This is a genomic window from Pleurocapsa sp. PCC 7319 (assembly GCF_000332195.1).
Lineage (GTDB): Bacteria > Cyanobacteriota > Cyanobacteriia > Cyanobacteriales > Xenococcaceae > Waterburya.
The window spans coordinates 3,162,694-3,220,364 of the sequence record NZ_KB235922.1 but is presented as its reverse complement, the minus strand read 5'-3'; the positions used below and the strand labels follow the sequence as shown (position 1 = coordinate 3,220,364).

46 protein-coding genes, 1 tRNA gene and 4 pseudogenes (1 of these 51 running past the window's edge) are annotated in these 57,671 nt (G+C 38.8%); 26 read left to right on the top strand and 25 right to left on the bottom strand.

Annotated elements, in window-relative coordinates; translation table 11 throughout:
- From PLEUR7319_RS0118555 to moaB, 4 genes are all read right to left on the bottom strand, one after another.
- On the bottom strand, positions 1–437 hold the start of the coding sequence (locus tag PLEUR7319_RS0118555; protein WP_202804250.1) for an alpha/beta fold hydrolase. The gene continues 505 nt to the left of window position 1, outside the view; the window shows 437 of its 942 coding nt (coding positions 1–437); the start codon lies at positions 435–437; the stop codon falls past the left edge of the window.
- Positions 438–501: 64 nt separating this feature from the next.
- The gene (locus PLEUR7319_RS38330) at positions 502–984 is read right to left on the bottom strand and encodes a GNAT family N-acetyltransferase (protein ID WP_019506726.1); all 483 of its coding nucleotides are present in this window, start codon (positions 982–984) and stop codon (positions 502–504) included.
- Between the two features lie 66 nt (positions 985–1,050).
- A complete protein-coding gene (locus tag PLEUR7319_RS0118545) occupies positions 1,051–1,941 on the bottom strand; it encodes a helix-turn-helix domain-containing protein (RefSeq protein WP_019506725.1) in 891 nt (296 codons plus the stop codon).
- A 14-nt stretch (positions 1,942–1,955) separates the two neighbouring features.
- Entirely contained in the window at positions 1,956–2,474 is a 519-nt protein-coding gene (gene moaB / locus PLEUR7319_RS0118540) for a molybdenum cofactor biosynthesis protein B (RefSeq protein ID WP_019506724.1), read from the bottom strand.
- A gap of 194 nt (positions 2,475–2,668) precedes the next feature.
- On the opposite strand from moaB, the gene PLEUR7319_RS0118535 reads away from it, so the two are divergent.
- Complete coding sequence (locus PLEUR7319_RS0118535) at positions 2,669–3,724, top strand: macro domain-containing protein (protein ID WP_019506723.1); 1,056 nt, start codon at positions 2,669–2,671, stop codon at positions 3,722–3,724.
- 155 nt (positions 3,725–3,879) lie between these two features.
- On the top strand, positions 3,880–5,079 hold the full coding sequence (locus PLEUR7319_RS0118530; RefSeq protein WP_019506722.1) for a bifunctional nuclease domain-containing protein: 1,200 nt from the start codon (positions 3,880–3,882) through the stop codon (positions 5,077–5,079).
- 81 nt (positions 5,080–5,160) lie between these two features.
- Here the strand turns inward: PLEUR7319_RS0118530 and PLEUR7319_RS0118525 are convergent, their stop codons facing one another.
- The gene (locus tag PLEUR7319_RS0118525) at positions 5,161–5,781 is read right to left on the bottom strand and encodes a DUF4440 domain-containing protein (RefSeq protein ID WP_019506721.1); all 621 of its coding nucleotides are present in this window, start codon (positions 5,779–5,781) and stop codon (positions 5,161–5,163) included.
- Between the two features lie 135 nt (positions 5,782–5,916).
- Entirely contained in the window at positions 5,917–7,815 is a 1,899-nt protein-coding gene (gene thrS / locus PLEUR7319_RS0118520) for a threonine--tRNA ligase (protein ID WP_019506720.1), read from the bottom strand.
- 336 nt (positions 7,816–8,151) lie between these two features.
- Between thrS and PLEUR7319_RS0118515 the strand changes: the two genes are divergently transcribed.
- Together PLEUR7319_RS0118515 and PLEUR7319_RS35930 are read left to right on the top strand one after the other, a co-directional pair.
- Positions 8,152–9,543, top strand: coding sequence for an IS4 family transposase (locus tag PLEUR7319_RS0118515; protein ID WP_019503390.1), 1,392 nt, complete (start codon positions 8,152–8,154; stop codon positions 9,541–9,543).
- A gap of 102 nt (positions 9,544–9,645) precedes the next feature.
- Positions 9,646–9,927: a hypothetical protein gene (locus tag PLEUR7319_RS35930; protein ID WP_019503389.1), complete on the top strand. Its 282-nt coding sequence runs from the start codon at positions 9,646–9,648 to the stop codon at positions 9,925–9,927.
- Here PLEUR7319_RS35930 and PLEUR7319_RS43585 read toward each other — a convergent pair.
- Both PLEUR7319_RS43585 and PLEUR7319_RS0118500 read right to left on the bottom strand, forming a co-directional pair.
- Positions 9,899–10,796: pseudogene (locus PLEUR7319_RS43585) on the bottom strand (IS630 family transposase). The gene PLEUR7319_RS35930 and the pseudogene PLEUR7319_RS43585 overlap by 29 nt on opposite strands.
- Before the next feature lie 285 nt (positions 10,797–11,081).
- Positions 11,082–11,360: pseudogene (locus PLEUR7319_RS0118500) on the bottom strand (helix-turn-helix domain-containing protein); the annotation flags it as partial.
- Positions 11,361–11,481: 121 nt separating this feature from the next.
- Here PLEUR7319_RS0118500 and PLEUR7319_RS0118495 point away from each other — a divergent pair.
- Positions 11,482–12,564, top strand: a complete 1,083-nt coding sequence (locus PLEUR7319_RS0118495) for an MBL fold metallo-hydrolase (protein WP_019506718.1) — start codon at positions 11,482–11,484, stop codon at positions 12,562–12,564.
- Between the two features lie 261 nt (positions 12,565–12,825).
- On the opposite strand, the gene PLEUR7319_RS0118490 is transcribed toward PLEUR7319_RS0118495, so the two are convergent.
- The gene (locus tag PLEUR7319_RS0118490; protein WP_019506717.1) at positions 12,826–13,215 is read right to left on the bottom strand and encodes a hypothetical protein; all 390 of its coding nucleotides are present in this window, start codon (positions 13,213–13,215) and stop codon (positions 12,826–12,828) included.
- 256 nt (positions 13,216–13,471) lie between these two features.
- On the opposite strand from PLEUR7319_RS0118490, the pseudogene PLEUR7319_RS42770 reads away from it, so the two are divergent.
- Both PLEUR7319_RS42770 and PLEUR7319_RS43580 read left to right on the top strand, forming a co-directional pair.
- A pseudogene (locus PLEUR7319_RS42770) lies at positions 13,472–14,740 on the top strand (sigma-70 family RNA polymerase sigma factor); the annotation flags it as partial.
- 60 nt (positions 14,741–14,800) lie between these two features.
- The gene (locus PLEUR7319_RS43580; RefSeq protein WP_202804300.1) at positions 14,801–15,037 is read left to right on the top strand and encodes a ClpX C4-type zinc finger protein; all 237 of its coding nucleotides are present in this window, start codon (positions 14,801–14,803) and stop codon (positions 15,035–15,037) included.
- Between the two features lie 75 nt (positions 15,038–15,112).
- On the opposite strand, the gene PLEUR7319_RS43575 is transcribed toward PLEUR7319_RS43580, so the two are convergent.
- Both PLEUR7319_RS43575 and PLEUR7319_RS0118480 read right to left on the bottom strand, forming a co-directional pair.
- Positions 15,113–15,220 (bottom strand): GTP-binding protein, encoded by a 108-nt coding sequence (locus PLEUR7319_RS43575; protein ID WP_083892578.1) that lies wholly within the window; start codon positions 15,218–15,220, stop codon positions 15,113–15,115.
- A 2-nt stretch (positions 15,221–15,222) separates the two neighbouring features.
- Positions 15,223–15,558: pseudogene (locus tag PLEUR7319_RS0118480) on the bottom strand (GTP-binding protein); the annotation flags it as partial.
- A 155-nt stretch (positions 15,559–15,713) separates the two neighbouring features.
- Here PLEUR7319_RS0118480 and PLEUR7319_RS0118475 point away from each other — a divergent pair.
- From PLEUR7319_RS0118475 to PLEUR7319_RS0118465, 3 genes are all read left to right on the top strand, one after another.
- On the top strand, positions 15,714–16,685 hold the full coding sequence (locus tag PLEUR7319_RS0118475; RefSeq protein ID WP_019506714.1) for a GTP-binding protein: 972 nt from the start codon (positions 15,714–15,716) through the stop codon (positions 16,683–16,685).
- 19 nt (positions 16,686–16,704) lie between these two features.
- The gene (gene folE / locus PLEUR7319_RS0118470; protein WP_019506713.1) at positions 16,705–17,406 is read left to right on the top strand and encodes a GTP cyclohydrolase I FolE; all 702 of its coding nucleotides are present in this window, start codon (positions 16,705–16,707) and stop codon (positions 17,404–17,406) included.
- 168 nt (positions 17,407–17,574) lie between these two features.
- Positions 17,575–17,901 (top strand): hypothetical protein, encoded by a 327-nt coding sequence (locus tag PLEUR7319_RS0118465; RefSeq protein WP_019506712.1) that lies wholly within the window; start codon positions 17,575–17,577, stop codon positions 17,899–17,901.
- Positions 17,902–17,915: 14 nt separating this feature from the next.
- On the opposite strand, the gene PLEUR7319_RS40790 is transcribed toward PLEUR7319_RS0118465, so the two are convergent.
- A complete protein-coding gene (locus tag PLEUR7319_RS40790; RefSeq protein ID WP_144054336.1) occupies positions 17,916–18,143 on the bottom strand; it encodes a hypothetical protein in 228 nt (75 codons plus the stop codon).
- Positions 18,144–18,390: 247 nt separating this feature from the next.
- Positions 18,391–18,978: a DUF6262 family protein gene (locus PLEUR7319_RS0118460; RefSeq protein ID WP_019506711.1), complete on the bottom strand. Its 588-nt coding sequence runs from the start codon at positions 18,976–18,978 to the stop codon at positions 18,391–18,393.
- Between the two features lie 322 nt (positions 18,979–19,300).
- On the opposite strand from PLEUR7319_RS0118460, the gene PLEUR7319_RS0118455 reads away from it, so the two are divergent.
- Positions 19,301–27,616 carry a type I polyketide synthase gene (locus PLEUR7319_RS0118455; protein ID WP_019506710.1) on the top strand — a complete coding sequence of 2,772 codons (8,316 nt, stop codon included), beginning with the start codon at positions 19,301–19,303 and terminating at the stop codon, positions 27,614–27,616.
- 1 nt (position 27,617) lies between these two features.
- Here PLEUR7319_RS0118455 and PLEUR7319_RS35915 read toward each other — a convergent pair whose 3' ends face one another.
- The 3 genes from PLEUR7319_RS35915 to xth form a co-directional block, all read right to left on the bottom strand.
- Entirely contained in the window at positions 27,618–28,307 is a 690-nt protein-coding gene (locus PLEUR7319_RS35915) for a WecB/TagA/CpsF family glycosyltransferase (RefSeq protein WP_158441853.1), read from the bottom strand.
- A gap of 237 nt (positions 28,308–28,544) precedes the next feature.
- Positions 28,545–29,630, bottom strand: coding sequence for a glycosyltransferase (locus tag PLEUR7319_RS0118445; RefSeq protein ID WP_202804249.1), 1,086 nt, complete (start codon positions 29,628–29,630; stop codon positions 28,545–28,547).
- Positions 29,631–29,948: 318 nt separating this feature from the next.
- Positions 29,949–30,731 carry an exodeoxyribonuclease III gene (xth, locus tag PLEUR7319_RS0118440; protein ID WP_026102627.1) on the bottom strand — a complete coding sequence of 261 codons (783 nt, stop codon included), beginning with the start codon at positions 30,729–30,731 and terminating at the stop codon, positions 29,949–29,951.
- A gap of 41 nt (positions 30,732–30,772) precedes the next feature.
- Here xth and PLEUR7319_RS0118435 point away from each other — a divergent pair, with 41 nt between their 5' ends.
- Positions 30,773–31,201, top strand: a complete 429-nt coding sequence (locus tag PLEUR7319_RS0118435) for a gamma-glutamylcyclotransferase (protein ID WP_019506706.1) — start codon at positions 30,773–30,775, stop codon at positions 31,199–31,201.
- 13 nt (positions 31,202–31,214) lie between these two features.
- Here PLEUR7319_RS0118435 and PLEUR7319_RS0118430 read toward each other — a convergent pair whose 3' ends face one another.
- Positions 31,215–31,970, bottom strand: coding sequence for an ABC transporter ATP-binding protein (locus PLEUR7319_RS0118430; protein ID WP_019506705.1), 756 nt, complete (start codon positions 31,968–31,970; stop codon positions 31,215–31,217).
- A 286-nt stretch (positions 31,971–32,256) separates the two neighbouring features.
- A complete protein-coding gene (locus PLEUR7319_RS0118425) occupies positions 32,257–32,739 on the bottom strand; it encodes a glutathione peroxidase (RefSeq protein ID WP_019506704.1) in 483 nt (160 codons plus the stop codon).
- A 30-nt stretch (positions 32,740–32,769) separates the two neighbouring features.
- On the opposite strand from PLEUR7319_RS0118425, the gene PLEUR7319_RS0118420 reads away from it, so the two are divergent.
- Entirely contained in the window at positions 32,770–33,558 is a 789-nt protein-coding gene (locus PLEUR7319_RS0118420) for a glucosamine-6-phosphate deaminase (protein ID WP_019506703.1), read from the top strand.
- Positions 33,559–33,561: 3 nt separating this feature from the next.
- Here PLEUR7319_RS0118420 and PLEUR7319_RS0118415 read toward each other — a convergent pair whose 3' ends face one another.
- Positions 33,562–34,794, bottom strand: a complete 1,233-nt coding sequence (locus PLEUR7319_RS0118415; protein ID WP_026102626.1) for an NAD(P)/FAD-dependent oxidoreductase — start codon at positions 34,792–34,794, stop codon at positions 33,562–33,564.
- 858 nt (positions 34,795–35,652) lie between these two features.
- On the opposite strand from PLEUR7319_RS0118415, the gene bchL reads away from it, so the two are divergent.
- The 4 genes from bchL (at position 35,653) to PLEUR7319_RS0118390 (ending at position 40,102) form a co-directional block, all read left to right on the top strand.
- Positions 35,653–36,525 (top strand): ferredoxin:protochlorophyllide reductase (ATP-dependent) iron-sulfur ATP-binding protein, encoded by an 873-nt coding sequence (gene bchL / locus PLEUR7319_RS0118405; RefSeq protein WP_019506700.1) that lies wholly within the window; start codon positions 35,653–35,655, stop codon positions 36,523–36,525.
- A 263-nt stretch (positions 36,526–36,788) separates the two neighbouring features.
- The gene (locus PLEUR7319_RS0118400) at positions 36,789–38,195 is read left to right on the top strand and encodes a ferredoxin:protochlorophyllide reductase (ATP-dependent) subunit N (protein WP_019506699.1); all 1,407 of its coding nucleotides are present in this window, start codon (positions 36,789–36,791) and stop codon (positions 38,193–38,195) included.
- A gap of 153 nt (positions 38,196–38,348) precedes the next feature.
- Complete coding sequence (locus tag PLEUR7319_RS0118395; RefSeq protein ID WP_019506698.1) at positions 38,349–39,122, top strand: hypothetical protein; 774 nt, start codon at positions 38,349–38,351, stop codon at positions 39,120–39,122.
- A 179-nt stretch (positions 39,123–39,301) separates the two neighbouring features.
- The gene (locus PLEUR7319_RS0118390) at positions 39,302–40,102 is read left to right on the top strand and encodes a sulfotransferase family 2 domain-containing protein (RefSeq protein WP_019506697.1); all 801 of its coding nucleotides are present in this window, start codon (positions 39,302–39,304) and stop codon (positions 40,100–40,102) included.
- Positions 40,103–40,250: 148 nt separating this feature from the next.
- Here the strand turns inward: PLEUR7319_RS0118390 and PLEUR7319_RS0118385 are convergent, their stop codons facing one another.
- Both PLEUR7319_RS0118385 and PLEUR7319_RS0118380 read right to left on the bottom strand, forming a co-directional pair.
- Positions 40,251–40,766: a pentapeptide repeat-containing protein gene (locus PLEUR7319_RS0118385; RefSeq protein ID WP_019506696.1), complete on the bottom strand. Its 516-nt coding sequence runs from the start codon at positions 40,764–40,766 to the stop codon at positions 40,251–40,253.
- A 4-nt stretch (positions 40,767–40,770) separates the two neighbouring features.
- Positions 40,771–42,183 carry an LCP family protein gene (locus tag PLEUR7319_RS0118380; protein WP_019506695.1) on the bottom strand — a complete coding sequence of 471 codons (1,413 nt, stop codon included), beginning with the start codon at positions 42,181–42,183 and terminating at the stop codon, positions 40,771–40,773.
- A 284-nt stretch (positions 42,184–42,467) separates the two neighbouring features.
- On the opposite strand from PLEUR7319_RS0118380, the gene PLEUR7319_RS0118375 reads away from it, so the two are divergent.
- Both PLEUR7319_RS0118375 and PLEUR7319_RS0118370 read left to right on the top strand, forming a co-directional pair.
- The gene (locus PLEUR7319_RS0118375) at positions 42,468–43,529 is read left to right on the top strand and encodes a mannose-1-phosphate guanylyltransferase (RefSeq protein ID WP_019506694.1); all 1,062 of its coding nucleotides are present in this window, start codon (positions 42,468–42,470) and stop codon (positions 43,527–43,529) included.
- Between the two features lie 14 nt (positions 43,530–43,543).
- Entirely contained in the window at positions 43,544–44,332 is a 789-nt protein-coding gene (locus PLEUR7319_RS0118370) for an ABC-2 family transporter protein (RefSeq protein WP_026102625.1), read from the top strand.
- Positions 44,333–44,456: 124 nt separating this feature from the next.
- Here the strand turns inward: PLEUR7319_RS0118370 and PLEUR7319_RS0118365 are convergent, their stop codons facing one another.
- From PLEUR7319_RS0118365 to PLEUR7319_RS0118355, 3 genes are all read right to left on the bottom strand, one after another.
- Positions 44,457–44,780, bottom strand: a complete 324-nt coding sequence (locus PLEUR7319_RS0118365) for a hypothetical protein (protein WP_019506692.1) — start codon at positions 44,778–44,780, stop codon at positions 44,457–44,459.
- A 175-nt stretch (positions 44,781–44,955) separates the two neighbouring features.
- Positions 44,956–47,322 carry an ABC transporter permease gene (locus PLEUR7319_RS0118360; protein WP_019506691.1) on the bottom strand — a complete coding sequence of 789 codons (2,367 nt, stop codon included), beginning with the start codon at positions 47,320–47,322 and terminating at the stop codon, positions 44,956–44,958.
- Positions 47,323–47,615: 293 nt separating this feature from the next.
- Positions 47,616–48,215: a Uma2 family endonuclease gene (locus PLEUR7319_RS0118355; protein WP_019506690.1), complete on the bottom strand. Its 600-nt coding sequence runs from the start codon at positions 48,213–48,215 to the stop codon at positions 47,616–47,618.
- A 153-nt stretch (positions 48,216–48,368) separates the two neighbouring features.
- On the opposite strand from PLEUR7319_RS0118355, the gene PLEUR7319_RS0118350 reads away from it, so the two are divergent.
- From PLEUR7319_RS0118350 to PLEUR7319_RS0118325, 6 genes are all read left to right on the top strand, one after another.
- Positions 48,369–48,608, top strand: a complete 240-nt coding sequence (locus PLEUR7319_RS0118350) for a hypothetical protein (RefSeq protein ID WP_019506689.1) — start codon at positions 48,369–48,371, stop codon at positions 48,606–48,608.
- A gap of 281 nt (positions 48,609–48,889) precedes the next feature.
- Positions 48,890–49,690: a segregation/condensation protein A gene (locus tag PLEUR7319_RS0118345; protein ID WP_019506688.1), complete on the top strand. Its 801-nt coding sequence runs from the start codon at positions 48,890–48,892 to the stop codon at positions 49,688–49,690.
- Between the two features lie 80 nt (positions 49,691–49,770).
- Positions 49,771–50,934, top strand: a complete 1,164-nt coding sequence (locus PLEUR7319_RS0118340; RefSeq protein WP_019506687.1) for a sugar phosphate nucleotidyltransferase — start codon at positions 49,771–49,773, stop codon at positions 50,932–50,934.
- A gap of 127 nt (positions 50,935–51,061) precedes the next feature.
- Positions 51,062–51,135, top strand: a tRNA-Val gene (locus PLEUR7319_RS0118335).
- Positions 51,136–51,803: 668 nt separating this feature from the next.
- Positions 51,804–54,179, top strand: coding sequence for a glycoside hydrolase family 10 protein (locus tag PLEUR7319_RS0118330; protein WP_019506686.1), 2,376 nt, complete (start codon positions 51,804–51,806; stop codon positions 54,177–54,179).
- Positions 54,180–54,244: 65 nt separating this feature from the next.
- Positions 54,245–55,519 (top strand): FGGY-family carbohydrate kinase, encoded by a 1,275-nt coding sequence (locus tag PLEUR7319_RS0118325; RefSeq protein WP_019506685.1) that lies wholly within the window; start codon positions 54,245–54,247, stop codon positions 55,517–55,519.
- Positions 55,520–55,650: 131 nt separating this feature from the next.
- On the opposite strand, the gene PLEUR7319_RS0118320 is transcribed toward PLEUR7319_RS0118325, so the two are convergent.
- Entirely contained in the window at positions 55,651–56,391 is a 741-nt protein-coding gene (locus PLEUR7319_RS0118320) for a response regulator transcription factor (RefSeq protein WP_019506684.1), read from the bottom strand.
- 483 nt (positions 56,392–56,874) lie between these two features.
- Here PLEUR7319_RS0118320 and PLEUR7319_RS0118315 point away from each other — a divergent pair, with 483 nt between their 5' ends.
- Complete coding sequence (locus PLEUR7319_RS0118315; protein WP_019506683.1) at positions 56,875–57,591, top strand: heme oxygenase (biliverdin-producing); 717 nt, start codon at positions 56,875–56,877, stop codon at positions 57,589–57,591.
- Positions 57,592–57,671 lie beyond the last annotated feature (80 nt).

The window sequence follows — 57,671 nt, the reverse complement described above, 5'->3', positions numbered from 1 at the left end:
GTTTGTGAAGCTAATTCCCAACCTAAAACAGCACCATAATCATGGGCTATGCAATGAACTTTATTAAGATTAAGTTGCTTTAGTAAGGTTACTAAATCCTCAACTAAATTAATTATTTGACACCTTTGTATTTCTAAAGGTACTTCGCTCAAACCATAACCAGGTAAATCGGGACAAACAACTCTGTATCCAGCTTCCATTAAGGCAGGTATTTGCTCGCGCCAAACTGTACCATCATCTGGCCAACCGTGAAGTAACAGTATAGTTTCTTGACCTTGCTGGGAATCTCGAACATGATATTGAATTCCGTTTAATTCAATCTTGCTGCTATTTAGGTTATCTAACATTGCTTTTTTCTCATTGAGTCGATTGTCTGTTAAAGAAATTAACTGATGAGCAAAAGCCAATTCTTGCCTATGCTTGCAATGGATGAACACATTCTTGCTAACTTGTAATTGCTCTCCAAAGCATATTTTCGAGAAGCATAAAAACTATTCACAACTAGCAGACTATGTTTTTTATTAGGCAGATAACAGGATATTCTTTTCCTTGCCAACAGTCCGTAGATCGCTTGAATTCTCTAAAATCAAGCTTTTGATAAAGATTAAGTGCTGGATTATTATTAGGTTCAACTATGACACTGAGACGTTCAAAACCTCTAAACAATGCTTCTCGTTTTACTGACGTAACAAGACGACTCCCAATTCCCTGTCGCCGATATTGTAGCTTGACATCCAATGCTTGCAAATAAGCAGTTACTTTGCCATCAGCTAACTCACGATCGCAGTGAGAGGAAACAAACTGTGCAGTGCCAATTATAGTTTCGTTTAGTTTAGCTATAAAAATAACATTCGTTCCTTTATTGTGGTAAACAATCTCTTGTTCTAAAATTTGCCAAATATAGCGATCTGTACCTCGCCAAGAAAGAAACTGCGGGATATTTTTATCATCGAGTTTTTTAATAACAATGTTTTTATCCAGCATAAAAAAATGTACAAAAAAATTTTGTTCTTTTACTCAACTAAAATTAAATTAATTTTGCCACGCCACTTAACTATGGCGAAACTGGTAAGGAGAAACACCGACAATACGCTTGAAATGACGACTAAGATGACTTTGATGGGCAAATCCACATTCCAAAGCAATCTCAACGGTTGTTAGATCGGAATATTTGAGTAATTCCTTAGCTCGTTCAATTCTCCGTCTGACAAGATATTGATGGGGTGGAACTCCCATCGCTTGCTTGAATAAACGACAGAAATAATATTTACTGATTCCTACAATTTTGGCTAAATCTTCCAAGCAAATATCCGTGTCTAGATAAGCCTCAATAAAATCTAAAACTTCTTTCTGTTTCTTAGTAGAGAAAGCTTCTGAACAATAATTACTTGTTAAAGAAACAACAGAAAAATGTTTGACTAGGTGAACCGCAAGAGATGCACCGAATGATTCTCCATAAAGCCTACCTGCTGGACAATTAGCTGCCAAATCTGCTTTTAAGGCTCGGACAATTCCCTGTATGGTCGGATCGAATACTTGCCATTGAGGTCTTAATTCGATGCGATCGCAATTATACATCTGTCGCGATATACGAGCGAATAAATTTAACTCGAAAGTTATCACTGTAAAGCTTAATGGTTCATCCCACTTTGTCCAATGAATTGTATTAGCTGGACAGAAGCAGGCTTCCCCTCCCTGGAGATTATAGGAAAGATGTTGTTCTTCTAAATAACGTTCGTGTGAAGATGCAAAACCAGGATCGATAATTTCTAATGCGTGCTGCCGAAAAGTAGATTTTGGAGATTCACAACCAGGATACTTTTGATAATATGCCAAGAAAAAATCGTCCCAGCCAGTTTGATAACTAGATAGGTTAGGCGCAGTCGGCAAAATCTGAGCAAAAGCTTCTGTTTGATTGAGGTTAATAGTGCGATCGCTCATATATTTATTCTTCTTTAAATCTCTGTCAATCTGGGAATCAATTGCGCCAAATTACAAGGACGATTGCGAGAATCGAGTTGGTCTTTGATAATACTCCATCCTGTTTGACAAGCACCGCTAGAACCAGGTAGACAAAAGATATAAGTACCGTTAGCCACGCCAGCCAAAGTCCGAGACTGAATGGTAGAGGTTTTAATTTCTTGATAGGAAATCATCCGAAATATTTCGCCAAAACCTTCGATTTCCTTATCTAGTAATGGTTTAACGGCTTCTGGAGTCCCATCTCGTCCTGTAACTCCCGTACCACCAGTAGTTAAGATTACTTGGACAAATTCATCTGCCACCCATCTGGATATTACGGCACGAATTTGGTAAATGTTATCGGTCACAATGGTTTTTTCTGCTAAAGAATGCCCTGCTGTGGTTAAGTTATCCACTAATATTTTGCCCGATTTATCATCTACTTCGGTTCGCGTATCGGAAACTGTTAGCACGGCAATTTTTAAAGGTATTAAAGATTCATTTTGATTCATATTGGTTATACAAACAAAGATTTAACATTGCGATCGCTTAGTTATATCTTGAATAGATAAAGCGACTATTTCGTTAACAAAAACATCAGCCTTCTGTGAAAATATATTCTCAATGGTACTATCCATGATAAACTTTTATCAGTACATGAATACTAATAAAATATGAATATTGCTAAATAAGCTAATCAAGGAAAATGATTGAATACAAGCAAGGCAACCTCTTAGAAGAACATACTGAAGCCCTCGTCAATACAGTCAACTGTGTTGGTGTGATGGGGAAAGGTATTGCTTTGCAATTCAAACAAGCATTTCCCGAAAACTTCAAGCAATACAAAAAAGCTTGTGATGCTAAACAAGTCCAACCAGGACAAATGTTTATCACCTCTACAGGTAAACTATTTCCTAAATACATTATTAACTTTCCTACCAAACGTCACTGGAGAGGAAAATCAAAAATAGAAGATATTGAATCTGGATTAAAAGCTTTAGTTGAAGAAGTACAAAGACTTGACATTAAATCCCTAGCTATTCCTCCTCTGGGATGCGGTAACGGTGGATTAAACTGGAAGCAAGTCAAGCCGATGATTAGCAATGCTTTTGCAGAATTACCAGATATTAAAGTAGTAATTTTTGAACCTGGGGGCGCACCAGTAGCCGATAAAATCAAAGTCGCCACCAAAAAGCCAAATATGACTCTTGCTCGTGCTTTATTTATTCGGTTGTTAGAAATATATGAAATTCCAGGTTATCGCTTAACTAAAATAGAAATTCAAAAACTGGCATATTTTCTTCAAGAAGCAGGGGAATCCTTAAAACTTAACTACGTAAAACATCAATTTGGACCTTATGCAGATAATTTGAATCATGTATTGCAAAGATTAGACGGTCATTTTATTCGGGGTTATGGAGATCGCTCTCAACAATCTCAAATGTATGTCTTACCAGAAGGAAAAAAAGCAGCATATAATTATCTAGAACAGCATCCTGAAGCTAATGAACGTTTAGAAAAAGTTAGTAATTTAATTAATGGTTTTGAAACTCCTTATGGAATGGAAATGCTAGCAACCATTCACTGGGTAGTTACGAAAGAAGATCTTCAAGCAGCAGAAGATTGTGAAAAAGCGATCGCGCTAGTGCAACAATGGAATGACAGAAAACGCAAACTATTCAAACCCAGTCATCTACAAAAAGCCTGGGAACGTCTTAAGCAGCAAAATTGGTTGAGTAATTCATCTGCAATTAATGGGTAGTAATTAATAAGCTTGCGATCGCAAGCGATCTTGATCGTCAATATAGCTGAACTATAGCTTTTTGGAGGCTATTGAAAAAATTATGCTCAAAAAAGTAACCTTTTCTTGTATTTTTACCACTAATAAATATACGTGTTTTCAAATTAGTAGAAGTTGTGAGTCAAAAAACAGATCCCGAACTCGTAGCTTTAGCCCGCTGCGGTGACAAAGTTGCATTCAGCCATTTAATCAAACGCCATCGCTCGCTCGCATTCGGCATTGCTCGAAAAATGGTTGGCAGAGTAGATATTGCTCAGGATCTGGTTCAAGAAGCTCTTTTGCAAGCTTATCTTTCGATAGATCGACTGCGAGATGACGACCGCTTTCAATCTTGGTTTTGTGGAATTGTTTTAAATGTTTGCCGTAGTCATATTCGCCATCAAAAAATTAATTTCCTCTCCTTTGAAGAGATTATGGGCGGAATGAAAGTAGACGCAGACATTTTTGGCGCAACTTCTCCCAGCCCGATGAAAGTTGCTCAGGAACAAGAACTATACAATCTAGTGCTAGAAGCAGTTAATTCTTTATCTCCCAAAAATAGAACTACAGTATTACTGTTTTATTTTGAGCAATTAACCATATACGAAATTTCTGCACTTTTAAATAGTTCTGTGACAGCAGTCAAAGGTCGTCTGCATAAATCCAGAAAACAGCTAAAAGAAAGATTTATACCACTTTACCTAGAAGATAAAAGAATCGAACCTATGATACAAGTTACCGTTGCAGATTTGATTTATTTACCAATTGTCGAGCTTCCAAACAGTGTTCTCAATTCAAACAGTTGTGTAGCAATTTTGTGGGATGAAGTGAATCGTCGATTTTTACCTATTTTTGTGGGAATTCCTTCAGGAGAAGCGATCGCTCAAATTCTTACAGAAACTTCCCTAACCAGACCGATGACTTTCCAGTTTATGTCCAATATATTACAGGCTGCCAATGTGAACTTAAAGTCGGTTAGAGTGGAATCTCTGCATGAAGATATTTATTACGCCATAGTTTCTCTAGATTGTGAAGGTCAAATTAAAGAAGTAGATGCGCGACCGAGTGATGCGATCGCCTTAGCATTACTCATGAACAGTCCGATCTATGTTAACGAAGCAGTTATGCAAGAGGCTGCAATCCAAGTTCCATCAGATATCGAGAATGCACCGACTGGTCGAGGATTATCCGAACTTATGAGTTACCGCCAGCAGAAACAGCAGGAACTTAAGAAAAAACGACAAGAGGAGCAATCGCAGCTAAAAAGCAGAGAGGAAAACTGGGAAACAATAAACAATCTAACGATGAAGTTCTTATTTCATCGAGATCGATTGTAATACGGAAGCTAAATGTTATTCTTGTTAGCGATCGCTTTACTATCTATAAGTTAATCTACTTTCATTCATCTTAGACAGTAATTATCTTTCTACCAGTAACCCGTTTTCACAAGTGTCTTGCTCTGTACTAACTGTCTCCAGTGTTTCAGGGGCTTCAGGCAAAGCAGAGGAGTGATGTTCTATAATCTCCCATTGATTGTTGCTGCCTTTATGATAGACAAAACTATAGCGTGCAGGTACTACTTTGGTTTGACCGTCTTTACTATAGGTGAAAGTATAGTAGCCAGTGTTAATAGCAACATTTTCATCGTACACTCTTACGCAACCTTTATATGAACTAACGCTCAATTCGGGAAGCTTAGCAAAATACTCAAAGTAATCGCTGATTTCTACGGGGGTAGACCTTACTTGCTCGGAGACAGTACCCCACAAAACTCCATCTTCGGCATATAGTGCTACCACTTCATCTACTACTTCTTCAGAACCAGAAGTGACTGTATCTAGCCAGATATCAGTACTTTGTGCTACCTCTTTTTCGGCTTTTTTCATTATCTGAATCATTGTTTGAGCAAAACCAGATAGAGGAGTAATAGCAACTAACAAGGCTGTCACAGAAACAAAAGAGATTAATTTCTTTTTGTTCCAAATTGAATTAAAAAAATTCAAGCTGCCTAAAATAACTGAATCTTTTAATAAGGACATATTTTTTACCTAAATCTAACCAAAAACAACAATATCAGATTTTAGCAAGAATGATTATCATTCTTGCTAGCTGAGAAATAATAATCTAAATAAATTCCCGATGAAGGCGATAAAAAATTTCGCTTTGGATACCCTCTAAATCTTATTTTTATTAACTAAAACTTGCGCCAAATTTGCCCTTAACTCAGCCAAAGTCATCGTTCCAATATCTCCTTGCTGGCGAGTGCGAATGCTTAAAGTTTGGGTTTCGACTTCCCGCTTGCCAACTACTGCCACTACAGGGATTTTTTCTAGTTCGGCATTACGTATTTGTTTGCCCAAACGTTCCCCTGAACAGTCTATTTCTACTCGATAACCAGCCTGTTTGAGATTAGCAGCGACAGCTTCAGCATATTCTCTTTGTGCTTCACTCACTGGTAGCAAGCGTACCTGTATCGGTGCTAGCCATAAAGGAAAATCTCCTGCGTAGTTTTCAATTAAAATCCCGTAAAAACGCTCTAAAGACCCAAAAATTGCCCGATGAATCATAATCGGACGTTGACGAGAACCATCGGCTGCTACATATTCCATGCCAAAGCGTTCTGGTAAATTAAAATCTACCTGGATAGTGGAACATTGCCAAGTACGTCCAATGGCATCTTTGATTTTGATATCGATCTTAGGACCATAGAAAGCACCACCACCTTTATCTTCCAGGTAGTCCCAACCTTTATTATTCAAAGCTTCTACTAAAGCCTGAGTCGCCAATTCCCAACCTTCATCTGTACCGACAGACTTATCTGGGCGAGTGGAAAGATTGACTTCATAGTCTTTAAAACCAAAATCTGAAAGAATTTTTTCCGTTAAATTCAGCACGCCCAGAATTTCCCCTGCAATTTGGGTAGGCAAACAAAAAATATGGGCATCATCTTGAGTAAAACCCCGCACCCGCATCAAACCATGTAGGACACCAGAACGCTCGTAACGATACACCGTACCTAATTCTGCCCAGCGCAAAGGCAATTCTCGATAGGAATGGAGGTCATTTTTATAGGTTAAAACGTGAAAAGGGCAGTTCATGGGCTTGATTTGGTAAGCCTGTTCCTCGATATCCATCGAATCGAACATATTTTCGCGATAAAAGTCAAAATGTCCCGATGTTTTCCATAATTCTAAGTTAGCGACGTGGGGAGTATAGAGGAGTTCGTAACCTGCATCTAAATGAGCTTTACGCCAATAATCTTCAATGATGTAGCGCATAGTTGCACCGCGAGGATGCCAAAATACCAAACCACCACCTGCACCTTCTTGAATGCTAAACAGTTTTAAATCTTTGCCTAGTTTGCGATGATCTCTACGCTTGGCTTCTTCTTGTTGTTGTAAATAAGCTGATAACTGTTCGGGAGTTTCCCAAACAGTACCATAGATGCGTTGTAATTGAGCTTTGGTTTCATCTCCCCGCCAGTATGCCCCAGCTACGCTTTCTAAGACAAAAGCCTTGGGGTTAATCTCTCCTGTATAGTTGAGATGAGGTCCCGCGCACAAATCCCACCAAGATACAGTAGCGGGAATTTTGACGGGTTTAATCAAAGAAGGTTCTGGTAAAGCACTCTTTAGCTTTTCTCCTACATTGGGCAATCTACCGCCGTCAGGACTGCCGATATAGTAACGAGTGATGGTTTCTCCTTCAGAAATGCTATCTAAAATTTCTAGTTTGTAGGACTCTTCTAGTTGTTCAATTTCTGCTTTAATTTCTTCTCTAGTTACCTCTTCCCGAATAATGGGCAAATTAGCTTTAATAATGAAGCGCATTTGCTTGGTAATTTTTTTCAAATCTTCAGGAGTAAAAGGTTGCGGGCGATTCTCGTTCCGAGACGCTACGCGAACGAAGTCGTAATAAAAACCCGCATCTGTAGTTGGTCCAATCGTAACTTTTGTCTCTGGGAATAGGATTTGTACTGCCATTGCCATAACGTGAGCGCAAGTGTGACGAATGCGCTCTAGTTGTTCTGGATTGGCAATTTGTAAGGGAGACTGAGTTAACTGACTGACCATTGTTGAATTATTATAATGATAATCGTTATCATTATAGCGCAAATCAAATCTGGAATAGAAACAAAAAGAGCATGAGAGTGTTTAATTAATTACGCTGAGATACTCAGATAGATAGATCCTACAGATTGATTTTTTCGAGCTTCTGTTTTGTCGCAGAATCTGGATCTGGAATAAATAAAACCAGCTTTGTGCTGGGGGGATCGTTCAATCTGACTTTTCACGGCATCTTTTGAAGGGTATATAAGTTGTGTAACAATATTCGCTAACAATTTTATCCATTTCGAGAAATCTGCCCTCTCGATAGAGCAAAATAATTGAGCAGATTTTGAGTGGTGAATGAATCAGACCAAAAATTTAATAACCGAAAAATGTGACTTTGGAGATCAGCGTTTAACCAAAAGGGCTATGTTCATCGAATCGAGATTATCGTTAAAATATGGCAAACCACTCTCCGCGATTTTTGAGAGAGCAAGTGACCTGAAAAGAGCTTATGAATTCTTTGCCAATCCGAAAACTAGCCTAAACAGTGTGTGCCAACCCTATCATCTTCAAACAGCAGAGCAGATTAAAGAACTCTCAATCGTATTAGCAGTAGGAGATACAACCTATCTCGATTACAAGAAAATCCGCGAAAAAAGAGCCGAATATGGACCCATTGGCAATGGTGGGAATGGACTAATTTTACATAGCACCTTAGCTGTAAATGGGGAGAATGGACAACCCATAGGATTATTAACAGAAAAACTGTGGCATCGAAATCATGAAGAAAGTAAGAGTTTAACTCAGAAACAGAAGCAGAAAAAGCAAGCGGAAGCAAGAAGACGTCCGATTGAACAAAAAGAATCTTATAAATGGATAGAAGCTCTCCAATCCGTCCAGAAACTCTTAGAAAAATCCGAACCAGAGAGTATTAGCACCAAAGTAATTCATGTATTTGACCGAGAAGGAGATATCGCGGAAGTCTTTGAACAAGTCAGTCAAACCGCAAATACAGGGTTAGTGGTAAGAGCAGCACATAATAGGGCATTATCAGAGTCAAACAGTTATTTATGGTCATGGCTCCCATCTCAATCTATCAAGATGGAAGTAGCAGTAGAATTAGCCAAAACCCCAAATCGAAAAGAGCGAACCGCTACTCTGGCAATTAGATATGCACCCATCAAACTTCGCAGTCCTGCCAGAATGAAAGAACCAGAATATTTTGAAGTTTATGGGGTTTATGCCGTAGAAATTGACCCCCCAGAAGGCTGTGAACCCGTAGAATGGATGATCTTGACCTCCGAACCCGTTACCAATGGGGAACAAGCACAAACCATTTTACGATGGTATACTTACCGTTGGCGAATTGAAGAATATCATAAAATTCTCAAGTCAGGGTGTAAAGCGGAAAGCTATCGTCTATCTGGAGATAGTATGCAAGTTTTACTGGGATTTTTAACGAATATCGCTGCACAATTGTTAAAAATGACCTATGTTCATCGAACCAAACCAGATGCACCTGCATCTTCAATTTTAAATCAGGTACAAATTGAGGTTTTAGCTGCCAAATTTGGAAAATCAGTCACCGCAGTAGATTTAACGGTAGCTTGGGCGATACAAGCTGTAGCTCGTTTGGGCGGTTACTTGAGTCATCGCCGAAAGAGTAATATTGGCATCACGGTGTTATGGCGTGGCTTTTTAGAGCTGCAATCTTTATGTGAAGGATGGCAATTACGCTCCCCTGGTTGAAGTTTAGAAGCGAGTTGATTGTAACTTTGGAGAGGACTAGAATGAGAATATAGTTGGCGAACTTTGTTACACAACTATATCCGATTATTTCTGAGCTGAACTATGGCTAATGCCCGTCAACAGAAGGATCTAGCCACTCGTCTAGATGAACTTAAACATCTTATTAAACAACTCCAACAAGATATTCAAGACATAAGGGACGAAGGTGAAATTGCTCCGTCTGGTTGTTGGATTGTGCGCTACCAAGCTAAAGGAAAAAAGGGTGGTCGTTATTGGTATTACAAATGGATGTCCCATGAGCCGATTTTTGTCACCAAAAATGGCAATCCTTCTCGTCATCAATATTTAGGTATAGTCATTCTAAATAATTTCCGTATGATTTAACGATGTCATCCAAGGAAGTACCAGGAGCGGAATAAATACGTCTTTTTTTGAGGATGCCCTAAAGGATTAGCTTCGCGTCGCAAAGTCTTGTTCGATACGATTAAAATCAGGTGAATAGGGTGGTAAAAACAAAACTTTGTGACCCGCTTGTTCGGCAATGCGAAACACATCATCCTTGCGATGAAATGCCGCATTATCAAGAATTAGAGTGGAGTTTGGTTTCAATTCGGGAATTAGATGCTCTTCGAGCCATTGATTAAACCATAAAGCACCATTTACTTCCTTTAAAAAGAACTGGTGCTAACAACTCTTTGCCTCTTTTGCCAGCTATCAGACTTGTTCTTGTTCCTCTTTTACCATTGCGATTGGCGAAGCCACTGCCCTTCGGGCAATCGCCGTAAGTTTTTTGTCCTCGTTTTGACCAGCCATAAGGACGATAGACATATTCTTCAAAGCCTGATTCATCCAAGTAAACTAAATTGCTTGATCCGTCAAGAATGACAATTTTACGTAAATTTCTCAGAAAGCTGATTCGCTCACTATGCTTACGTTCAGTGTATTTCAGCGTTTTTTTTACGAGTTAACTTCATTTGCTTCTGGGCATACCCAATAGCACTCGTATGCACTCCAAAATATTGCGCCCTTTCTCTTAACAAAGCATCTGGATTTTCTTGAATATGTTGGGCAATTGCTAGAGAGTCTAGTTTTCGCTTTCTTCCAAGTTGTGGTGCTGGAGTCAAATTCTTTCTTCGACACCAATCATTCACACACCATAGACTTACCTCATATCTTCTTGATGCTTCGGCTTTGGAGCCTCCAGCCGCTACAAAGTCCACTACCCGCTTTCGCAAATCTACACTATAAGTCATCTAACCTGATTGATTTCTCATCTAGCTTATATTATTTCATATGTTTCCTATTTAGAATGACTATAAAGCTGGAAGTCAAGCTTATTTGAAAGCGGTTGAAGCTCTATCACGTCGTGGTCGAATTGAAGCTTTGGAGCGAGGGATGAGTACACTTTCAATGGGTTTGTCAGATTTGGTTGAGGAAACCTCAAGATTGAACAAAAGTTAGCGAACATTATTACCTAGTTTTTTTTCGACCCAAGATACCGTGAAAAGTCAGATTTGAGTTAAATGTAGTTCTGGGGTAGCTAATTCAAATAGATAATTGCGCTCTGGTTCGCTTAGGCGAAGTGTTCGGGCTATACTATCGAGGGTTTGAGCAGAAACATTAATTTCTCTTCCTTGCTCTAGCCATGTATACCAAGTTAAACCAACTCCAGCTAGTTGAGCAACTTCTTCGCGTCGAAGTCCTGGAGTTCTTCTTCGAGAACCTTTGGGCAATCCAACAGTTTCTGGAGAAATGCGACCTCGACGTTGTTTTAAAAACAAACTTAGTTCTTGGCGACGTTTTCGCTTGTCCATCATAAAGTTTTAGTTTAGATTGCTCTATTTATCGTATTGGTTTGTATACCAGCATAAATTAGCTTCTTGTTAAGAAATAGTGTTCCTTTTACGATGACGACAAAAGTTCAAACATCAAACATTTATGAAATGGTCTGTACATTCTAGGATTCAACACGTTAGTTTACGGCGACTCCAAAATTTGGTTGGATTTGGTAGCGTCGGTTTGTCGTTCTCTACTAAAATTATCAAATTTCAGCTTTGGGCGATCGCTGTAGGTGTGTTGTTCGTTGTAATTGTTAGTTTCAATCGGGTCGAAGCAACAGAGATGAACAACAATACAAATTCAGAGGTCTATCATTTCAAGATAGGAAGTTTTCAAGTTGCGGTAATTTCTGACGGTTTGTTAAAGTTACCACCCTTACCAACCTATGCACCTACCGCAAATCCGCAAGAGGTCGAACGTGCCATGCTGGAGCGATTCTGGTCGCCTAATGAATTGAACCTTTACTTTAACACTGTTTATGTCGATACTGGAAAACACAAGATTTTAATAGATACAGGTGCGGGAAGTGAGCTAGGAACTGGACTTGCGCGACTTATTCCCAATTTGCATAGTATTGGCATTGAGCCACAAGACATTGACGCCGTTATTATCACTCATGCTCATCCCGACCATATTGGAGGTATTGTAAAAAACAACGGTCAACTAACGTTTCCCAATGCTAGATACCATATTTCAAAAGCGGAGTGGCAATTCTGGACGGCTAAAAATATTGACCTGTCATCCCTTAAAATTCCCGTTCAATTCAAGGAAAGTATTAAAGCTGCTGCACACAAACACTTAGAAGCGATCACCGATCGCGTTAATCTTTTTCAGCCAAAGCAAGAAATAGTTCCTGGTATTTATACTATTGATGCAGCAGGACACACACCAGGACAATCGGTACTCAGAATTGTTTCTGATAACGAGCAACTGATTGTAGCTGCTGATGTTTTTTTCAATCCAGCATTTGACCTGGAACATCCTGATTGGCAGACTGGATTTGATTTTGATCCCCTACAAGCGCAAATAACACGGCGTAAACTTCTAGACGAAATTGTCAGAGAAAGAACTATGGTTGTTGCATATCATATGCCTTTCCCCGCATTAGGTTACGTACGCTCGCGGAAAGATCGATATGAATGGCAGCCAGTTCTTTGGCAATTTGGCGATCGCCCAATATAGAGATAATTGAAAATAATTGCGATCGCTGTTTGAATTATAGAAACAAAAAAAATGAGGATAAATTTACAATTGCCATAACAGAATTATAGATTTGCCAAGATGTCTCATACTAAAAACTCTTTCACTTGAATTCATAAAAATACTGTTTGTGTATTTAGCTGTATTGATTTTATCAAATAATATTTTCAGAGATTTGAGGAAATGCGATTACGAAGTTAGCCGTAGGCATCGCTTGGCTAGGCGCAAGTCTAATCCCCTTAATTAAGGCAATTGATTGCGAAGACGACGCAAACAATTAATTGATGCAATACAATCACAACCAAATATTTCTACAGCAGTATCACTTTCTTCATCAGTAACATTTAGTAAAGCATCTTCAGGGCGAGCTACTGGATCGATTTCTGGGATATTTTTCCGAACATCCTGCAATTGTTGAGCTTCAGCGCAAAAGTATCGAGCCACTTTGGGATGACGGACACAGGCTTTGAGGGATTCTTTTGATGTTGTTTGGTTAGGGCTAAAAGATCCTTTGGTTAGGAGTGCTTGTATCTTAGTGGCTTCGACAGCATTACTAGATTTAGAAATTGCTAGTAAAGAGATTATTGAAACAATAGCTCTACGGTTACTCGCCAAGAAGGAAGGTACTTTCATAGGTATTCTTAATGTTTTCTCTTAACAATAATGATAATCGTTATCATGAAATTGTCAATCTGCTAGAAACCTGTTTATAACACCCGAACGATTAAGCGCGGACAGATAGAGATTTTGAGCGCGGGGGATGCTTTCGGTGTGATGAGCATATCCAACCGCGCTGTTGAGGAAATCTTAAATCCGTGTCCTCAGATTTTCCGAACGAGTTAAAATGATAATCATTATCAATATACAGGAGACAAACTAACTTAAAAATATGACTCGTCTAAACTTCAGCCTGTCCGATGCCTTGCCATCCCTACCCAAAAGCGGAATGCCAGTAACGATAATTACTGGTTTCTTAGGTAGTGGCAAAACCACCCTACTCAATCAAATTTTACAAAATAAAGATAATCTGAAAATAGCGGTATTGGTCAATGAATTTGGCGATATTAATATTGACGAGCAACTACTTATTTCAGTGGAATCAGATATGGTAGAACTGGATAATGGTTGTATCTGTTGTACCATCAATGACAGTTTAGTAGATGCAGTTTATCGGGTTTTAGAAAGAGAAGAAAAAGTAGATTATTTAGTAATTGAAACCACAGGATTAGCCGATCCGTTGCCAATTATTCTGACTTTTCTCTCCACAGAATTAAAGTTTCTAACTCATATTGATGCGGTAATTACGGTTGTGGATGCAGCAGCTTTTGATGCCAAACATTTTGATAGCGAGGCTGCCTTAAGCCAAATCAGATATGGCGACATGGTGATTTTAAATAAGATTGATTTAGCAACTGAAGATAAAATTACTGAATTAAAAGCATTTATTGAAGACCTTAAACCAGGATACAGAATCTTACCCAGCGAATATGGTAAAGTACCGTTACCTCTAATTTTAGATATTGGTTTAACCCAAACAGATAACTATCAAGCTGAAATTTCTGAGTTTCGACGGGACAAATCTGCTTTCAATAATCATTTAGCCGATGATGGTTTTAATTTCGTTTCTTTTCAAAGCGATCAAGAATTGGTTTTGTTAGCACAAAAGGGAGATAAAGCTGCATTTAGTCAACTTGTATGGCGTTATCAACCAATGGCTAAACATCTTGCCAATCGAATAATCGCCAACAATGAATTAGCTCTTGAGTTAGTGCAAGATGCTATGTTACAAGCTTATTTGTCTCTACCAAAACTCCGCAATCCAAATAGTTTTAGAAGTTGGCTATACGGTATCGTTCTTAATGTTTGTCGTAATTATTTACGTCGTCGTAAGCTAATTTCATTTTCTCTCGAAACCATGAAAGATTTTGGTAGTGAACCGTCGCCAGCCAATGGAAGTTCTCCCAATCCACAGCAAGTCGCCGAACAGCAGGAAGCTTACGCCGAGTTGCTACAAGCTCTCGATACCCTATCTCACAAAAACCGCCAAGCAACTTTGCTGTTTTATCAAGAACAACTTAGTTTGCAGGAGGTGGCAACTCGTTTAAATATTTCCGTAGCAGCGGTGAAAGGACGCTTATATAAATCTCGCCGTCAGTTGAGAAGCCAGTTACTACCTCTACAAAAGAAAACTCAATCTACATTACCCCAGGATAAAACAATGACTAATAAAACTGATAGCCAACCCCTGTTAGACATAGAAGTCTGCTGTTCTTTTTGTAGAAAAAATAATAAGCAGGTAGAGCTTTTGATTGCAGGTCCACCAATTGGAGATACTGGTCTTTACATATGTAATGAATGTGTAGATATATGTAACAAGATTATTAGTCACGAAATTCCTCACATGACCCCAGAAGAAGCCGAATCATTAGTGCGTTCCCAGAAATCAACCGATTAAAACAAAATGTCAATTTTTTTCTATATGTGGGAATTACTCAAAAGCGATCGCCTTAATAATGAAAGCAGTATTGTTTTAAGCAACACAACCTTCTAGTAATTCTTTTAATTCCTCTGGTTCTAAATTCTGTCCGATAAAAACTAATTGATTTTTGGGCGTAGCTTTCCATTCATCATCTTCAATACCAAAACGCTTTCCACTACTGGTACGGGATCGGCTACTCCTGTAGTCTCTACAATCAAATAATCTAGTTTTTCTTTGCGCTCTAAAATTTTATGGACGGTTTTAACTAAGTCATCATTGATGGTGCAGCAAATACAGCCATTATTTAGCTCTACGATGTCATCATCGCTCTTTATAATCAATTCGTTGTCAATACCAATTTCGCCAAACTCATTGACTAGAACCGCCGTTTTCAATCCTTGCTGTTGAGTCAAAATATGGTTGAGTAGAGTAGTTTTTCCGCTACCCAAGAATCCTGTAATGATGCTAACGGGGATGCCTTGTATCGATGTATCCATTAACTAATCGATGATGAGTATATGTGATAACGATTATCATAACAGCTTCGACTTTTTGAGCTGACCAGATGGAGAATAAAATATTCCCCTAATAGACTTTTGAGAACGATTATCGTTATAATGAATATTTGTAAACCAAATTGCTTCTCTTCACTATGTCAGAGATCTCCCAGCAAGGATTACCAGTCACTATAATTACGGGCTTTCTCGGTAGCGGGAAAACCACTTTACTCAATCAAATCCTGCAAAACGAACTGAATCAAAAGGTTGCAGTATTAGTTAACGAGTTTGGCGATATCAATATCGACTCTCAACTTTTGGTAGCTTATGACGATGACATGGTGGAATTGAGCAACGGTTGTATTTGCTGCACCATTAATGAAGGCTTGGTAGAAGCAGTAACGCGAATCTTGGCTAGGGAATCAAAAGTAGAGCGTTTGATTATTGAAACTACTGGTGTAGCCGACCCTTTGCCGATTATTTTGACTTTTGTTGGTTCGGATTTTCGGGATTTTACGCGCTTAGACTCGGTTATCACCTTAGTTGATGCAGAAACCTTTACCCCAGAACATTTTGAGAGTGAGGTGGCGTATAAGCAGATTGCCTATGGGGATATTCTTTTGTTGAATAAAACCGATTTAGTAGATAGAGAACAATTAACCGCATTAGAAACCTATATTGCTTCGGTTAAAAATAATCCCAGAATTATTCATACCCAATACGCTCAAGTCCCCCTACCTTTAATCTTAGATGTAGGATTAACTCAGACAGATAGTTTGCCTGAAGCAAAACATCGCGAACATCATCACTATCATTCCCATCATCTAGAAGCCGATGGTTTTGTGTCCCTGTCCTTCAAGAGCGATCAACCCTTTGATGTCTATAAATTTCAAAAGTTTTTAAACGAAGGACTTCCCCTCGAAGTATTTCGTGCTAAAGGAATTGTTTGGTTTGCAGGAAGTCAATTACGTCACATCTTCCAACTCTGCGGACAGCGCAACGATATTAAGTCCGAACCTTGGTCTACTCCTCCTGTTAACCAGTTAGTCTTTATCGGTCGTCATTTAGATACCGATAAACTCCGCCAACAGTTAAATGACTGCTTGGCTACTTCCGTTACTGTTTAATTTCATCTTATTCAAATTTATGACCTTAGCTAAGTCCGAACCAAATCAATTGGACAAAATCGATACTAAATTACCCAAACTAAATACTACGCAACAGCACGGACATCTCACGCATTTGAGGGAACCTCAAATGACGTGTCCTCCTCCTGTATCAGAAGAGGAGATGCGCCAAGCAGTACGGACTTTACTCTTAGGATTGGGAGAAGATCCAGACCGCGAAGGCTTGAAAGATACCCCCAAAAGAGTGGTCAAAGCCTTAAAATTTCTGACTTCTGGCTATCATCAATCTTTAGACGAATTGCTCAATGGGGCAGTATTTCACGAAAATACTGATGAAATGGTCTTGGTTAGAGATATCGATCTGTTTAGCTCCTGCGAACACCATATTTTGCCCATTTTAGGTCGCGCTCATGTAGCTTATATTCCCGATGGTAAAGTAATCGGACTGTCAAAGATTGCTCGTATTTGTGAAATGTACGGACGACGTTTGCAGGTGCAGGAAAGATTAACCGCCCAAATCGCCGATGCACTCCAAGGATTATTACAACCAAAAGGGGTTGCAGTAGTAGTCGAAGCAAGCCATATGTGTATGGTAATGCGGGGAGTACAAAAACCTGGTTCTTGGACTTCCACTAGTGCGGTTAGAGGTGTATTTGCTAATGATGCAAAAACCCGTCAGGAGTTCATGAGTTTAATTCGCCACAACCCTGCGTTGCGTTAATTGATTTGCGTGTCACTATCAGAGATGGGTCTGAACTCATCTCTTTTTCTAGATACCGTAGTTATCATCATCTTTCATTTTTATCTTAACGTGCGATCGCCAGTTAGTTATTTAAAAATTAATTTTTAGCAAGATATAATTGACTTTTAATTTTTCCAGAGGAAATTAATGAATAAGAAATTACTGACTACTTTAGGTTGTTCTGGTTCAATAGTATTCTCTCTATTAGGGACTAATTCTGTTAGTGCTAAAGAGTATGTTTTTACTGCTCCTGAATTAGATAGTCAAATGGCTGAAATTCCTGAAAGTGAGACAGACTATCCTTTTGTGGGCTGTGGTTGTAGTGCTTATGATGCTGAAACCGCCGCTAAAATCGACCGAGAAGGAGATATGGCAATTGAGCTTTACGGTTGTGACTGTGCTAGTCATAGAAATCTGGTGCGGAATATTGATTCCAATAAAACAAACGACAATTACAAGAACTTAAAGCTTTGAGAAAAAAGCGATCGTCAACCTAGAAATTGATACGTTGATAATTGACACTCCCACAACTTAGCTCCTAACGTCGCTTGTCCTAAAGGATACACCTTCGGATAAAGTTGGGGATTCTTGGTTCGGCGAATCACCGTTAGACAGCAGGTTTGCACCCTAAAGGGTGAAGCTTCGTGACGCAAAGCTAATCCTTTAGGGCTTTCATCCGCACCTTGCTGCGCTGAAGATGCGGTTTTCTCGCTCACACTGATAAAGGTATGATTTTCGGATAATGCGATCGCTAACTAAATAATCAATCACAATTGGATTTTGATCTAATGTCCTGAATGCAAATTTAGGCGTATCCGCAAAAAGAATCTAGCATCTTCATTTTTCCTTGAATTGCCAAGAGCTTACTCATTTCTTATCAAGATGATATTTAACTGTAGTTGTACTCACATCAAACTCTTGTGCGATCGCCTCATCAGCTATTAGCTATCAGTTTTTAAATATCTAACAAAGCTTTTTATCGTCTGAAATTAACTTTATAACTTTAAGATTATTATTTTCATTTTGATTGTCAAATTTACTCTTATATCCTTGTCTAAGGATAAATTCTCGTAAGTCACAAATCTCGTTTTCAAAATGTTTTAGTTGTTTCTTTAGCTTCTTGTTTTCATTTAACAGTTCAATATTTTGAGCTTTGAGGTGTTCAACTGAATTTTCGCTTTGTGACATTTTATAAACATTTGTAGCTAGGACCTTTATCTCTTTTTTTAGCTCTGCTTTTTCTTGTTCAATTATTTTGTTTCGGTTACGTAGCTGAGTAGCAATTATCTGATGTGACTTAGTAGTAGGTGTTTGAGGTTTAACAAGGTTATACTTCTGCTGTTCTCTAAGAGTTTGAATTCGATATGCAAGCTCTGGATACTTGTAAATGTAGCTAGTAGAAACTCCAGCTTCTCTTGCTACAGAACGAATAGTAATTTTGTGATTTTTCTGAACAAGTGTTTGAATAGCCTTTTCTGTTTTCTTTAAAGCATCATTCTTTTTCTGTTCGGCTGCTGATTTTAAAGCTTCTATTCTCTTATCTGACATCATTATTATTGTTCTAAACTAATTTATTTTAATTTTCAACTAGCTATCAGTTATGGTCTCTAAGCAAGAACCAAATGGTCGCGTCTTTTCCTAACTAATAGTATCTATAGTTACAAATATCTCCAGGCGATCGCGGAGCCTGGACGGAGTCCAATCGCCTCCGGCGGTGGGCGGAGCCCAATTACTTCTAGGTATGAGTTAGCTTCAAACGTGGATTGCACCCGGTCATACACACAGTTAAGATTTATTTTGGCTGTAAATAAAATAACAATCAAATAAAATTACAAGAAGCAATATTCTGATAAAGGTGTGAGGTGAGTAGACAATGGAAAAAATTCAGCAGCAGTCATTGGCAGGAATGGCAATTAGCTGTGGTGATACCTTGCCTGACGCTGTATTTAAAACTACTCTACCTAAACTTCTCCAACAAGCAGCGAGTCAAACAAAAAGTATCATTTACCATCTTCAAGACAATACTAATGTTCAACAGTCTTATGCCCAGTTATTAGTAACAGCAGCCAAAGTTCTCACCGGTTTACGCCAACATGGTTTAGAACCTCAAGAGCGGGTTGTATTACAGTTATCTAATCAAAAGTATTTTTTAACCTGTCTCTGGGCTTGTTGGTTAGGGGGTTTTGTACCAGTGCCTTTGGATACTGCCTCAGTTTATAATCAGAATTCTACCAATAGTAAGCTATTGCAAGTATGCAACTTATGTCAGCCTAAATTAATTGTGACTGAACAGGATTTAAGGCAGGCTATCAGTAATTACGAACTTTCAACGCCAGTAGTTGCTTTAGAAAGTTTTGCCAATTTATCTCCAGATCATCATTATCATTCCAATCAGTTAGACGATTTGGCACTATTATTATTTACTTCTGGCAGTACGGGAACGCCAAAAGGAGTAATGTTATCTACCAGAAATTTGTTAGCCAGCATCTACGGCATGGCAAGGGTTAACGGTTTATCCCAAAATGATGTCACTTTAAATTGGATGCCTTTGGAACATGTTGCCAGCTTGGTCATGTTTCACCTGACAGAAGTTTATCTCGGTTGCCAGCAAATTCAGGTTTCTAATCAGTTAGTTCTGCAAGATCCTTTAAAGTGGCTTGATTTAATCAGTCAATATCGCGTCACAGCTACTTGGAGTCCCAACTTTGGCTATGGTTTAGTCAATGAACAGTTAGAAAAAGGAAATCAATATAACTGGGATTTATCTGCTGTGCGCTGGATGGGAAATGGAGCAGAAGCAGTTGTGGGCAAAACTACTAAAGGCTTTTTAGAGTTACTTGCACCCTACGGTTTATCTGCTAATGCTGTTAGTCCTGGTTACGGTATGTCAGAAACTTGTTCTGGTATTGCTCATTCCCATAACTTCGGCAAGGGTAGTAATCAAGATTTTGTCGAGGTTGGTGCACCTATCCCTGGAGTTAATCTGCGAATTGTAGATGAGACAAATCAAGTGATTTTGGAAGGAGAAACAGGATTACTACAGGTACAAGGTTTGACGATATTTTCTGGATATTATGGCAAACCAGAATTGAATCAGGAAATTTTTACTGATGATGGTTGGTTTAATACAGGAGATTTAGGTTTTCTCAAAGATGGTCACTTAACTATTACTGGTCGTCAAAAAGATGTGATTATTATTAATGGGGTTAATTACTATAATCATGAAATTGAGGCAGCAGTAGAAACCATTCCAGGGGTAACTGTATCTTATACAGCTGCTTGTAGTGTCAAAGATAGTCGCAATCAAGAGCAAATAGCAGTATTTATACATACAGTTGAAGCAGATTCAGTCAAATTACTTCAGCTAATTAGTAAGATACGTAAGACTGTATTTACTCAACTTGGAGTTAATCCAAAATACATTTTACCTGTCAGCCAAGCAACAATTCCCAAAACAGCGATCGGTAAAATTCAAAGACAGCAATTAAGTCAGAGATTTCAGACAGGGGAGTTCGACATTATCTGCGATCGCATTTCTCAATTATTTAAAGATCGCAAATTAGATAATCAGGATTTACCCCGTGACGAGATTGAACAAAAACTAGTTCAAATTTGGCAGCAGACACTGAATATAGAAATAGTAAGTATTGAAGATAATTTATTTGAACTGGGTGGCAATTCCCTGCTCTTAATGCAGATACTGAACGAAATTGCTACCAAGTTAGCAACTCAGGTATCAGTTACAGATTTATTTCAATATCCGACGATTAAAGCACTGGCTACTTATCTTAATAGCAATCAACAATCCTTGGCAGTACAACAGGGTAGAGAGCGAGGAGAGTTACGACGAAAGCAAATTGGCGATCGCGCAGTGGCAATAGTGGGAATGTCTTGTCGCTTTCCTGGTGCAGAAAATTTAGAGCAGTTTTGGTCAAATCTTAGTAATGGCGTTGAGTCAATTTCTTTCTTTAATAAACAAGAATTATCTGCTGCGGGAGTTGAACCAAGCTTAATTGATCATCCCAACTACGTTAATGCCAGCCCGATTTTAGACCGAATAAAAGATTTTGATGCCGAATTTTGGGGTTATAGTCCTAAAGAAGCTCGATTACTCGATCCGCAACAACGTTTATTTTTAGAATGTGCTTGGGAAAGTTTAGAAGATGCGGGGTATAACCCTTTAAATTACCAGGGGCAAATCTCCCTCTATGGTGGTGCAGCAATTAATACTTATCTTCTCAATCATGTTTATCCCAATCGTTATTTACTAGATGAGCAAGACTCCTTACAGGTAGTCAACCTCAGCTCAATGGGAGGCTTTCAAGCTACGGTAGCTAACGATAAAGACTATTTGACTACTAGGGTTTCCTATAAATTAAACCTCACTGGATCTAGCGTAAATGTACAAACAGCTTGTTCCACCTCCCTAGTAGCAGTGCATTTAGCTTGTCAAAGCATACTCAATGGCGAATGCGATTTGGCTTTGGCGGGCGGAGTCTCGGTTCATACACCGCAAAAGATGGGTTATTTGTATCAGGAAGGAATGATTTTAGCTGCGGATGGTCATTGTCGGGCTTTTGATGCAGATGCTACAGGAACAATTTTTGGTAGTGGAGCAGGGATAGTAGTACTCAAAGATTTAGAACGGGCAGTAGACGATGGCGATCGCATATATGCGGTCATTAAAGGTTCAGCAGTTAATAACGATGGTGGCAGCAAAGTGGGCTACCTGGCTCCCAATGTAGATGGTCAAGCCAGGGCGATCGCTGAAGCTCTAGCAGTAGCTGATGTAAATCCAGAAACGATTAGTTACGTAGAAGCTCATGGTACGGGAACTAAACTGGGCGACCCGATTGAAATTGCAGCTTTAACCCAAGCGTTCAACCTGACAGATAAACAGGACAATTGCGCGCTCGGTTCAGTTAAAACTAATGTGGGACATTTACAAATAGCATCGGGTATTGTAGGTCTAATTAAAACTGCCCTATCGGTTTATCATCAAAAAATACCTGCCAGTTTGCATTATCGACAAGCTAATCCTCAGATTAACTTCCAGCAAACTCCTTTTTACGTCAATACTAAACTTCAATCTTGGCAATCAGATAAATTACCTCTTCGGGCAGGAGTAAACTCCTTAGGTATTGGTGGTACCAATGCTCATGTGATTCTAGAAGGTAGAAGGCAGCAGGCAGAAGTTAGACAACAGGAGTTAAAATCTTCTTTTTCAGCGCAATTGTTAACCTTATCTGCTAAAACTGAGGCTGCCCTAAAAGTTTTAATTACAAGGTATCAAGAGTATTTAACTAAACATACCGAAATTCAGCTAAACGATATTTGTTTCACTGCCAATACAGGGCGTGTTCACTTTGAACATCGACTGGCAATTGTTTGTATAGATAGGCAGCAGTTACAACAACAGTTAGATGCTCAAATTTCAGACCATAACTTCAGACAAATAAATCAAACTGAGCAAAATAAGATAGCTTGGCTATTTACTGGGCAGGGTTCGCAATACCAAGGTATGGGAAGGCAACTCTATCAAACCCAACCTGTATTTAAACAAGCAATAGATCGCTGTGCTGAAATTTTAGAAAAGTATTTAGAGCAATCTCTATTAGAAATTCTTGATCAGGAAAGTTCATCTTCTCTCAACCAAACTATCTACGCCCAACCTGTATTATTCTCTATTGAATATGCATTAGCTCAACTCTGGCTATCTTGGGGAATTAAACCTGATGTTGTCATGGGGCATAGTATTGGGGAATATGTTGCTGCTTGTTTGGCAGGGGTTTTCAATTTAGAAGACGGTTTGAAGTTAGTCGCCGCTAGGGGTAGATTAATTCAAAGTTTGCCTGAAAATGGGGCAATGCTGGCAGTATTTGTTGATCAAAATCAATTAGAATCAGTAATTAATTTAAATACCTTAAACAATAATCAACTAGCTCTAGCTGCTAATAATGGTACTCATTTAGTCGTTTCTGGCTTAAAAACAGAGATAGATAATATTGCTACGCTATTAGAAACCGCAGACATTGAAACCAAATATCTCCAAGTCTCTCACGCTTTCCATTCTTCCTTAATGCAGCCAATTATTGAGGAGTTTCGGCAAGTAGCTAAATCGATTGATTATTCGGTACCTCAATTCTCTCTAGTTTCCAATGTCACAGGAGAAATAGCCAGAGAAAATATTGCCTGTGCCGATTACTGGGTAGACCATATTCTGCAACCAGTACAATTTGCTCAGAGTATTGAGAGTTTGGCAGCACAACGAGTTAATATCTGGCTGGAAATTGGGGCGAAACCTACCTTAACAGCGATCGCCAAAAGTCTCGTTGCAGACGAGCGATCGCTTTTTGTTTCTAGTCTCAATCCCAAGCAAGAAGAACAACACCAGATACTTTCTAGTCTGGCTCAACTATATTTACGGGGAGTAGATATCAACTGGCAAGGAGTTAACGCTGAAAATGCTCACCGAGTTTCTCTACCTACTTATCCTTTTCAGAGAAAACGATACTGGTTCGATCTCCCTAAACCCAATTCCATTAGACCTCAAATTAAATCTACTCATCCCTTACTGGGGCAAAAAATTTCATCTCCTTTAAAACAAACATTATTCCAGTCTCAAATAAGCGCCAAAAATCCTGATTTTTTACAAGATCATTGTTTAAATAACAATCCAGTTTTCCCTGGTGCTGCCTATCTAGAAATGGCATTAGCTGCGGGGGGAACAAAATTTACTACGCCCCTAACTTTAACAGACGTAACCATTCAAAAACCGCTTTGGTTATCCGATACTCCTGTAACAGTACAGTTGATTTTAACTCCTAAAACTGACAGTGCAACTTGGCAAATATACAGCCAGAATAGGGATGAATGGAGCTTGCATAGCGAGGGACAAATATTATCCTGTGAACCATACAGCGATTCTATTAACTTGCAGCAATTACAACAGCAGTTTGCCAACAATCCACTAGATATCTCCACCTACTATCAAAAATGCCAACAAAGGGGAATTAATTACGGTGCCAATTTTCAGGTAATCAAACAACTTTGGGGCAAACCAGGGGCAGCTTTAGGCAGAGTTAAAATAACCAGTAATGTAGATCATCAATATAAATTCACTCCTGCACTACTTGATGGTTGTTGCCAAGTATTATTCGCTGCTTTGCCACCAGAGTTACAGACAAATACCTATTTACCTGTCGGTTTAGATCAATTCAATTTATACAGTCTTCCCGACTCAAAACTATGGAGTCATGTCATACTCAGAGATACTGATCATGACCAAATCATTACAGCCGACTTATGGCTTTATAGCGATTGCGGTAATTTAATTTGTCATATCGTAGGATTAAAATCGCAACAGGCTAATTTACAACTAAATTGGCACAATTGGCTATACAAACCTGAATGGCAGATATTTACTGACGAACGGTTGTTCGCCCATGAACAGCAATTTGCCGATCAAAAATTCAATAATCAAGGACATTGGTTGATTTTGGGCGATGATAATAATTTAAGCCGAAATATAGTTGATTTACTGCAATCTCAAAAGCAGCAATGCAGTTTAATCACTTCTTTCTCTTCGATTAAAGAAACAATTTCACAAATTGATCAACAGTTAACTGGAATTATCTATCTCTGGAGTTCAGATCAGAAAAAAATCAAAAACTTGTCCGATTTAGACACTGCAACTGAAACCTGCCGCTATAGTCTCAATCTAATTCAGACTTTAATTAAACAGAATCAAAATCCCCAACTTTGGTTTGTCACTCGTAATGCTCAACCTGTGATCGAAAATTTCCAACCTACAGCATCAGAATTGGCTCAATCTTGTCTATGGGGCATGGTCAAAGCGATCGCTCTAGAGCATCCAGAATTTAATCCTGTCTTGATCGATCTTGAATCTGAAACAACAAAAAATGAAGCTGAATTAATTTTTCAGGAATTATGTTCAGTAGATAAAGAGAATCAAATCGCTTGGCGCAATAATCAAAGATATGTTCCTCGATTAAAACGATTTTCCCTAGATAATCAATCAACATCGCAACAGCTTCAAATCACTAACCCTGGTAATCTTGATAGTCTTCAGTGGCACACCATATCTCGCCCTCAACCGCAAGATAACGAAATTGCCATTGAAGTAGAAGCATCTGGGCTAAACTTCCGTGATGTCATGGTGGCATTGGGGTTATATCCAGGGGAGAGCCAGTTTTTAGGTTTAGAGTGTGCGGGAAAAGTTATAGCAGTGGGGCAAAATGTCTCTAATTTTCAGATTGGCGATCGCGTTATGGCGATCTCTCCTCATAGTTTTAGTAACTATCTCACTGTTAGTTCCTTACTCGCTATCCATCAACCAGATAACCTCACCAGTAAAGCAGCAGCTACTATCCCGGTAACTTTCCTCACGGCATACTATACCCTGATTCATCTAGCCCAACTTCAGCCTGGAGAAAAAGTTCTAATTCACGCCGCAGCAGGAGGAGTGGGTATGGCAGCAATTGCGATCGCCCATCAGCTGGGGGCAGAAGTATATGCCACAGCTTCCCCACCAAAATGGGATCTACTCAAATCTCTAGGGGTAAAACACATTATGAATTCTCGCACCCTAGATTTTGCCACTCAAATTGGGAATAGCAAGATTGATGTTGTGTTGAATTCTTTATCAGGTAAATTTATTCTCCAGAGTTTAAGACTATTAAAAGATAACGGAAGATTTATTGAGATTGGCAAACAAGGTATTTGGCAAGATACTCAGGTTAAGGAATTTAATCCCACCCTCTCTTACTTCGTTGTCGATCTTTGGCAAGTGACTCAGACTCAACCTGCTCTCATTCGACAGATGCTAAGTCAGCTTTTAGCCCAATTTAAATCAGGTAAACTGCAACCCTTACCCCATAAAACATTTAAATCGGAACAAGTGGTTGATGCCTTCCGCTATATGCAGCAAGCAAAACACCAAGGCAAAATTATTGTCACTCAAGACAGAAAAAATGATTTTTCATCAGCTTACCGTGATACTTATCTCATTACTGGGGGCTTGGGTGCATTAGGCTTACAAGTCGCTCATTGGCTAGTAACTAAGGGAATCAAACATTTAGTGTTGATGGGACGCAACGAGGTTAAGCCTCATCTTCGTAGTCAGTTAGAGCAATTACAGCAACTCTGTAAGGTGCAAATTATTTATGGTGATGTCGCCGATGAACAACAGTTAAATCAAGCATTGACTCAAATTGAATCAACTTTACCACCACTGCGAGGGGTGATTCACGCTGCGGGAGTTTTAGATGATGGGGTATTGCTTCAGCAAAATTGGCAAAGATTTAAACAGGTACTACAACCTAAAGTGCAAGGAGCCTGGAATCTCCATAAATTAACCCAAAAATATGATCTAGATTGTTTTGTTTTGTTTTCTTCTGCCAGCTCCTTAATCGGTGCTGCGGGACAGGCAAACTACTGTGCTGCCAATAATTTTTTAGATAATTTAGCCCATGCTCGTCAAGCTCAAGGCTTACCGGCGATCGCAATTAACTGGGGAGGCTGGCAAAATATAGGGATGGCAGCTAATAACCAAGTAAATCAAGGTTGGCAACAACAAGGGATTGGCACAATTCCCTTAGAGGAAGGACTAAAAATTTTTGAGCAATTATTATCAAACTCCATAGCGCAAATTGGCGTAATTCCCATTAATTGGATGCAATGGTCGAAACAGAACCAGGCTAAACCTTTTTATACAGATTTGGTTTCTCCTACAGCTAATTCCAACTTTAATTTATCTCCATCAGAAAAGATAATTACCTGGCAACAACTAATCGCCAACAGCGAGCCACACAATCGCCAATCTTTATTAATTCAGCTTATTAAACAAGAATTAGCCCAAATATTAGGGATAAGAGAGATCGATACTACTCAGGGATTCTCTGAACTTGGTCTAGATTCTCTAAGTTCGGTTGAACTACGTAATAAACTTCAAACCAGTCTAGACATTAAACTGTCGGCAACAGCACTATTTGATTATCCAAACATACAGGCGATCGCTAATCATGTTGCTCACATCTTGTCTATATCAAATGACGAGATCGCCTTTCCCTCTAAAACAGAGAAGGAATTTACTCAAATAGAACAGTTATCAGAAGCTAAAGCTGAAGCTTTATTGCTAGAAGAACTTAAACAACTAAATAGAAACTAATTTAACTGTTGCTCTCTGGTTGTTTGAAAAACTTAGAAGAAATTATTACAGTCCATAATACTCTAAACAGGAACGAGAGATTACCGATGAGGTATCGCCGCCAAAGACGTCTTGGCTCTTGTAGCAATCGATATAGCCACTCCATACCTCTTTGTCTCATCCAATAGGGTGCACGAGGAATTCGTTCAGAGTAAAAGTCAAACAGACCGCCCACCCCCATCAAGACGCTAGCACCTGTAGTCGTACCGTAGGTAGCTAACCACTTTTCTTGATATGGTACGCCCATCGCTACTATCAGAAGATCGGGTTTAGCCTCACGAATAGCAGCTATAACTCTCGCATTTTCTGTCAAGGAAAAGTAACCGTGATGGAAACCGCAGACTTTCACTTTGGGAAAGTTAATTTCGAGCCACTGCTTTACCTGCTCCGCAACCCCAATGTGTCCACCCAGTAAATAAAGACGTTTGCCTGTACCATTAATTGCTGCGCAAAGATGCGGAAACAGATCTGTGCCATTCGAGTTGAAGATTTTGGACGAATTCAGGAGCTGACCAGCGAATTGCAAGCCAATACCGTCAGGAAGAACGATTTCGGCATCGTTGAGGATATTTCGGTAGTTAAGGTCACGCCTCGCTACATTGCAACAATTGGCATTTACGAAACAAATGTTGGTTGTTATCCTCTTGTCCAATCGTTGGCGAATGATATCGACAGCCTCATCTATGCTTAGATTGTGGATGCTTATGCCGAGAATCCTAATTTGTGACGAAGTCAGGATATGTTGGTTATCGCCGAATAAAAGTGTGAATATCATTGGGCTGAAGTTAATACACATTTAATGTAGTGACATTGCACAATTACGTAATGTTAGACAAGTGCAGAATTAGGATTTTAGTCATCCATTGTTTAAGCGACGCTTCTAAATCACCTAAATCAGCACTTTCCTGTAAACTTCTGCCACTTCTTCAGCCATTCTTCGAGCGGAGAAGCAGTCGAACTGACGTTGGCGAGCGTTGCTGCGCATTGTATACCAATCTACTTCGCCAGAAATCACTTGCGCTATTTTGATCGCTAAGCTATCTGGATTACCTGGTTCGGTAATTAGTCCGTTTACACCATCGCAGATCACCTCGGAAATACCTTCAATTTGCGTCGCGATGACTGGCAAACCTAGAGCCATAGATTCAAGAATAACCATCGGCATACCTTCCCCAAATAAGCTAGGAAGCACAAACAAGTCCATCTGGCAAAGTTCTGCGTTAACATCTTTTTGGAATCCACGCCAGTCGATATCATCTTCTAGACCAAGAGATACAACGCGAGCTTTGACTTCTGCTTCGTAATCTGATGTTTCAAAATTACCTACGGCTCTCAGTTTAAGGGAAAAACCTTTCTGCTTGAGCAAAGCAATTGCATCTAGCAGTACTTCTACTCCCTTTCGTGGTCGAAAAAGTGCTACGGTTCCTAAAGTCCACGTTGATTGAGGTACCCTGCGTTCGATTAATCGATCTTGTATCGGTACCCCATTAAGGACAACTGAGATTCGACTTCGAGGAACACCGAGCCAATGAGCATAATCTCTTAGGTCTTCAGAGACTGTGATCGCTTCAGTCACTCCTATGAGACAGCATCGTTCTACTAGTACATTAACCTGATTCTGCAATTGATTGGGTGTATCAACTGTAGCGGGGCTGTGAAAATGATGAACCATTGGCACACCAGCCCAAAGGGATGCAATTCTTCCAATCAATGCCGAGCGAGCAGTATGAGTATTGATCAGGCTATAGCCATGACGGCGAGTCAATTTTGCCAGAGCCTTAGCTGGTCGCAAATCCCACTTATTCTGCATAGGTAATTTATACAATGGTGCTTGTTGAGCTTGTCTAATCATTGGAAACCGATCTGGCTTAAGACAGGCAAAACAGACCTCAAATCCGCAATTAGGTAAAAACTGTGCTAGCAAGTCTAGAATTTTTTCAATGCCTGCATAGTGCTCTCCATTGGTCAGATGCAATATCCGGTGTTTAATAGGCTCCGATCTCGTAACTGAAATCAGTCTTTCGTGCTCAAGTGACTTTCCAAATCGTCGAGTAGTATTAATCATAAGGTTCCGATGATTTGATTACTTGACAACATTAGCCAATCTAGACTCAATAGTCTTATTTTGGAGTGGATTTAATTGTCAATTTGATTACCAAATACTGACTGATAAAAACTGCTTAAAATAACTATGTAATAAAAGCAGTACAATTGCAATCCCTATGTAAAGAATCTATGCATAATTACATAAATTTAGTCTAAATTAAATACCAAATCCCAAACAAAATATCAATTAAAATTCCACAATTACAGGGGCATGATCGCTGGGCTTTTCTAGCTTCCTGGGTTCAATATCAATCCAGCATTTTGTTGCCTGTTGATATAATTCGGATGTTAAATAATGATGATCGATCCGCCAGCCTCGGTTCCGGGAAAAACCAGCAGCGCGGTAATCCCACCAGCTATAATGTCCCTCTTCAGATGTAAATTTACGAAAAGCATCTTGAAAACCTAATTCTAATACTTGCCTCAAGGCTTTTCTTTCTGTAGGAGAAGACATAATATGTTTTTCTCTACCTTTGGAAGTATAAATATCTTTATCTTCTAGAGCAATATTAAAATCTCCACAGACACATATTTCTAACTGTTTACTCTGTAATGTTTGAAGATATTCTTGCAGTACTGTTAACCAATTAAGTTTATATTCATATTTATCACTAGCGATCGCTGAACCATTAGGAACATAGAGATTGACAATCCGAACATCATCGATAACACCGCTAATTACCCGTTTTTGCTCGTCAAAATCTGCTGCTAAATCACCGACGATAGGATGAAAACCACAATGTACTTCAGTTAGAGGTTTCAAGCTAAAAATAGCCACGCCATTATATGATTTTTGACCTGAGATATAAAGGTTGTAACCCAATTCTTCAAAGGGCGATCGCGGAAATTGATGATCTTGAACCTTAGTTTCTTGCAAACAGAGAACATCTACTCGATGTTGTTGCAGCCAGTCAATTACAATCTGCTGACGAGTCCGAATTGAGTTAACGTTCCAAGTAGCTATTCTCAAAGATTCCATCCTAATAATCAATTACCAAATACTAATTATCCATGAAATCTTCAACCTCACCACTTACTGTTTTTGTTTATGGAACTCTTAAGCCTGGAGAAGCAAATTATCATCGATACTGTAAAGATCAAGTAAGATCGCAAAATCCAGCTTTTACTACTGGTGACTTATACGCTTTGCCTGTTGGCTATCCCGCGATGACGGTCGGTGAAAATCAAGTTCAAGGATTTTTGCTAACTTTTATCGACCCCAATATTTTAACTAGCCTAGATCGATTAGAGGGTTATCAACAACAGCGAAAACCTGATTTGAATGAATATTATCGTCAGCTAGTTCCTGTTTACAATTTTGATTATCAGTCTATGGGCAAAGCTTGGGCTTATTTTATGTCTCTCCAGAAAGTAAAACAATACGGAGGAACTATAATTAGTTCAGGTTATTGGACTGGTTCAAATATTAATTCACAATAGACGTACTTAACTATTACCATTCCAAATCATCCGGTGCAATTTTGGTTTCATTATGCTGAATGCCAATAATCTCACCACTACGCATGGTAATTACCCGATCTGCCATAGCAGCAATCCCGGCATTGTGCGTAATCACGGCAATAGTTGTGCCTAGCTCGCAATTAACTCGCTCTAATACTTGCAATACCAGCTTACCTGTTTGAAAATCTAGTGCGCCTGTAGGTTCATCACAAAGCAACACCTGAGGACGTTTAGCAATGGCACGGGCGATCGCAACTCTTTGTTGTTCTCCTCCCGATAGTTGAGCCGGGAAATGGTCGAGGCGATGGTCTAATCCTACTAATCCTAAAGCCTCTCTTGGTCGCATCGGATGGGGGGCGATTTCAGTAACTAAAGCAACATTTTCTCTAGCAGTGAGACTGGGAATTAGATTATAAAACTGAAATACAAAACCGACACATTCTCGTCGAAAGCTAGTCAAAGAGCGATCGCCTGCTTGGGTAAGATCGCGCTCAGCAAACATAACTTGTCCAGTTGAGGGAATATCTAAACCTCCCAGGATATTCAGTAAAGTAGATTTGCCACTACCAGAAGCACCAAGTAAAACCACCAGCTCTCCTGTATACAAATCGAGACTGACATTTTTTAATGCTTGGACGGAAACTTCACCCATCTCATAGACTTTACTAATCTTCCGTACCCGAAAAATAGGGGATTTTTTACTGTTGTGAGCAAGATTGAACTGTTCTTGTCTGCTGAAACTGGTCACAGATTTTAGATTAGGTTGAGATCTTTAGATATGTCCTTATTCGCTATCGTATCTAATACCAATCTAAAAAATGATTAAGCTTTCTGGACAAATGATAAATTTTACCATCGTTCTGGGTTTAAAGCCTCTTTCTTCTAGGAAGACTTCTTTTAGTAATTAGTAATTAGTAATTAGTAGTCAATTTGAACTAAAAACTAAAAACTAAAAACTAAAAACTAAAAACTAAAAACTAAAAACCAGAATCACCGACTCTTTAGGGCGGTGAGGAGTCAATTTCCCAAGATACTTATTTAGCTAGCTCCGCTTCAATTGCTTGAATTAGCTCAGGAGAGGTAGGAGTAACTCCACTTTTGTATCTGGCGACAACATCACCCTGTTTGTTAATTAAAAACTTCTCAAAATTCCATGCCACATCTCCTTGGGGTTCAACAGAAGTAGTTAGAGTTTGATATAGAGGATGTTTTTGAGAGCCTTTTGCATGAATTTTATCGAATAAATCAAAATTCACACCGTAACTAGTTTCACAGAATTTAGCAATTTCCTCGTTTGTTCCTGGCTCTTGAGCACCAAAATCATTACAGGGAAAACCTAATACTCGCAATCCCCGATCACGATAATCTTGGTTTAATTGTTCTAGTCCTTTATATTGAGGAGTATAACCACAGTAAGAAGCGACATTAACAATCAACAATACTTTTCCTTGATAGTCGGCAAATTTTTCTTCTTTGCCATCGATAGTTTTGACACTGATATCGGATATATTACTCATATTCTGCTTTGGAAATAAGATTTGCTAAATATGCCAGATCGTACTTTACCATCTCTTTCAGACAGTCAGATCATCCAAGTTGATCGTCTATCTGTCAGAATTGCACCTTCAACTAGAGGGTTAACCCAAGATGCTGCTACCCTGGCTCAAAACTATTTGCAATCTTTATTAGAACAACAAGAAACTGTCAGCATTATCTTGGCTACAGGTAATTCTCAGCTAAAGTTTTTAGATGCAATCGCATCTAGCAATAAGTTAGATTGGTCACGGATTATTCTCTTTCATCTGGATGAATATCTAGGAATCTCCCCAGAGCATCCAGGCAGTTTTCGTTACTATTTACGCCACAAAGTAGAACAACGAGTAAAGCCTCGTGTATTTCACTATCTAAATGGAGATGCCCTGCAACCAATAGCCGAATGTAACCGTTACAGTCAGTTATTACAGCAACAGACAATCGATCTCTGTCTTTTGGGTATTGGGGATAATGGTCACATCGCTTTTAATGAACCTTCTGTTGCCGATTTTAATGATCCTCACACTGTAAAGTTAGTTCAACTAGAAACTAAAACTCGTCAACAACAAGTTAATGGAGGTTATTTTTCTGATCTAGAAGCTGTACCCAATTATGCCTACACTCTGACTATTCCTACAATATGCGCTGCCAAGAAAATCTTTTGTTTAGCTGGGGGAAGTCATAAAGCAGAAGTAGTTAACAAGACTTTGAAAAATGCGATCGCGCCAAGTTTTCCAGCAACCATTTTACGTCAACAATCCCAGGCTATTTTGTTTTGCGATCTTGAATCTTATCCTAGGTGATAATCACACTTGACTAATGGCTTGCCCAGCCAACCAAGAAGTTGTCCAGGCACTCTGAAAATTAAATCCTCCGGTCACTCCATCGATATCTAATATTTCTCCTGCAAAATAAAGACCAGGACATTTCTTGCTTTCCATAGTCTTAAAATTGATTTCTTTTAAGCTAACTCCACCACAGGTGACAAATTCCTCTTTAAAAACTCCTTTACCGGTAATTTGGTACTGTCCTAGAATAATTTCTGATACTAGTTTGTTCAGCTCTTTTTTACTAATTTCTGACCAGACTTTTTCTGATTTAATACCAATATAATTAACTAAACTTTGCCACAGACGCTTGGGTAATTTGAGTGGGCAGTAGTTAACTATTCTTTTCTTAGGATGAGCTTTTTTTACTGTAATTAAATCTTGTTTTAAAGTCTCTTGGTTGTATTTGGGTAGCCAATTAATTTGGAGACGGGAATTATATTTAAGGTCGTATAAAAATCTGGCTCCCCAAGCAGATAATTTGAGAATCGCTGGCCCACTTAGACCCCAATGTGTAATCAGTAATGCGCCTGTCTGTTCCAGTTTATTTTTGCCTGTACCAAGTCTAACCTGGACATTATCTACACTGACTCCTGCTAAACCTTGTAAACGAGCATCTTTGATATTAAACGTAAATAAAGACGGTACGGTTGGCTCAATTTTGTGTCCTAAATTTTTTGCCCAACGATATCCTAAAGGATTACTCCCGGTAGCGAGTAATAAGCGATCGCCCTGAAAAACCCGACCATTTTTCAATTCAACTTGAAAATAGCTCTTATCTTCTGAATCCGAAAATTGCTTGACAGTTTTAACCCCTGCACCAGTAAATAATCTAACTCCAGCCTTATCTGCTGCTTGCATTAGACAACTAATAATCGTCTCCGAATTATCAGTAGTCGGAAACATCCTGCCATCAGCTTCGGTTTTTAAATTTACTCCCCGCGATTTATACCACTGCACCGTATCTTGAGGTTGAAAGCGGGTGAATGCCCCCCGCAAAGCTTTTCCTCCTCTGGGGTAATGCTCCACTAACCGAGCCGAATCAAAACAATGATGGGTTACATTACATCTTCCCCCCCCAGATATACGAACTTTCGCTAAGGGTTTTTGCCCCGCTTCTAAGAGGGTTACTTTAAGTTGAGGATTTGCCTCCGCACAGGCGATCGCTCCAAAAAAACCCGCAGCACCACCACCAATAACAATTACATTCAAAATTTTTACTTTGAATAACTCCGAATTACCAACTCTGAACTCCGAACTCCGAATTTCGAACTCCGAACTCAATACCTTCTCGTCCTCAAAATCCCCCAAGCTAGCCCCGATACTACGGCGGTTATTAACAAGACTGCAATAACCCCTCCTGGAAGAAAAGTAATCATACCAATTCCTCTAAGTATATATAGAGCAATGAAAGCTATTAAAGAAATAAAAAATATGTTGGGTAACATGGCTATTTAATCTTTAACCATAAATCTTTGATCTAGCCCTTAGCATAACTTGACTACGTCAGTGGTATTTAGTGATTAGCTTTATATATGTTGATATTTCATCCCGGATATCTCAAAAATTAACTCTTCTTTACTTAAAAAAAATCTTGATTCTTTAATATTGAGTTTGCTCTATGAGCAACTGAATAAATTTTCTACAGCGATCGCCAAGACAATTCTAGCCTTAGAGGGCTGAAACTTAGAATAAATCAATGATAGAGGCTAAAGGCAATTTCAATCTTTAAAATTATCGTATAGCAATAGGCAAAGGAAAAATTGCTTTTTTGAAGTGCTAAAAGGCTTTTTTGTTTTTTGTTCACTTTTATCTTAAATAAATACGCAAAATATTAAAAACAATTTTTTTGATATTTTTTCAATTGTTTTAGAGTCTTATAATCGTTTAAAAACCAAATGCTCTCACAAACTAAGATTTAGATTTCTTTTGAGATAGAGAGTACCTTTATTTTCCGGTTCATTTGGCTAATAATGCATACAGAGACGTAAACCAGAAATGCAAATTACGTCATACTTATTAAACTCAGATAAATTCTCGTATTTAGTAGAAGCAGGGGAGATAATAAACGTGGGACAAATTAGATTAGCAGTTTACGGTAAAGGCGGAATCGGTAAATCTACAACTAGCTGCAATATTTCCGCAGCCTTAGCCAAAAGAGGCAAAAAAGTATTACAGATAGGCTGCGACCCCAAGCATGATAGTACCTTTACTCTCACAGGATTTCTCATTCCTACTATTATCGATACACTCCAAGAAAGAGACTTTCACTACGAGGATATTTGGCCCGAAGATGTAATTTATGAAGGCTATGGTGGCGTTAGCTGTGTTGAAGCAGGTGGTCCTCCTGCTGGAGCTGGTTGCGGTGGATACGTAGTCGGAGAAACTGTTAAGCTACTCAAAGAATTAAATGCTTTTGATGAATATGACGTTATTTTGTTTGATGTATTGGGTGACGTAGTTTGCGGTGGTTTTGCTGCCCCCCTTAACTATGCTGACTACTGCATGATTGTCACTGATAATGGTTTTGATGCTTTGTTTGCAGCTAATCGTATTGCTGCTTCTGTAAGAGAAAAAGCCCGGACCCATTCCCTCCGTTTAGCGGGTTTAATTGGCAATCGTACTTCCAAGCGGGACTTAATTGATAAGTACATTGAACACGTACCTATGCCTGTTTTAGAGATACTACCTCTAATTGAAGACATTCGTGTATCTCGTGTTAAAGGAAAAACTTTGTTTGAAATGGCAGAAAACGATCCTTCCTTAGCTTTTGTCTGTGATTACTATCTCAATATTGCCGATCAGATTTTGGCTGCACCAGAAGGAGTAGTACCCAACGAAGCTCAAGACAGAGACTTATTCTCCTTGTTATCTGATTACTATCTAAATCCTCCCGCAGGTACACAAGAGAAAGAAGAAGAATTAGACATGATGATGGTTTGATCAATTGACAATCAATAATTGACAGTTGACAACTACTTATTGCAGTTTGAACGTAGAGATGCCATATATTGCATCTCTTTACTTTCTTCCAGTAACTAAAGATTGCAACTCCATAATCGAAGCGTTAGGAAAAGATTTCGACCCTGAAATTGAATTAAAAAAGCGATTACGTGACCCGTAGCCTTTGGATCGACAAAAACGACAGATCAATAATCAGATTTATATTCAAAATATTTAGATCAAGTTAGAGAGGAAATCAAAACATGACCGTTGCCCAAGATCAACCCAGTGCTTTAAATTTTGAGTGTGAAACTGGGAATTATCATACTTTTTGCCCCATTAGCTGTGTGGCATGGCTATATCAAAAAATTGAAGATAGTTTCTTTTTAGTCATTGGCACCAAAACCTGTGGTTACTTTCTGCAAAATGCTATGGGGGTAATGATTTTTGCTGAACCTCGCTACGCGATGGCGGAATTAGAAGAAGGAGATATTTCGGCTAAATTAAACGATTACGAAGAACTAAAAAGATTGTGTCTTCAGATCAAACGCGATCGCAATCCTAGTGTAATCGTCTGGATTGGTACTTGTACGACTGAGATTATCAAAATGGATTTAGAAGGTTTAGCACCTAAACTAGAAGCTGAAATTGGTATTCCCATCGTTACTGCCCGTGCTAATGGTTTAGATTATGCCTTTACTCAGGGTGAAGATACAGTACTTGCTGCGATGGCGCACAAGTGTCCTACGGAAGCACCTCAGTTAGAAGCCGAAAAGAAAGAACGTAATGCTGTTTCCAGCTTACTTAACTTTGGTCGCAAGAAAGAAGAAGTCCAACAAGAAGAATCTGAATATAAGGATCATCAACCTTTAGTACTTTTTGGTTCATTACCAGATCCCGTAGTTACCAACCTGACCCTAGAACTCAAAAAACAAGGGGTTAAAGTATCGGGGTGGCTACCTTCTAAACGCTATACGGAACTACCTGTAATTGAACAGGGCTACTATGTAGCAGGAGTAAATCCTTTCCTTAGTCGTACTGCTACTACCTTGATGCGTCGTCGTAAAACTAAACTCATTGGTGCGCCTTTCCCGATTGGTCCTGATGGTACCAGAGCCTGGATTGAAAAAATCTGTTCGGTACTAGGCATCGAACCTCAAGGACTAGAAGAGAGAGAAGCTAAGATTTGGGAAAGCTTAGAAGATTACATTCAACTAATTCGCGGTAAGTCGGTCTTCTTTATGGGAGATAACTTGTTAGAAGTTTCGCTAGCCCGTTTTCTGATTCGTTGTGGTATGACTTGCCAAGAAATCGGCATTCCTTACATGGACAAACGTTATCAAAAAGCTGAACTAGACTTACTTGAAAAAACCTGTAACGAAATGGGTGTTCCCATTCCTACTATTGTCGAAAAACCTGACAACTACAACCAACTTCAACGCATTACCGCTCAAAAACCCGACTTAGTAATCACTGGTATGGCTCACGCCAACCCCTTAGAAGCCAGAGGCATCAATACCAAGTGGTCAGTTGAATTTACTTTTGCTCAAATTCACGGTTTTACTAATGCACGGGATATTCTAGAGTTAGCCACTCGTCCTCTGCGTCGTAATAACAATCTCAAAGAACTGGGTTGGGAGAAACTAGTTCAAGAAGAAGCTAAGGTTTAATTAGCTATTTCTATTAATTGGTTATAGTCTCAAGGTCTATCATTAGGGGTAATTTAATTAATTACCCCTATCGTTTTTTTCATAATCAGGAAAATTTTTGACATAGTAATAATAGCTAACATAGCAATATATAGATAACTAGGGTGATTTATCATGTCTGATTCCCGCAAAGAAAGAATTATTGCCGATCTACAACAGGCAAAACAGACTGGAGAGTTAAAAACTGAGAAGATCCGTGAAATCGTTAAAAATGCGATCGCCGAAACTATTACCGAAGTCAAAGCAGGCAGAAGCGAAATAGTTAATTTAGTTCAAGATGCGATCGCGGCAGTCAAAGAAACTTTTCAAGAAAAAAGTGGCGAAGTAAAAGAAGAAGTTACAGCCTCTATTCAGGGGGCAATAGACGGCATTAGCGAAGCAAGAAGACGAAAAATTAACGACACACAATCAGAAATTACCACTTTAGAAGCAGAAGTAGTATCGGAAGAACAAGAGCTACAAGATGATATCGATCAAGCTTTAGAAGAGGTTACAAAACAAAGTAATGCCGAACCTGACAAGATCAAACAAGCGATCGGCGAAGCTATTACAAGTATTAGTAACAGTGAAGAATTTGCGCTCTTACAACAGCAATATGCTCGTTTAAAAGCTCAAACAGCGGTATTAAAAGCAAATTTGGCCAATCGTTATGGTGAACAATACGAAGAGGTGAATAACTACTTAGAGGAAGCTAAAACCTGGTATGAAAAAGCTAAAGAAGACCCAGAAGTATTTACTGAGCCAGTAAAACGAAAAAGAACCGAATTTGAGCAAAAACTAGGAGCAACTGGTAGTGCAGTAGCGCGTAAAGAAAAGCAGGTTAAACAGCTATTGTCAGAACTTTGGAAAGAAATTAGAGAAATTTTTCAGGATAAAGCGACAAAATAACTCTTTTTACCAATCTAAGTTTGATCTTAGGCAGTATTCTAAATAATCATGACTCACAGCCTTGAAGTGTGCTGAAAGAAGTATTTGGTGGCAAATAATAGACTAATACACTATACTTGCTCCAGTTTTTTAGTTTTTACTTGAAAGCGGATTGCTCTATCGCATCAAGGGTCAAGTTGATGATTAGATTTTTGAAATATTCTGCTGCCAATTATGGGGCATTAAAACAAAATAGTAAGCACAATTTTGCCCAAAGACATACTATTCGTATTTACAAATCTAATGCTATTTATAGCTTTATTCCTAAAAATGCTTGTAGCACAATGAGGACTTCGATCGCCTATGCCAATGGCTGTATTGATAATCCTCAAGACTTCAACTGGATACATAAGAATAACCACACTTTCAACGCTGAATTAGCAGATTTAATTTGTGCCGATTACACTTTTGTTATTTTGCGTTGTCCCTTTGCCAGACTAGCAAGTGTTTATCTTGATAAAATCGTTTCTAGAGATATTGTTGCTTGGGATTTTTACGATTTAATCGACAGGAAAGTTGAATTAGACGATATTTCTTTTACTCAATTTGTACAACAGCTAGAAACCGAAGCTGTCCAGAACGGGAATATTCATTGGCGATCGCAAGTAGATTTTTTAGTGTATCAGAAGTATGATGACTATTTTTGCTTAGAAAATTTTGCGGAGATCGTTACCACACTTAAGACCAAAATTGGCTTGGAGCTGATTGATGCTCGTAAATTAACTAACCATGGTTTAGACCAACTAAAATTGCTCGATGATGCTGATTATTCTCAAGTTAAACCTGCTGAAATTTTGAGCCTAAAAAAAGATGGTTATTGCCCTGCTCCTAAATCCCTTTATACTGATGAGTTAGTTGAAACTGTCCGCAATTTATATTCTGATGACATTAAATTTTATCAAGAGGTGATTACAAAGCCATCCTTGATGTTTGAATTTTAGTTAATCTGAACTCGGGATAAGCTGAAAGACTTATGGTGCAGTTGAGCAATGGTCAGAATACGTGAGTTCGACGGAAAAATAAGACCAAAAAGCTGAGAGCTGAGAGCGGACCTCCCCCTTAAATTGCTTTAACCCAAACTGAGGTTAGTTAATCCCGACAGCCTAAACTATATCTTGTTTCTACTCCAGTAGTAGGATTAGTGCCTTCTGCTCTTTGGCACATCAGATAAATTTGATAGCGGTCTAAAATTGCGTCGGAAAAATCTGCTCCCGTAATAGTAGTCCCTTCAAAATTTGTGCTGGTAGCCACTGCATCTCGAAAAATAGCGTTAGTTAAGTCAGAATTATTAAAATCAACCCGATCCATTAAGGAGCTAGTAAAATTTGCTCCTTTAAGGTTGGTATTAACAAAAATTCCCTTAGTCAAAATCGAATTACTGACATCTGATTCTTCAAAACTGGCTCCTCTGGCATCAGCAGCAGCAAATACAGCACCTACCAAATCCTTATGGGAAAAATCTTGTCCCCTAATCTCGCTATAAGTATAGTTAACCGCGCTGTCTTGGGCGATGGCAGGGGTCGCTTTTAATAATACCCAAACTACGGCGATCGCGATAATAATCAGTAGGTTAAGTAAACGCTGTTTTAATTGAGACAAGATCATAAGACTATTGAAAATAAATATTTTTTGATTTTCTATTTTTAGGGGGATGGTTATCTAAGGGTAATAAACGGGCATCTTCACCTACTTGAATCGTCAGTTTTTCTTCTATAGGATAGGTTTTTGTCTCTAGATCACCAAAACCGAGAATATTTCTGATATGCTCTGCTGCTCGCAGTTGACTATGGTCAATAATAATTTTAGTTTGATCTAATTTTAACGGGATCCGATCAACGAAATAAACTTTTTGGAAATTTTGTTGTTTTAGATAAGCTACGACCTGCATCGCCAATTCAGGGTTATCAGTAGTGTTTTGCACCGCAATTGGACGACTAAGAAAAGGAGCGGATTGGTTTACAAGGCTAGAGACATGCTTACTTTTATCAGATTTCTTGTTATTAGATGTTTTGTTTTCAGAATCCGACTTCGCTAGTTGAGTGAGATGAGGTTTATTTTTGGCCATTAGTGATTTACCTGGGGTATAACCGGATAGTAAATCCACACTGATACTCTCGGCATCAAGTTCTGCTAGAAAGTCCGCTACAGAGATAATTTCTGCCCTAGAAAGATTGGTATCTAATTGCGGTTGAACTGTTTCTACCGTTGATTTAAAGTTAGCAAAATAGTTAGGAATATTTAGACGCTGGCGAATATATTCAAAGGCAGCTCGCTGCCGTGCAATTTGTTCTAATTTGTCAGAGCAATCTTGGATGCGAAAGTCACAAGTCTTGAGAGTCAGTTTGCCACTAGCACTCAATTTTTGCCAAGCTTGGGGAGTCGCACGGATATAGCGATCGATAGTAACGCCATCTAGCAATTGAGAAACCATGTCCGAGACCAATTCTATACCGCCATATTGATTAGCATCGGCAATTGTCCCCCAACCAAATCCAGGGATTTTTACTCGACTGTCAGTAGGAATATTAATTACCTGGGCAAAATCGATTTCAGGTTCAAATTTCAACAGGAGAATTGCTTTACTTGTGCCGCTTGCAGCATTAGAAAACTTGACTATGTTTTCAGCACCAGGCTCTACCTCCATCAGTAAGATGTGAACGGGATGAGCAAAATTGGGCTGAATCTCACCCTCAACTTCGGAAGTATTAGGAGAAATCTTTGCAGCGATCGCCTGTTCCACCAAATCGATTTTAGTCACAGCGGCACCAAACCCAGCCGAGAAAATTGCTGTTGAAGCGATCAATCCGCCCCAAAAAAAACCACGAACAAAGCAAGACCAACGAGAATATCTGTGCCAAAACCATGAAGGTTGATGGGATAGGTTAATCTGGTTTTTATTAGCCTGTTGCTCAATAAGATGAAGTGGTATTAACGACCTGTGAATTCTGAGCCTATTTGTCTGGCTAACGAGCCTGCTTTTGCCAATATGTTTATTCTTAATCTGTGCTCTCTCATCAATCATACAAATTACTTCGGCTTATTTTATTTGGTAAATTGTTGTTTTTTTAACATATGTTAATTAAGATGCAGGAAACTTCTAAAAAAACACTCAAAATAAGATTGTTTTCTGATTATGAATACAGACAAGCAACAAGAAAGCAAAAATCCAATATAGGAAAGAAATTTTAAATTACATAGTACCACCCTAGTCAAGGGCAATTGATCAAGATAAACAATCGCGGAAATCATCATAGCCACGAAGTAGACCGAATCATCGTCAAAACCTTAACAATAAAGGAAAAATTAATGGAAACAAAATTAATCCCAATTATTTTGGCTGGTGGCAAAGGAGAGCGTTTTTGGCCAGTAAGTCGTCTTAAAAGACCTAAGCAATTTTTATGTCTTGATGGTACTGGCATCAGCTTATTACAAGCTACCGCAAGTCGTCTATTAGATTTAGCAGAAGGTTGGGACAATCTATGGGTGATCACCTCAGCGATTATTGCCGAAGGAGTTAAAAAACAATTACCAGAGTTACCAGAAGCCAATATTTTAATCGAACCCCAAGGCAAAGATACAGCTCCCGCAGTAGCCTGGGCAACTTTGGAAGTGGCTAAGAGATATGGTGAGGATGCCATAGTAGGATTTTTTCCTGCCGATCACTGGATTGGAGATATAGATGCCTACACCAAAACACTCAAGGTGGCAGCTAAGGAAGCTGCAACCGAAGCCTCGATAGTGACCTTGGGTATTAAGCCGAATCAGCCGGCGACGGGTTATGGATATATTGAACAGGGGATGGAGAAAGCTAAGATTGATGGCTTACCAGTCTATAAAGTGACTCGCTTTACCGAAAAACCCGACCAGCAAACCGCCCAGTCATTTATCGATACAGGTAGATTTAGCTGGAATAGTGGGATGTTTATTTTTCGGGTAGGGGTTGTTATAAATGAGTTGCAAAAATATGCGCCCAAGTTGTTAAGTTTACTAGCTGAAAAAGGTCAAGATGCTTATGCTGAACTAGAAAAAGAAAGCATTGACTATGCTCTCATGGAAAAAACCCAGTTAGCTTATGTTTTACCCGCCAATTTTGGCTGGGATGACTTAGGAGATTGGAATGGAGTCGAACGTTTATTAAAGGGCAGTCAAGAAAATGTTGAATTAGGTACTCATATTGGTAAGAATACTCAGAATACGATCATCTACACCAGCGATCATGATGAAGTTATCGTTACTATTGGTTTAAAAGATGTTGTTATTGTTCGCGATGGTAACGTAACTCTGGTTGTCGATAAAGAGCATACTCAAGATATTAAACAGGTAGTTAAATCTCTCCACGACGAACCTCATCTTAAACATCTTTTATAGAACATATTTTTCTAGTGAAACTACTGATTAAAAAAGCCAAAATATTTTTCTTGGCTTACTACGCTTATATGCTAGAGTATCGTGCCGAAATATTTTTATGGGCATTATCTAACTCTCTGCCCATTATTCTGATGGGAGTATGGATTCAAGCATCTCAAGGTGGAGATTTTGGTTTGAGTGCTACTGATTTTGCCCGCTATTTCTTTTGTGTTTTTATTGTCAGGCAGTTTACGGCGATCTGGGTGATTTGGGATTTTGAACAAGAAATAATAGAGGGAAAGCTTTCCCTCCGTCTACTACAGCCCATAGATCCAGTTTGGCATCATGTTGCTGGACATTTAGCTGAAAAAATGACCCGTTTGCCCCTAATTGCTTTATTTTGTGGTCTCTTTTTTATTCTCTATCCTGATGCTATCTGGTTTCCTCAACCAATAAATATCTTATTAGTCATTCTGGCGATCGCCCTAGCATTTACCCTGCGCTTCGCAATTCAATATACTTTTGCGATGTTAGCCTTTTGGACAGAGAGAGCTAGCGCCATCCAACAATTTTGGTTTTTATTCTATATCTTCCTTTCAGGTACAATTGCCCCTTTAGAAGTTTTTCCCCAGATCGTTAGACAATTTGTGGAATGGACTCCATTTCCCTATATGATGCACTTTCCTGCTGCATTGCTGATGGGACTTCCTGTTGATTTTGGCAAAAGTATTTTGATTATGATTGTCTGGACGATAGCGTTTATCGCAGTTAATCGTTGGTTATGGCGTCTAGGTTTGAAACAATATTCAGGAATGGGCGCATAGTGCAAATTATGAAGGATGAGGGATGAGGGATGAGGGATGAAAAACAAAATTTTAGTTTTTTTTCCCTATCTCCCCACCTACCTCAACCACTAATTTGCGCGTTCCCTAACCCAAAGAACTTAACTTAGCTGGGGGATGCTGCTGACTCGGAATTGGATGCTCGAGAGCTGGAACTTTTGATTGTCTTACTAAACAATTCTTCTTCCATGGGCACAAATTCGATTCTGTTCAGCAGTGTAGTCACGAAGGCAAATAATAAAAAGGGCAAAGAAAGCACTAAGACAATTCCCACAGTTGCTAAAGCGTAAATTTGTCTGGTGCTACTCCACAATGCCAATGTGGTTGCTAAGCTAATAAAAATTACAATTAACCAAATTATTATTTGACCGTAGATATCACCAAATTTTAAAGTGCAAATCATCTTATATTTGTATAGCTCATTGTCCATGAAAAATCTCCTAAATGTTTTGTTGATAATGTCTAGGTTATATAGATTATCGCGAAGGTTTTTGAGATTCAGGTAAGATCCAAATATTTTCCCAAGGGTTGCAATATCTGTTTACAATTCCCTCAATAATATTAAGTATTTATACTTAGTTGCCAACAATGTCTAAGGAAATAAATTATTCTCTAGTTTTCAACACAGCAATAAGATCTAAGCGATTGATTTGACGACGAATAATTAATCCTGAACCAAAAGCAGCCAGGATCACAATTACAAAAGTAAAAGCATAGGTAGAGTTGTTAATTATTAAAGGCAAACGATAAAGTTCAGAATTGTAGGCAGAAGACATTAATGCTGCCAAACCATAGCCAATTAAAAAACCGACCGGAATAGCGATCGCGATTAAAATTGCTTGTTCTCCCAGCAAAATAAAAGCTACTTCCCCTTTCGTAAAACCAATAATGCGTAGACTAGCTAGTTCTCTTCCTCTCTCGGATAAGGCAATGCGAGCAGAATTATAAACAACGCTCACGGTAATAATACAAGCAAAAGCAACAAGGAAAGTCGTCATAATCTTTAGATTTTCGGCACTGATGTCCTCAAAACTTTTTAAACTCGCTTGCCGAGTCGATATGCCAGTAACGGCAGGAATACGTTTCAACTCTGCGTAAAGTTGATTGGCACGAGAAGAATCTACCGTCAGATAAGCGCCAGAAATAGTCTGTCCCTCTCGCATAAAACGATTTAAGGCATCAATATTGATATAAGCTTGTACCCCCAGCAATTCATCTACTAACCCAGTTACTTTAACCTGTCGCACAGGGCGATTAGCTTCTAAAACTTCAACTGTTAATCTATCTCCAGGTTCTACGCCCAAAATTTCTGCAAGTTTGGTTGTTAGCACGACTCCATCATGAGGAAGACGAACAGTTTGTAAATTCTTATTTATCAGGCGACGGAACTCTCCTTGGGGTTCAATACCTGTTAGAGCGGTGCGATAGGTACGGTGCTCAAATCTAAGCCGAGCTGAAACTAAGCGAAATGGTTCTGATTCAATTACTCCAGATAAATTACTGACCTCATAACGGGTACGAGAAGGGCGAGGCTCATTAAAAACAATAGTCATATCTTCTCTTTGTACCTGACGAAATTGAAAATCCATCAAATAGTTAACAGCATCTTTCATATAATTGCCTGTAATTAAGATCGCTACTGCTAAAGCAATCCCAAAAATTGATAAACTTGCTTGTATCGGTTTTCGTTCTAGATTTCGTAAAATAATTCTCCCCGCAGGGGAAAAGAAACGCTGTAAGCCTAACCTCTCGATAATAGTAGGTTTAAACTGAGAAGGTGGTTCAGGGCGCATTCCTTGAGCTGGTGGCAAAGTAACCGCCTTATTTACTGCCATAAATGCCCCGATCGCCGCGGCAGAATAACTTACGATCATCGCAGCAGCTAATACTCTGGGGCTAAAATCAAAACGTAGTAGGGGAAACTTATAAAACTGAGTATAAATTTGCGTGAGTCCTCTGCCTAACCATAAGCCACCCAGAATGCCCAGAAAAGAACCAATAGTGACAATTGTCAGTACAAATTTGAGGTAGTGCCAACCAATGGCAAAGTTGTCATAACCAAAAGCTTTGAGGACAGCGATCTGTTCCCTTTGGGTACCGACTAACCGTGAGAGAACTACATGGAGTAAAAATGCCGCAATCCCCAAGAAAATTGAAGGCAACATAGTCGCCATGATCTCTAAACCTTTAATCTCGTCTGAGAGTATTTGATGGGAAACTTGATCGTCTCGACTATAAGCACCTAAACCACCATAGCGAGCTAGTAGTCGGTCTAATTGAGTAATCACCTCAATTTCTTTGGCTCCAGGACTCAAAGAGAGAGAAACGTTATTAAATGCTCCATCTAGATCATAGGCTTTACCCAAGGCATTGCGACCCATCCAAATAATCCCAAATCGCTTATTATCGGGATATAATTCTCCCGCCCCTCGCACTTCGTAAACATATTCAGGAGAGAGCGCAATTCCTACAATCTGTAACTGTTCCCATCGCCCGTTAATAATTGCCCCAATACTATTGCCCAACTGTAATTTATTTGCCTTGGCAAAAGCTTCGCTAATTAATACTTCATTGCCTCTTCCAGATTCGATATATCTTCCCTTACGGATATATGGCTGATTCAGCATCGATATCTGTTGTTCGGGAATGGAAATCAGTCTTCCTGTTCCTGGTTCGGGCAATTCTGGAACATCCAGGGTAACGTCTACCACAATCCGAGTCTGGGCTTGGGCTACTCCTGGGATGTCTGCTATTTGTTCATTTAGGGTTTCTGGGGCCCGTTTGAGAGAGGCAAAAACTTGAGCAAAATGATATTCATTATAGTAAGTAGTCTGAGTCAGAGTAAGGGAGGCATAGGAACTCCTTGCCATCACAAAACTAGCGATCCCACAGGCAACAACTAAGGCGATCGCAATTACCTGTCCTCTGGCGTGCCATAAGTCGCGAAATAGTTTGCGATCGAGAGAATTCATATCTTAGTTTAAATCGTATTCGTATTATGTGAGTCAAACTCACCATTTCTAGAAAAATGAGCTAGCAAAACAGATATCTTGACTGAACTTTAGTTACGAAGGGGCTTGGGGAAGCCGTCACTTCCCCAACTGGGGGTCTGGGGGAAAGTTCCCCCAGAGATAAATCTAGTTATGAAGGATAAATTACCAACAAAATAGTTCAGAAATAAGCATTATTAATCCACATCAAGCGTATATATATATTTTAGGAGGATTAATCTTTACGTAATCTCTAAATTGTCAGCTTAAATTTTCTATTTAATCTGCTGTAAAAAATCGGCTTCGATGATTAAAGGACTTTTAGTGAGTCCCTGATTGGCAAAGTTTTCCAGTATTTCGGATGTCAAGTTAGGTAAAAGCTTACTAGTAGTAACTTCTACATATCCTTGAGTTTCTAGTTGATAAAAAGTAATTTTACTGTTTCTCCAAAACCAAACCTCTTTAACTCCGATCGCTTGATATTTATCTAGATCATCAAGACTACCACTAGAAAATATAACTTCAATTGCTAGATCGGGAATATCTTTGTCCGTATTGAAAGCAAAACTAACATCTGGCTCTTTTCCTGCCAATGGTTTATTCTCCAATCGGGTAGAACCCATCGGGAAATAAGGTAAATTAAACTTTCTACAGTAAGCAGATACTAAAATAGCAATGGTTTGGGCAATTCTTTCGTGATTCTTGCTGGGAGACACTAAAGTAATTACTCCATTGAAATAAGAAACTCTATAACCTGGATATTCTTCGGAATTAAATTTTTCGTAATCTATCCAAGTCATCCCTGCCAAACTTAAAGTTTGGTCTTGTCTTTGAAGGCGATCGCTACTTAAGGGAAGCTTGGTATTGATTAACATAATCTAAATCTTATGTAATTACTATCGAATACGTAACTACTTATTACATTCATTTCTACCATTTTTCTTACTTCACAGTCTGTTATATTCCGTGTCGATTAACCACGCTAGAATCAAAGAAATATCAGGGTTTATTAACTAGGGAGACATATTATGTTTCTTAAATCAAAATCTCATGGTGAGTTGGTAGAGTTACTAGAAGTGGAAAACCTTTACGATCCTTTTAAGAAAGAAGTGCTGGGTAGATTTCATGCAGGGGAAGAAATGCAAGATCCAGAAACCTTTGTAAAATCTGAGTTGATTTTTCCCTCAGGCGAAGCTTTACCTCAATGTTGGCTAGATCCAGACTATAAACACATTCGCCATAAAGAACCTCAATCAACTGTAACTTGAAACCATGGTGGCAACATTTTGTTGTTAACTATGACAATCACTCTCTGTATTTATCAAAAAGCTTAAAGCTTAGAGCTTATGGCTTATAGCTGGGGCGAAGCCCTTTATTTTAGGGCTGTGTGGCGAAGACGCTTCGCCACCTTGTCAAGCTCAATTATTAAGGATCGAGAATTAGTTTTTCGTAGTCGAAAATCATCATTAATCATCAATTCAAGTTAGCGAGATTAATTTTTACAGTAGTTTTGTAAAAATTGCCAATTATGGATTATAAATGATGGATTATGACTATCACCCCCGCGCAAGAAGCGATCGCTAACTTAATCAATCTCGCAGAACGAGGAGAAATTGATCCTTGGGATGTTCCTGTGATCACTATTATTGACCGTTTTTTGGCTGAATTAGGACTAATGGGCGAAACTGAGTCCGATTCACCTCAACAAGAAGCGGACTTACCACGTTCTGGACAAGCATTTCTGTGGGCTTCAATGTTAGTGTTGTTTAAAGCTGACAGTCTCCATCTATTGCAGGAAGAACTATTGGAAATAGAGGAGGAGGAAGAATTTTTGGAATCAGAAATTTTGACGGGTAGTGAAACACGAACTCTGCCTGCAAATTTAGAACAGCATATTCGTCGTCGTACTTCCTTAAAGCCTATGGGAAAAAGGCGTGTAACCCTACAAGAATTAATTGAACAATTAGAACATATTGCTGCTGAAATTGAAGCGGCAGCTACCGACAGTTCCCCTCGTCGTTCCCAGCGTTCTCGTAGTGCAGCTATTAAGGCGATCGCTCAACTAGCTCATAATGAAAATTTAACCGAGTTAGCAGCTCAGTTGGAAAGCTTTTTATATTTGAATCTGACTCAGTTAGCCTCAGATAAAGATTATGTAGACTGGGAACAACTATTACAAGGTTGGCATAGTTCTGATTCAACTGACACTGGTACCGAGGAAGATTCTGATCTAGATCGAGCAGGAATTTTTTGGGCTTTACTTTTACTCTCAGCTCAATCAAAAGTAGAATTATTTCAAGAAGAATTTTATCAAGACCTAAGTGTTCGTCCCTTAAATTCATGTTCGTAAACTTCAGTTTTCGGCATCCATTGTTGATAAACTGGAATAGTTTAAATAGTTACAATAAGTCTGGTTGAGGAGAAGCTTTGATGAAAGCCATGATTTTGGCGGCTGGTAAAGGCACTCGTGTTCGTCCCATAACATATACAATTCCCAAACCTCTAATTCCGATATTACAAAAGCCAGTCATGGAGTTTCTCTTAGAACTTCTAAGACAGCATGGTTTCGACCAGATTATGGTCAATGTCAGTCATTTGGCTCATGAAATAGAAGGCTATTTTCGCGATGGTCAGCGTTTTGGTGTGGATATTGGTTACTCGTTTGAAGGTAGCATTGTTGATGGGAAACTTGTCGGACAAGCAGTAGGTTCTGCTGGCGGCTTAAGAAAAATCCAAGACTTTAATGCTTTTTTTGACGATACTTTTGTCGTTTTATGTGGGGATGCCCTAATCGACCTTGACTTAACTGCAGCAGTTAAACAGCATCAAGCCAACGGCGCGATCGCCACAGTAATCACCAAAAAAGTCCCCAAAGAAGACGTTCCTAGCTATGGTGTAGTGGTCACAGATGAGCAAGGACGTATTCAGTCTTTTCAGGAAAAACCCTCTGTAGAAGAAGCTCTAAGCACAGATATCAATACAGGAATTTATATTTTTGAGCCAGAGATCTTTGAATATATCCCTCCAAATCAAGAGTACGATATTGGGGGAGAACTGTTTCCCAAGTTGGTTGCCAAACAGGCTCCCTTTTACGCTGTCTCCATGGACTTTGAATGGGTTGATATTGGCAAGGTTCCCGATTATTGGCACGCTATTCGTGGAGTGTTGACTAAAAAAATTAAAAATGTCAGTATTCCTGGTCATGAAGTTGCCCCGGGTATTTATACAGGATTAAACGTGGCAGTCAATTGGGACAAAGTCGATATTCAAGGTCCAGTCTATATTGGTGGTATGACCAAAATTGAAGACGGTGCCAAAATTATTGGGCCAACTATGATTGGTCCTAATTGTTATATCTGTAGCGGTGCCACCGTAGATAATAGTGTGATTTTTGAGTATTCTCGTTTAGGGGAAGGCATTCGCCTAGTGGACAAGTTAGTCTTTGGACGTTATTGCGTTGATAAGACAGGAGCGGCGATCGATTTGCAAGCAGCTGCTTTAGATTGGCTAATTACTGATACTCGTAATAATCCTTCTCATCAAAAACACGATGAACATAAAGTGATTAAAGATTTCTTGAAAGAAGATAATTAATTAACTATTGAGCGTTCTTTTAGATTGAGAATGCTTACTCGTGTAAATTAAAAAATCTTTTCAGATAAGATTCAAACAATTGACTGCAATTTCGCTTCTTTTGTTGATATAATAGTTGAGTCTCAAATGGGCTATAACTCAGTTGGTTAGAGTGTCACATTGACATTGTGGAAGTCGGCGGTTCGAGTCCGCCTAGCCCAACTTCTGTCTTACTCGAGTCAAAACTTGCTTTTGATTGTTGCTCAAGGATTACAATTACGTTTCAGATAACTTTACAGTTAATTCTTCTTGAAAAATTTATATTCAACAGAATCATTAGACTAGAAAATAATATAAAGTTATCTGATTTCAATCACAGCAATATTCAGATGATATGTTTAAAATATGCTAAAAAATATCATAGAGATTATTGACAAGTATGTTGAGCTTTTTCGAGTTATTAAGGCGATCGCCAATACTTATTTACGAACAGTCTCTCCAGGAATACATACTACATTCTTTTGAAGAATACAAATATAAATCGAGGTTTTACAACAACAATAATACATAGTAAAATTAGTTAAATATTTAAATATAATATTTAGATTATTAGCGCTCAAAATAAGAAGCTATTTGGCATTTTTAAGCAATTTTACAGATTATTATAATTTGATTGATTTTGAAGCTTTTCACCCAATTCATGTAATTTAAATGCTAATCAACTCACCGTAATATCTGCTAACTATCCTGAAAAAACAGCTAATTATCGTCAGAATCACCGATACAAGTATCTAACCATCAAGATTATAATAGGTAATTGTGTAAGCTTATTACTATGCGAAATTAATACATTATTTATTGGTAAACTATAAAATACTAAGGAGAAATTAGTGTTCAAAAATGATGGGCATTTGCCACAACTTCAACCAACAATAGACATTAAGATTAAGCCAATAAGTAATATAACTTTAATTAAAAAATTACTTGAATTAACTATTATTGTACTACCTACTACTATACTAACTTTGCCAGTAATAGCTATTAAGTCAGAGATCGCCTCGGCAAGTCTATCTCCGAAGTCAGTGATTAATGACCATTCATCAAAACAAAGAGTAAACTATTGCCCGAGTAAACCTGTCAAACAAAATAAACATGTTGGGGCTTCATTCATCGAGCAAAATTCGACTTTTTTAGGCTGGAATTGGAAATCTGCTCAATTAGTTGGCTCGACTCTCAATAAAAATTGGTTAGAGTCGGCTCTAAATAGATACAGTATTAACGGTATTAATAGTAATGATCGATCTAGCTCTACCAAAGGTAGTTTCGGAACAAACTGCAATTTTAACCAGATCGCTCAGAAGAGTTCTCGTTCTGCTCTCGATGATTTACTACTATTACAAGACCCCTCTGAGTTCAGATTGCCCTCCTCAAATTTTGCCTCTCCAGACGAGTCAGATCTAGATATTTCTGCTGCTGAGATACGTATAATGAAACAGGAACTAGAAGGTTTGATTGGTCGCTTCGAGACAACTCTTCTAACTGCCGATGCTTATTATAGTGATATCGATATTTCGATGGCGGACGTGATTCAACAGTTACTCAGCAAACAGACTAAAAATTATCAAGCAAAAGAAAAATCTTTAGTCAAATCTGAGTATCGAGATGCTCACCGAGCCTTAGAGCAAGCTCGTAATGGGCTTGATAGATTTCGTAATTTGGTAAATCAGCGTAGTTATCTTAAAGCCAAAGCTGAATGGTTAGCTGCCAAACAACTATTGTGGGATAATTACCCATCAGATAGACCTGTGGCTCATTCAGAAGTACGAGGAATGTGGCTCGATCGAGGCACAATTGTTAAAGCTAAATCTGAGGCAGACTTGGTCAAGATTTTTGACCGCATGGCAACAGCAGGAATCAACACGGTCTTTTTTGAGACTGTTAATTCCGGCTATACTATTTATCCCAGTAAAGTTGCTCCCAAACAAAACCCCTTAGTGGAGGGTTGGGATCCCCTCAAAGTGGCAATTAAGCTAGCTCATGAGCGTGGTATGGAGTTACATGCATGGGTTTGGACTTTTGCCGCAGTCAACCAACGTCACAATACCATCATTAATCTACCCCGCAATTATTTGGGGCCAGTATTATCAAAGCATCCAGATTGGGCATTAACAGATCACGAGGGTAGCCGCTTCCATTATAGTTCTGGTAAAGTTTTCCTCGATCCTGCTAATCCTGATGTTCGGAATTATCTGACATCACTACTTACAGAAATTGCTACAGATTATGATGTCGATGGAGTTCATCTCGACTATATTCGCTATCCATTTCAAAGTCCCACTGGTAAGATTACTTACGGTTATGGTAGGGTGGCAAGGGAGCAATTTGCAGCACAAACAGGAATAGATCCAATCCAGTTAGATCCTCAACATCCTTTGTGGTCGGAATGGACGGAATTTCGGATTGAGCAGATTGATAGTTTTGTTGCTTCGGTGTCTCAGAATTTAAAACAACTCCGACCTGATTTAACTCTCTCAACGGCAGTATTTCCTATGCCCTACCGAGAGCGCACATCAAAAATTCAGCAAAACTGGGAAAATTGGGTAGCAAAAGAATGGATTGATATGTTGATCCCCATGACTTATGCTGAAAACACGGAGAAACTTTATACCCTTGCCAGTCCCCTACTAAGTGAATTCGATCACGGGAAGGCATTGCTTTTACCAGGAATCAGGCTTTTGAATATTTCGGAAATAGGAGCATTAGACCAAATGCAATTATTGCGTGGTATGTCTACCGAAGGCTATGCTCTTTTTGCAGCAGAAAATTTAAATTCTCATTTTGAGACTATCTTTAATAGTACTCAGGGTAGTATTTCTTCCGAGCCTAGACAACCTTTACCGCATCGAGAACCATTTTTGGTGACTTTATCTCGTTATCAAAGCTTACAAAAGGAATGGAATTTTTTCTTAACCAATAATCAGTTAGTTATTGAAGATATTACGTTACAGGAATGGGGAGAAAATGCTGACAGATTAGCACATGATTTACAAAAACTAGTGGATGAGCCTTCTAATCGGAATTTCTTCTCAACTCAGATTTCTCTCAATTCTCTGCGACGTAAGTTTCCTCAGTGGATGGAAGAAACTAAAAGCATTGATGCGTATCAAGTAAAAGTCTGGGAAAATCGCTTAAACACTCTAGATCGTCTCTTAAGTTATGGAGAAAACAAGGTTCTAAAACCTGCTCCAACCACAGTGGTTAGATAATCATTAGAATTAGATCGATTGCTACTATTAGTCATAGCGTTCAAAGTTCATTGTCAATTGTGGAAATGGAACATTATCTAGGGATTGATTTTGGTACTTCTGGAGCTAGGGCAATAGTCATCGATCAGAGAGAAAATATTATTGCCACAGAAAAATTTAGTTTTACTAAACTAGCTCCTGAACAATTAGCACATACCTGGCAAATTGCACTTTTTGATTTAATTAATCAAATACCAAATGATATCAGGAAGCAGCTCAAGGCGATCGCCATTAATGGAACTTCTTCTACAGTATTATTATGTGACGCTACGGGAAAACCAATCACTTGCCCAATTTTGTATAACGATGCTAGAGGAAACAGTGTCTTAGAACAAATTAGAAGCATTGCCCCTAAAAATCATTTAGTAATTAGTGCCACTTCTAGTTTGGCAAAACTTTTTTGGTGGCAACAACAATCTTACTTTGCTCAAGCCAGATATTTTTTTCATCAGGCTGACTGGTTAGCTTTTCTGTTGCATGGCAAATTGGGCATCAGTGATTATCATAATGCTCTCAAGTTAGGATATGACGTAGACAATCTTGGTTATCCAGATTGGCTCCAAAATTTGCCTTTTAGCAATTTATATCCACAAGTATTATCTCCAGGTGCAGTAGTGGGAAAAATTACCTCAGAAAACTGCGATCGCCTTAATTTACCATCTGACTGTCTGGTTCGTACAGGCACTACCGATAGTATTGCTGCTTTTCTGGCTAGTGGGGCTGATCGACCAGGAGAAGCAGTTACCTCTCTTGGTTCAACTTTAGTTTTAAAATTATTGAGTCAAACTAAAGTCAATTCATCTAAGTATGGTATCTACAGCCATAGATTAGGAAAACTTTGGTTAACTGGGGGAGCCTCTAATACTGGTGGCGCTGTATTAAAGCACTTTTTTGATCACGAACAATTAAAGTATTTATCTGAACAAATTGATCCTGAAGTAGCAAGTCCTTTCAAATACTATCCTCTCCTGCAACCAGGCGATCGCTTTCCTGTTAACGATCCTAATTTACCTCCTCAATTAGAACCTCGTCCCGCAAGTCCCATCAAGTTTCTACATGGCTTATTAGAGAGTATTTCACGTATCGAAGGTTTGGGTTATCAAAAATTACAAGATTTAGGTGCTGATCGACTAATTCACATCTATACAGCAGGAGGAGGAGCAAAGAACAATGTGTGGCAAAAAATTCGTCAGCGCCATCTGAAAGTCCCCGTAAGCATAGCTAATAATACCGAAGCTGCTTATGGTACAGCGTTGTTGGCTGGCAATAAATCTTTAATCTCCAAGACAACAGAGTTATGAGAGAGCAAGCAAGAAAGGAGGAGCCGATATCTTTTTCTGCGGCTGATAATTGTCTCTTTCCGCAAAATCAATAGCCACCTGCAATGATAATTTTTCATGTGACTCGCTTCTCAATCGACTCTTCTTCGAGGCTATACCGTTGCCTTATCTTCTTGAGCTAAGATTTGCTCAGAGTTAGGTAACTCCAAACAATATCCTGCACCATAAACGGTCTTAATATAGTTAGGATGGCGAGGATCGGGTTCTAATTTAGTTCGCAGATGACGAATATGAACGCGGATAGTTTCGATATCATCATCAGGATCATAACCCCAAACTTCTTTCAAGATCTCAGGAGGAGCAACCGTCTGTCCATGACGCTGAAGTAAGCAGTGGAGTAATTCAAACTCCAGATGAGTTAATTTAACTGTTTTTTCAAACCAAATTGCCTCAAAACGTTCAGGAATTAAGGTCAAAGGACCAAAGTTAAGAATTTCTGAGTGTTTCGCCGCTTGAGGGATGCGATCCGTACGACGCAATAAAGCTCTTACTCTAGCGAGCATTTCTTCAACTTCAAAAGGCTTAGTTAAATAGTCATCGGCACCAGCGTTAAATCCTTCTACCTTATCCTGGGTTTGTCCCAAAGCGGTTAGCATTAAAACTGGAATATCGGAAGTGCGCTCATCTCTACGTAATCTCTGACAAACGGTAAAGCCATCAACCTTCGGTAACATAAGATCGAGCATAACTAAGTCTGGTTGTAGCTGTACAGCTAATGCCTGACCTTTTATACCATCTTCTGCCTGATTGACATCATAGCCTGCCATCTCTAGGTTAATAGAGACTAATTCAGAGATTGCTGGATCGTCGTCAATTACAAGTATTCTGGGCATATTAAATATATGGTTGATATTATGATTAGTAACAGAGTATTCATGTAACTTTTTGATTAAACACAAAAAATTTAGAATAGGTAACAAATCCTGTCCTGATTATAAGCAAAAATGCTCATTGTGTTTGAGTTACTTGTCTTGTATTAAACCTTTCTAAAGTTTAATTTTAGATACTATGTGCGTATTTTGCATTATTCAAACTTATATTTATCTATATTAAGCGCACCTTAGAGAAAATTGAGCTCTAAAATTGCCATTTTTTTTAGCATTTACAGTGTCCTTATCAATCTTTGTTAAATTCGTCTTGACTTTCTCTACATTTTCTGGGCTACGCTGTTACTAATCAAAATTATCTTGGATGTAAGAATTCTTAATAAGAATTCTCATTAATTCAGTTTAATCTAAAAAATTAGGCAGATTTTTGAGATCTTTTGCCAAGAGTTTATAGATCAGCAAGTTAATCATAAAAACGGGAAATTTAGTATGAGCGTTAATTTAGCCACAATGTTACGTGAAGGGACTAAACAGTCTCATACAATGGCAGAAAATGTTGGTTTTGTTAAATGTTTTCTTAAAGGAGTAGTTGAAAAGAAATCTTATCGCAAATTAGTTACTAGTCTCTACTTTGTCTACTCGGCAATGGAAGAGGAAATGGAAAAACTTAAAGATCATTCTGTAGTTTCTAAAGTATATTTTCCTGAACTCAATCGAAAACAGAGTTTGGAGGAAGATTTGCACTTCTACTATGGTGCTAACTGGCGCGAAGAAGCTAAAAATACTCAAGCAGGGAAAGCTTATGTAGCTCGTATTCGAGAAATTGCTAAGTCTCATCCAGAATTACTAGTATCTCACTGTTACACTCGCTACTTAGGAGATTTATCTGGAGGGCAAATCCTCAAGAAAATTTCTCAAAGAGCCATGAATCTCACTGATGGGGAAGGAACAGCATTTTATGAATTTGAAGATATTCCTGACGAAAAAGCTTTTAAGGATAATTATCGTCAAGCGATGAACGAGCTACCTATCGATGAAGCTACTGCGCAAAGAATTGTTGACGAAGCTAATGATGCTTTTGGTCTGAACATGAAATTATTCCAAGAACTTGAAGGAAATTTAGTTAAAGCGATCGGCGTAATGCTGTTCAATACTTTGACTCGTCGTCGTGCCCGCGGTAGCACTGAATTGGCTACTGCCGAATAATTAGCTATTAAGCTAGTTGAAGACAAAATTTTAGATATCAAAAAAAACAACCCCGAAAGCTGGGTTGCGGTTAAATTAGC

Excerpts from the sequence above, each read along its gene's own strand:
- PLEUR7319_RS38330 (WP_019506726.1), bottom strand. The coding sequence starts at position 984 with ATGCTGGATAAAAACATTGTTATTAAAAAACTCGATGATAAAAATATC.
- PLEUR7319_RS0118545 (WP_019506725.1), bottom strand. The coding sequence starts at position 1,941 with ATGAGCGATCGCACTATTAACCTCAATCAAACAGAAGCTTTTGCTCAG.
- moaB (WP_019506724.1), bottom strand. The coding sequence starts at position 2,474 with ATGAATCAAAATGAATCTTTAATACCTTTAAAAATTGCCGTGCTAACA.
- PLEUR7319_RS0118535 (WP_019506723.1), top strand. The coding sequence starts at position 2,669 with ATGATTGAATACAAGCAAGGCAACCTCTTAGAAGAACATACTGAAGCC.
- PLEUR7319_RS0118525 (WP_019506721.1), bottom strand. The coding sequence starts at position 5,781 with ATGTCCTTATTAAAAGATTCAGTTATTTTAGGCAGCTTGAATTTTTTT.
- thrS (WP_019506720.1), bottom strand. The coding sequence starts at position 7,815 with ATGGTCAGTCAGTTAACTCAGTCTCCCTTACAAATTGCCAATCCAGAA.
- PLEUR7319_RS0118515 (WP_019503390.1), top strand. The coding sequence starts at position 8,152 with ATGAATCAGACCAAAAATTTAATAACCGAAAAATGTGACTTTGGAGAT.
- PLEUR7319_RS35930 (WP_019503389.1), top strand. The coding sequence starts at position 9,646 with ATGGCTAATGCCCGTCAACAGAAGGATCTAGCCACTCGTCTAGATGAA.
- PLEUR7319_RS0118495 (WP_019506718.1), top strand. The coding sequence starts at position 11,482 with ATGAAATGGTCTGTACATTCTAGGATTCAACACGTTAGTTTACGGCGA.
- PLEUR7319_RS0118490 (WP_019506717.1), bottom strand. The coding sequence starts at position 13,215 with ATGAAAGTACCTTCCTTCTTGGCGAGTAACCGTAGAGCTATTGTTTCA.
- PLEUR7319_RS43580 (WP_202804300.1), top strand. The coding sequence starts at position 14,801 with ATGACTAATAAAACTGATAGCCAACCCCTGTTAGACATAGAAGTCTGC.
- PLEUR7319_RS0118475 (WP_019506714.1), top strand. The coding sequence starts at position 15,714 with ATGTCAGAGATCTCCCAGCAAGGATTACCAGTCACTATAATTACGGGC.
- folE (WP_019506713.1), top strand. The coding sequence starts at position 16,705 with ATGACCTTAGCTAAGTCCGAACCAAATCAATTGGACAAAATCGATACT.
- PLEUR7319_RS0118465 (WP_019506712.1), top strand. The coding sequence starts at position 17,575 with ATGAATAAGAAATTACTGACTACTTTAGGTTGTTCTGGTTCAATAGTA.
- PLEUR7319_RS0118460 (WP_019506711.1), bottom strand. The coding sequence starts at position 18,978 with ATGATGTCAGATAAGAGAATAGAAGCTTTAAAATCAGCAGCCGAACAG.
- PLEUR7319_RS0118455 (WP_019506710.1), top strand. The coding sequence starts at position 19,301 with ATGGAAAAAATTCAGCAGCAGTCATTGGCAGGAATGGCAATTAGCTGT.
- PLEUR7319_RS0118435 (WP_019506706.1), top strand. The coding sequence starts at position 30,773 with ATGAAATCTTCAACCTCACCACTTACTGTTTTTGTTTATGGAACTCTT.
- PLEUR7319_RS0118425 (WP_019506704.1), bottom strand. The coding sequence starts at position 32,739 with ATGAGTAATATATCCGATATCAGTGTCAAAACTATCGATGGCAAAGAA.
- PLEUR7319_RS0118420 (WP_019506703.1), top strand. The coding sequence starts at position 32,770 with ATGCCAGATCGTACTTTACCATCTCTTTCAGACAGTCAGATCATCCAA.
- PLEUR7319_RS0118400 (WP_019506699.1), top strand. The coding sequence starts at position 36,789 with ATGACCGTTGCCCAAGATCAACCCAGTGCTTTAAATTTTGAGTGTGAA.
- PLEUR7319_RS0118395 (WP_019506698.1), top strand. The coding sequence starts at position 38,349 with ATGTCTGATTCCCGCAAAGAAAGAATTATTGCCGATCTACAACAGGCA.
- PLEUR7319_RS0118390 (WP_019506697.1), top strand. The coding sequence starts at position 39,302 with ATGATTAGATTTTTGAAATATTCTGCTGCCAATTATGGGGCATTAAAA.
- PLEUR7319_RS0118385 (WP_019506696.1), bottom strand. The coding sequence starts at position 40,766 with ATGATCTTGTCTCAATTAAAACAGCGTTTACTTAACCTACTGATTATT.
- PLEUR7319_RS0118380 (WP_019506695.1), bottom strand. The coding sequence starts at position 42,183 with ATGATTGATGAGAGAGCACAGATTAAGAATAAACATATTGGCAAAAGC.
- PLEUR7319_RS0118375 (WP_019506694.1), top strand. The coding sequence starts at position 42,468 with ATGGAAACAAAATTAATCCCAATTATTTTGGCTGGTGGCAAAGGAGAG.
- PLEUR7319_RS0118365 (WP_019506692.1), bottom strand. The coding sequence starts at position 44,780 with ATGGACAATGAGCTATACAAATATAAGATGATTTGCACTTTAAAATTT.
- PLEUR7319_RS0118360 (WP_019506691.1), bottom strand. The coding sequence starts at position 47,322 with ATGAATTCTCTCGATCGCAAACTATTTCGCGACTTATGGCACGCCAGA.
- PLEUR7319_RS0118355 (WP_019506690.1), bottom strand. The coding sequence starts at position 48,215 with ATGTTAATCAATACCAAGCTTCCCTTAAGTAGCGATCGCCTTCAAAGA.
- PLEUR7319_RS0118350 (WP_019506689.1), top strand. The coding sequence starts at position 48,369 with ATGTTTCTTAAATCAAAATCTCATGGTGAGTTGGTAGAGTTACTAGAA.
- PLEUR7319_RS0118345 (WP_019506688.1), top strand. The coding sequence starts at position 48,890 with ATGACTATCACCCCCGCGCAAGAAGCGATCGCTAACTTAATCAATCTC.
- PLEUR7319_RS0118340 (WP_019506687.1), top strand. The coding sequence starts at position 49,771 with ATGAAAGCCATGATTTTGGCGGCTGGTAAAGGCACTCGTGTTCGTCCC.
- PLEUR7319_RS0118325 (WP_019506685.1), top strand. The coding sequence starts at position 54,245 with ATGGAACATTATCTAGGGATTGATTTTGGTACTTCTGGAGCTAGGGCA.
- PLEUR7319_RS0118320 (WP_019506684.1), bottom strand. The coding sequence starts at position 56,391 with ATGCCCAGAATACTTGTAATTGACGACGATCCAGCAATCTCTGAATTA.
- PLEUR7319_RS0118315 (WP_019506683.1), top strand. The coding sequence starts at position 56,875 with ATGAGCGTTAATTTAGCCACAATGTTACGTGAAGGGACTAAACAGTCT.